Origin of the sequence: uncultured Holdemanella sp. (assembly GCF_934754935.1) — a bacterium.
Lineage (GTDB): Bacteria > Bacillota_I > Bacilli_A > Erysipelotrichales > Erysipelotrichaceae > Holdemanella.
Map to the genome: position 1 here is coordinate 1 of NZ_CAKVJB010000012.1, position 57,671 is coordinate 57,671.

The following is a 57,671-nucleotide window of genomic DNA, read 5'->3' on the forward strand; positions in this document are numbered from 1 at the left end:
GAAAATTTGACATAAAAAAAGCGCTACATAAGCGACATTTGGAATATTTACGATTTTACAACTGTCGAACTACCGATTTAAAAAACCGTTTGAATGACAAATTAAACTACATCACGAAAATAAAAGGCCAGCGTAATAAAGCACAGGATGAACTATCAGAAATAAGAAAAATTCTTGAATTATCAGATGATATCTCATTAAGAGAATATATTTTAAATTTAAAATCATCTATTGACAAAGAATAGTTATCTAGGTATCATTTAAGTACAAAGAGATCTTTTTCCGGAGTGAGAAAGATATTATTAATTTTTCAAAGAAAAGGAGTTCATGGTGAGCTCCTTTTCATTTAATATAACAACACATTTAAATTTGTAAAATGGTGAAAATACCATGCTATCTCCGCCATTTCTTATATCATCTTTAACTGTGAGAAATTAAAGAAACAAATGTATCTTTAATCTTTTTATTCAAATCGCGCATATTTTTGTATTGTGAAACACGAATTTGGCCAACTATATCGTCAAAAAGGCTTTCTGGTATATCATCCGATACTAATTCTTTATATTTAGATATGATTTGATTTACTCTGAAATCAACAAACTTTTGCTTATCCTTGTTAGTAAGCAAATTAAAAACGCCTTTATAGTCGAATCTAGATCTTAATTCAGGTGAAATTTTACTTTCAAAATTACCCTTTGTAATGTTTGACGTGAAAACAATTATGTAACCATTAACATCATATTCATCAGCTTGTGAGTTAACAATTTTACCATTCTCTAGAACATCCAAAAAGTAATTGAACACAGCGTTATTTGCTTTTTCAAATTCATCTATAAGAATTATGCCTACATCCGACTCACAAACTCTCTTTACCAATTCACCACCATCACTACCTACATACCCTAATGGACTTCCAATCAAACTATTCAATGCATCATGGCTACTGTAATTTCCAAAATTAATTTTTGCTAATTTTGAGTTACTTCCTAACGCTTTATGAACGGCTCTAGCAACCTCAGTTTTCCCAATGCCAGAATCACCCATTAAGAACAATGAAAGGATTTTGTGTTCACCCAATTTATTAAACACTCGAAATGAAGTTACAAGATTTTTAAATTCTTCTTTAAACTGCTGATGTCCATATAAACTAGCATCAAAATCTTCAAAAAACTTTGTTAATTCAGAATCATTCAAATCCGTAATCTTTCTTACATGCGCTGAGTTCCCAATAGATGCTCTATCTTTTTCAACAGGCAACTCTTCACCTTCTATCTCAACATCAGAATAATCATCTAAAACATTGCGAAATATGTATTTAACATCATCCTCATAAACTTTATCACAAATAAATGTAGTATTATCTTTAAAATCACTTAAAAGACGTTCAAATAAATACAATTGTGATTCATTAGCCTTCAGTAAGCTGACAATAGATGTTATATCCACATAATACTGTTTAGATTCATCCAACCATTTAATATATTCAATATGGTCAAAAGTTGAACCACTCAAAAATTCAAATCCCTAAACAAGCTGATTTGATTTAAATTTAAAATATTGTTGTCTAGTATAAAAAAATACTTTATTCACTAAACACCCTTCTTTCTCTGTTTCTTGTGTTTTAACTCATCATCATAACTATCAAATTTGATAACTTGAACAATCGCTAAAAGATCAATATAGTTATAGTCTTCATTATCAATTTCACTTTCCAATTTAGTTTCTTGTGAAATAGAGTATTGGCTTTCATGTATATCAGAATCGGTTTCATCATTTAAATCTTCTCCAATCTCTGAAAAATAATCAAAAGAGTTTTTAAGACTATGAATCTTTGTCTTTCCCTTGTATATACCTATTATTGAAACGTTTCCTACAAATAAATCATCCACATTATATGAACTTTCGAATTCATTTTCAAAAGTTAACGGTATCTTTATTAAAAGCTTTTCATCACTATCATGTAATTCACCTTTTAGTTTATAAGAATAGTCTTTGAACATAGAATTTAAAACGTTATTAACATCAAGTCCACCAGTATCCGCTGGATGCATACCTTTGAACATACCATTAGAAAACATCTTTACAGTTCGAAGTTCCATTTCATTTTCTAACAAAAGTGATACGTTATCTACTCTAATAAGTTGTCCTTCTGGAACACCATCAAAACCAGAAGAAGCAATCTTGCATTTCTCAATCACTTCATTTAAAATCAGCGATTTTGTCATAATAATCTTAAAATTTTCAAGAACTTTTTGCGAATCTGATGATTCTGCTTTAACATCAGCTCCTAGCACTGTTTTAAAAAGACCAAAGCCTTTAATACCTATTTTTGCCTCTAATCCAGCATCAACCGTATTCCCTTGATTTTTCTCGATTGTTTCATCTGTTTTGATCACATTACTTAACATCATTTTTATCTCATATACTTTTGAAAAATTTAAGTAATAAATATTAAATAACATACCTACCTCCAACATTATTTTTTTCTAAGTATCTTACACAGTTATTGTTTCAAAAATAACAATACCTCTCATCAATTTTTTACTCCATTAATGATAACATATTCTCCTTCACATATTATAAATTCTCGATTTCATCCAATCTAGATACAATTGATAACAACTACATTTCTTTATGAATCTGTATTCTTCTTTAAATAATCTGCTACATTAACTACAGAAATACCTTGATCATCTTTCTTTAATAAATTAAAGCTATGTTTACAAAGAGGCAAATTCAATATATCTAAATTGCGTGTTGTAAAGAATAACTGATTGATCATTAAAGATAAAATTTCCTTTTCAATATATGAACTCACAATCTTTCTTAGATCAGAAATCTCTAAAACAACATAAATTATCTAGTTTTAAATCCATTATAATCATATGCATCAACCTCTTTATTATCAAACAAAAAATAAAAGATCAACCCCCGGCACATAGGCATACTCAGTAATTACTCACCTACCCCATTCTGGGACCCAGCGTTAATCCTTCGTAAGTTGATCTGTGTTTATATTTTACTAAAAATCAATTTTAAAGTATCAATGAATTTGTCAATTATTAATGTTTTATGCTAAATTATAAGTAGAGATAGAAATATCTTCAGTGAACAAGCACTTTAAGCTGAAGACAATAGGAAGTCGATAAAACATCCTAATCGTGGTCACTATAAGTGATGGGGTGACAACCACCAGCAAAGTTGTAGACAATAGGAAGTCGTTAAAATATCCTAATCATTGTCGCTAATAGCGATGGGCTGACAGCCAGCAGATAAACTTGTATTCTAATCAGATGTCTTAGGACATCTTTTTTGTTAGATTCATTTTACTAAACAAAAAAGAGTTCAATCTAGAACTCTTATTTACTTAATAATACTTTAACCATGACTACAATATCATAACCATAGTTCTTGGCAGATGCCCAACCATATCCATTTGGATTTTCTTTAATACCCAACCATTCTACATATGGCGCACTATTACGAGTAACCAAATTAAATCTTGGATCCACACACGCATTGTTTAATGGGCTTGTTGAAGCATAAGCCTTTAAATGTTGAATTTGAGCTCGAATTCCAGTACGAACATCCTTAAAAGAAGCCCCATGTACAGCACCCGTTGCACCAATACCTGCAAAGTTATATTGGTTTGGCAATACATCACCACCATACTTTAGAAAGCCAGTTTCCTTCATACATTGCGTAAAGGCAACCTCTGCCTTAACACCCTCAGCATTTGCTTCTTCATAAAAGATTTGTGCAAACTGCTCAATTGTACTAGCACCACCCTTGGCAAGACTTCCATCATACTTACCCTCATATTTTGCCTTGAATGTATCATATCCACTCGCATTCGCCTTATAATAACGAACCATTTGAGCAACACTAGTCTGACTTGTACCCATAATCTTTGTCAAACTTACTTGTGCATCTTTACTAATATATTCAAACACCCACTTTTGAGCAGCCGAGTTATTTGAAGTATACAATTGAATATTTGAACCATTCTGAATCTTACCACCATATACATCTAAAACGCGACTTGAATGCAATGCTGAAATAATCTTAAGATTTTGATTACTATCAAATGCAACGATCCACTTTTGATTATATCCATTCGACTGACTTTGTTGATTTACATTCGCACTATTTCCACTTGAAGTAGCCGTCAAATACATACCTGAATTGACATTTTTAAAAGATACATATCCTTTTGAATCATGTGAAACCAACCATTTCTGTGCATCCGTTTTATTCAAAGAATATAATTGAATATTTGCTCCAGAATAAGAACTTGCACTTTCTACATCTAACGTAAACTTCACATCACGATTTTTAATGTAGTAAACACCATCATCCATCATGTTCTTATTTTGTGCGGCCAATTGATCCAATTTTTCTAGTTCTGTCACAACTTTATTAAACTGCCACTGTTGAGCTATAGAATCATTATCTGAATATAACTGAATATTTGTTCCTGAACGAGTTGTACCACCACACAAATCAATTACATAATTTGGATCTAATGCTGAAATAATTGTATAACCAGAAGTATTCTTCTTAATAATCCATTTTTGTGCACGACTACCATTAGAAGAATACTGCCAAATATTTTGACTATTCTTTACTGTACCACTATACAAATCTAAAGCTTTGCCTGATTTAACATTCGTAATTGTGACATATCCATTTGAATCATTTTTAATTTTAAATGTTTGTGCCATAGATCCATTACGGGTATACAATTGAATATTCGCACCACTCGATGTTGAACCACCATATACATCAAAACCATAACTATTATTTTTTGCACTACAAATTTCATACTCACCATCCGCAATCGTATTTTTATTTTGTAATGCGAGAGTATCAAGACGTTCTTCTTTCGTCACATATTTTGTCAAATTCCATTTTTGACCAGAAGATCCTGTATAACAATATAATTGAATATTTCTACCACTTGTTGCTTGTCCACCACTCAAATCCAATACATAATTTGGATTTAATGCAGAAACAATCACATAACTATTACCATCTTTTTTAATAATCCATTTTTGTGCACGAGTACCATTTGAAGTATATTGCCAAATATTCTGTTCATTCTGTGCAGTACCGCCATATACATCTAATACTTTACCTGATTTTGCGTTTGTGATAGTTACATACCCTTTGGCATCATGACTCACTTTGAATAACTGAGCTATTGTATCATTGCCATTATATAATTGAACATTAGCTCCATTTGTTGTATGACCACCATAAATATCAAATACATATTTTGTGTTTATACTTGACTGAATCAAATAAGTTCCATCCGCAATTAGATTTTTATTTTGACTTGCCAAAGTATCCAATTCTAAATATTTTTGTTGCAAACCTAAAGCATTCACAATACCCTTCGCATCCGCTACACCTAATTGTTGCAGTTTTGCATCTGAACTTAAATACTTATTATATTCATCCGGATTATTTAAGAAACAATGCTCAATAATTAAACCCGAAATATTTTGTTCTTTCGCATAACGAATAATACCATAATAATCTCTATCACTACTATTTGGATTTGATGAAGTAGAACCATCCATATAGTTTCTAATTTTAATACCACGATCATATAGACCTAAGGCAACCAATTGACTCTGTATGGCTTTAGCCATAGCTTGTCCATTACTTGATAAACTCGCATTTCCACTTGTATTTGGAAAATATACTTCAGCACCATGAGCAGAAGTATTTGTTGCTGAATTTAAGTGAATACTAATGATATAAGAAGCCCCAGCCTTTTTAGCAGTCATAACACGATTAATAAGATCCTGTGATGCATTTTCACTTGGTCTTGTGTCCGTTGTTCTTGTCATTACAACATTCACATCATATTTCTCTAATTCTTCTTTACAATAATTGGCAATCTTTAATGTTAAAGCCGACTCTTTTTGACCAAAGGCATTCGCACCTGAATCACTACCACCATGTCCTGGGTCCAAACAAATTGTCATACCACCAGTTGCTGCTCTAGAAAATTCATCAATTGACATAATAGAAGCCTCACTTGCCATGCCATTTGCGATTTCTTCTTCTGCTTTATTTACATCCGTAACTTGAATCACACCCTCTTGATTCGTTGAGTCTTGAGTTAAATCCGGTAATGTTTCATCATAGCCAACATATTCTTGATCCACACCAAATTTAATATCCATCTCTAAATCACTAAAATTCAAATAATAAGCTTGCCCATTATAATCATAATGAAATGAAGTCACTTGATATTCACCCTTATTACTAAAGACATTCGAAAACTTCACTAAATTACCAACAGTTTCTGAACTCTCTAAATCCAAAGTTGTTCCATCCTCTTTTTGAATGGTAATCTTAAAATTTGAATATCCATCTGTATTATTTAATGAAAGAACAAAGTTTTCTGTTTCCTGAGACGATACGACTGGACTATCCACCAAGAAATATTCCATCATAGTTGAATCACCCATTTGTTCTTCTACGTCTGTATCTGTATTTTCTTCAACAACCTCATCTGATTCATCCTCAACATTTTCCTCTTCTGAAGTTGTTTCTTCAGTTGTATTTGTATCTTCTGTATTTGTTTCTTCAACTGTCTCTTCTTGTGTAATTTCATCTTCTGCAAATACAGTATATGTATTTGACAAAGTAGAAACAGACATAAATAAACTTAATACTAAAGCTAAAACTGGTTTCAATCTTTTATGCATTGTCTCCCCCTCTTTCCAATCCTCTTTATTTTAAAGGAATCCAAAAACAATTTCAATATAACTTAAAAATAACCAAGCGTATAAAACGCCTGGTTATAGACTATACTCTGGTTAATTTGAATTTTTGAGCATTTGTACCATTATCACGATATATATGAATATTTCCTTCATTCTGAATTCTACCGCCATAAATATCTAAAACGTAATCTTTATCTAAAGCAGATACAAAGGTTAAACTACCATCACTATTTTTTCTAGCAATCCATTTTTGAGCATACGTATCATTATATGCATATTGCCATACATTCGTAAAACTTTCAGCTTTACCACCATATACATCTAATGCTTTATTCGTATCTACATTAATAAACGTAATGTATCCCATCGCATCTTTTTTGATCTTCCACTTCTGTGAACTTACCTTATTTGCGTTTGCAAGTTGAACATTACCATTAGATGCGTTAAATACTACATTATTATCTGTGTAACACTCAATTACATATGTAGATTCCGTAATATCTGCATTATATTCCTTAGCCATCGCATTTAAGTGGTCACGTGGACTTTCATATTTTATAAAAGACCAAGTCTGAGCTTTCGTATTATTCGATTTATGAATCTGAATATTTGAAAAATTCTGAACTCTACCACCATAAAGATCCAATACATAATTTGAATCTAAAGCCGAAACAATTTTGTAACCAGATCCAACATTCACTACAATCCATTTTTGTGCATATGAATTATTTGAAGTATATTGTACTACATTTTGACCATTTACATTCTGTCCGCCATAAACATCAAGGACCTTATTTGAACCTACATTCATAAATGTTACATATCCTTTTGAATCATGAACAATTTTCCATCCTTGAGCTACAGTTCCATTATTCTTATAAATCGTAATATTTCCAAAATCACTCTTACTTCCACCATATACATCAAATACATAGCTTGTATTTAATGAAGAAGCTATAAAATAAGTCCCATCCGCAATCGCATCTTTATTTTGAGAAGCTAATTTATCCATCTCTTCACGCGAGTTTTTAACTTTTAATAGTTTCCAACTCTGCGCTACTGTACCATTAGAAGAATAAATTTGAATTGGAGAACCATTATTTGTTGAACCACCATACAAATCAAATACATATCTTCTATCCCAAGCTGAAGAAATAATCCAACTGCCATCACTATTACGAGTGAATATGAATTGAGCTCCTTTACTAGAAGCATTTACACCTTGGACTAGACGACTACTCTTCATTTGATTCCAATTTGTCGTTACACCCAAATATAAATTGGATTTAACATTTTTTATTGTATAATAACCATTTTGATTCTTTATAATTTCATATTGCTGGGCCATAGATCCATTCCAATCATAAATTTGTACAGACGCACCATATGAAATAGAACCACCCACAATATCTAAGACTTTATTATTATTTTTTGAACTAACAATTTCATAAGTTCCATTCGTCATTTCATCTTTTATAATATCAAAGGACAATGTTAATTTACCCGTAAACATGTTTACTCCAACAATTGTTACGGTTCCTTTTCCTATATCTACATTATTTGAATAGATAACTTTATAATCACGACCCTGAACCAATCCTGTATTTTTGATAGAAACATTGACTTCAGGCTCTACTTTATTTCCTGTATAATATACATTTCCTACATGCCCAGTACCTTTAGATACATCCAAATATAAGGTTGTATCCACATACTTACCTAATGAAAAGAATGGCCCACCATCAATTTTATCCAATCCAAAACTAGATGGATGATTAAATACTTCACTAATATGTACACGACCATTACGAGTGCTTGTATAAGGATCATAAACTGTAGTATATCCTTGTGCATCCAATCCAAACAATAAGATCTCATGAGAAATACCAGGCCAAGGACAGAATCTTCCACCCTCAACTGTAGCTGCAATCATATTTCCTTTCATCAATTCATTTTTAGCGGATTCCATATTAATATTATTCTTATAAACTAATCCAAATCGATTTGAAATAAGACTCCAAGTATCTCCTCCTGCACCAATCTCACGCACATTATAGATACCTGCATTATATAATAGATTCCCCATATCAATAGGTGTATAATTTGTTCCCTTAAGTGTATTTACAATCATAGCAGCTGTTGTTGGAACACAACCACTACTCGCAAACGTATAATTTCCATAGACTGACCAAGCCCAACGATCATCTCTTTGACAATAGTAAGAAACACCATTCCAGCTTGCCTTAGTAATCAACCCATTATTATCCGTATTATAAGTAACCTTATCAATTTGGAAAGTTCCCTGCAATCTTTTACCAAAATTATCATAGTACTTAGCACTATTTCCAACATTCACAAAACCAACCGATAAAGTACCATCATTTTTAAAATTGTACCAATTTCCATTGACCTGCTTTTCACCAAAACTTTGAACACCATTTTCAAAATAGTAGATTTTACCATCCAAATGCGCCATTCCACTAAATTCCATGCCATTCTCAAGATAATAATGATTCTTTCCATCCTCTTTCATTAAAGAATAAAGAACTGTACCTGTATTATCATCATGGTGCAACTGCATATTTGACTGTAAGACACCTGATTCATTAAAATAATAAGCATCCGTACCAATCGTTTTTAAACCCGTTACCTTATTGCCATTCTCATCAAAATAATATTTCTGCCCATCAATATCTTCAAAACTACTCGTGACATAAGAACCATCTTTGACAAACATAGTATAGTCCGTATTCCAACCATCTAATAACTTAGAACTTGTATCCATTGAATCCTTTTCATCATCTATTGAAACAGAAACATCCGGATTTACAACACTATCAATCACATCCACTAAGGTATCCGATTCTTGTGTATTTGTCGTTTCTTTAATTGGCTCAACACTATTTTCTTCAGCATGAACAATTGTATCCGCAAAATTATAGCTTACTACTGCTGCAAGAACGGCAAAACCAACCTTAACAATATCTCTTGAATTCATTCAAATCACCCTCCGCAAAAACCATTTTATAACTTTCATAAAAATATGACAATTATCTTTTGTTAATAAATCAAAAGATCACCTCAATTGAAGTGATCCCGTTAAACATATTTAATATTCAATTTACGAATAAAATGGTACATAAACATTTTGCAATGCAATTGATCAAAAAGAACATACAACAAAATACATACATTGACTTTAAAAGAATCTTCTTTATTGAATGAAAAATGATAATAATCATTTTGTTTCAAGAATTTAAAAGATTCCTTGTAAATTTTAGCATAAGAGTTCTTCTCTAATACGCTAGCCTGCATCAATAAATATTGAACAACCGTTTTTAAATAAAAATAATCAATATATTTCTTATCATACTTATCTAAATTCAATGTATTTTGAATCTTATTCAACAACATCAATATATCATTGTTTCCTTGAACCGATTTTTTACTTTGTGTTAATGAATTCGGATTAAAACAATAATTATACCCAGCATAGTCAATAACTTTCACTTTATTCGTTAAGCTATTGCACTTAACATTCATATACACATCTTCACCCAAGACAAATTTTTCATATTCAATATGATTATCCTTTAAAAAATTCAAACGATACAATTTACCCCATGTAGCTACATAACGAAACTCATCCCAAACAGATACTTTAGGTTTTGAAACATACATTAATGAATGATCTTCCAAATTTACTTTTTTATATCCAGAGATTAATACATCGTAATCCTGAATTTCTTGATGCAATCTTTCTAAATAATCCGAATCTATATAATCATCTGCATCAATAAATGTAATATATTTTCCTCTAGAAAGTTGTATTCCTTTATTTCTCGTTTTTCCAGCACCCTGATTATCAAAAGAATATACTTTAATACGTGAATCCTTATAGCTGTTTAACACCTCTAACGTATCATCCTTTGAACCATCATTGATCAACAACAATTCAAAATTATTATATGTTTGTTCTAAAACACTATTAACACAAATTCCAATATATTTTTCAGCATTATAGACAGGTACTACAATTGAAATCAAATCCATCTTTATACCTCCTTAAATTCTTGTTTTCGCATAATATAAATATAGATTAATAAATACAACAAGAATTGAATAAACATACATAATAAATAAGCAAACGATGCACCAATTAAACTAAATTTGATAATAAACAATTTAGAAACAAACAACGCAAATAAAGATGTCAAAGAATAAACGATAAACTGTACAAAAGTATGGCGAATCGTAGTAAGTGCAGCCGATACTAATGTACTTAATGAATAGAAAATGGCACCTACAATAATCAAAATCAAACACAATTTATAATCTGAAATATCCACGCCATATAAAATATTTAATACAGGTATACCAAGTAGATATGCTCCAATAACACATGCAAATCCAAACGCAAGAACTAATAAAGACGATTTAAAAATCAAAATATTAAATTCTTTTTTCTGACCCAACGCATATAGATTCGCAATCGTATTTAGAATAGGTTGCAACAAGTATTGACATGCCAAACTGATAATTGTAGCAGGCATTAACACAATACCAAAAATAGCTTGAAGTGATTCTACGACAACACCATCCAACGCATATTTTTGTGCATTCACAAGATATACACCTAGAAATAAGATTGAAAAAGAGAAAAAGCCTTCTTTATAGAGTTTAACAATATTTGAGACACGAATCTCTTCCGTTGAATTTATATGTTGTTTTGTTTTGGGAATGTCATACACAAATAAAATAGCTAGCCAAATCAAATCCAATCCAATACAAGACAATAATAAATTCTTTGTAATTAAATCTAAAACAATAAAAACTACAATAGAAGCAATGGATTTAAAAAACAAGGACTTACCAACAAGTTCTAAATTATCATTCTTTTGAAGCACACCATAAAATACATCTGAAAAGACTTCACAACATTTCATAAAACATAACGCAAATGTAACACTCATTTTATATGCATCATACTTCATAATTAGACAATATATAAGAACAGTGACCATCATTAGAATGCAACTTGATATTCTATGTACAATATATTCTTTATTTGAAAAGTCTTGCTTAACATCCGTAACTTGAAAAACCCTGCCTTCATAATTACCAATAAAACAAAACAAACAAGCCAATGAAAAGGCTAGTGTAAAAACACCTGAATCCTTTAGACCATTGATTCGAGTAACAATAATCATAAAAAATAAGGAGTTAAATGCATTTGCGGTTGTACCAATCATATTCCATATGACATTTTTCTTTGTGTTATTTCCCATATAAACTCCTTCTCTACATATTTTTCTCTATTAACATATATGTAATGTATCCTACAACCATACTCAAAGGAATAGAAATCAGAATATTTAATCCGACAGCCATAGATCCACCAAATACACTAATGACCATTTGTTGAATTGGCCAACCACATAAATATATATCATAAGATAAATTACCTAGTGATGCGAATCGAACATTGCATTGAGGTAAACAGAATGAAATATATAAAGTTAAATAAGGAATGAATAGGAAAGATCCAATCTGACCATATCCTAAACCAATCAACAAAATAAATAGAATGATAGAAAGCACAAAATATACATTTTTCATTGTTATTTCATCTCTATAAATCCAATAAAAAGAACCCCAGAAAAACAAGAAACATGGCTGAATATAGCCTTTGATACTCATGAAGATAGACAAAGGAATAAAATTGATACCAATAAAAACAAGTATTACCAATAAAGCGATATATTTGTAACTCTTTTTGTTCACCAAATTTAATTTGTAGGCAACTAATAAAACAATATAACATAAAAATTCTATTGGTAACGTCCATAAAGGACCATTTATAACTCCAGGATAAATATTATTTGTGAATACACCTGGTAAATTATGAACAGGTATCAAAATAAAATTTAAACAATATTTAAAGAAATCCGCTGATACAAAAAAATCAATTAGACTATAAGACGAAAAAAGTAAAGCACAAACCACAATACAGACTACAATTGTAAACCATAATGGTGGGAAAATTCTTATAAATCTGTTGTGCAGATACTTTTTTGAATTCTTGTTTTTTAATAAACTCTTGGTCACAAAAAAGCCGCTACTCATAAAGAATATCGCAACGGCTAAACTTCCGAACGCAATAGAATTTCTAGATAAGTCTGATAATATATCATTATATTCTGCACCTTTACATAATGGATACGCATGCGACACGATGACAAACAATGCGGCAATAAACTTAACTAAGTTTAAATTATTACTTCTTGTAGACTCAAAATTTTTAAGCGTAACACTATTTTGTGTCATTATGCTTCTCCATAATCAAATTAATTTTTGTATTATCACCCCAAATAGCAGGTGAATCATAAGGACGTTCAGGGAATTTTCCATAGTCTGGACGAATGCTATAATGATTCTTCTCAATAAATTCATTCACTTTATCCGCTAATGAAACTGGTTTTCCAGAACAACAATTGATAATTCCAGTAATTTCAGATTGTGTAGAAGCTGTCGCAATTTGTTTTGCGAGTTCATCTACATTAATAAAATCATATTTATTTTTACCAGAAACAAACGGGAATGAAGCCTTACCCTCATGCTCCATCTGTGTAATCTTAGAGAAAATAGAATTGTTATTGGAATCATCCCCTAAAATATAATAGGCACGCAACCACATTAAAGACGTATTTGTTTTTTCAGCTAATAATAAAGAAGCTTCTCTTAATGCATTTTTTGCAATTCCATACATTGACAATGGATTTGTAGGTGTATTTTCATCCACACAACCTTCATAATATCCAATCTCATGCATTGTTCCCATTACGGATAAATATTTAACACCACCATCAATCATATTCTTAATGAATGCATAGTGCTTAGACAACATAGACATATGAGCATCTGAAGCATGGTTAAAACCATCTTTCCAAGCCATATGAATACATGCATCCGGTCTACCTAGCTTGTTATAAATATCATCCGAAAAAATATCTAATGATAAAAAAGTTGCATCCGTATTGATTCCTTTATTTATCATATCTACCGCAATAACTTCATGATGCATTTTGATTAACGCATCTACTACATGTCTCCCGATATATCCAGAAGCCCCTGTAACAACTACCTTCATTTTATCATCTCCTACAATTTATTACTTTTTTCACTCAACGCATACACAGAATTTATTCCATTCGCAATAAATTTTGGCCAATATAAACTCATGATTTCCAAATCCTCTTTTTTTCGGATATTTTCACCCAAGTTTTTTGAAGTAGCTGACTCCGCATAAATTCTATGTCCCAATAATGGTTTATCAATATAAATAAACTCACCATTTAATTCAGCTAAATCACACCATGTCTTATAATCACAACTATTGATATAGTTTGTATCAAAAATAGATTTACCTGCAACCACCTTATTATAGGTAGCAGCTGGACAACAAATTGGACAACCAATTGATAAAATTCTTCTACGAATAAATTTAGAAGTTTGATTTTTATCCTTCTTTAAAGGCGCAAGCATCATTCTCTTCACTTTTAAAATTTTATTGGTATAAACCTTTTTATCGTTACGAATCTCATAATAGTCCGTAAACGCTAGAATAAAATCATGTTTATTTCCAATATACTTTAATGTTTTTTCTAAAAAATCCGGTTCATAATAATCATCTTGATGCGCAATTGTAACTAATGGAGTTGGCGCATGATCATAAGCCCAGTTCCAGTCAGCTCCTGCATTTTTAGGACTTGGATTCACAAACAATTCTAAACCATATTTTTCACATAACCCCTTAATGTGATCATTCGGTGTTGATGTTGAAATAAATACTTTACTTTTGATTGTTTGATTCAATAAAGATTGAATAGTCATTTCTAAATGAGGATTTTCTTTATATGCACAAATCACAAAACTATGATCGTTTCTATTAAACATTTAATTACCTCCAAATAATTATTTTTTGATTTCACTTTTTAATAATGAAATTTCTTGTACTAATAATGTAATTTTTCGTTTCTGAGCAGAAACAATAACAGTTAAAGACATAGTTATAAAGAACAAGATAACCAATAACACACCAATAACCATGTTGGAAACCGTTTGGAAGCCAACTAAATTCGCAATCTTAATCAATGCATTTGGAAAAATTGCTAAAAACAATAAGATTAAAACGCCAAGACCCCATAACAAAGAATACTTTACCGGAATTCTCCCTTTATGTAGTATACGAATTACAACCACAGCTAATATTAAGGCAATAATAAGAACACCCAGTCTTAAATTTAAAGGCATTATTTTGACCTCCTTGTTCCAATTATCATAATAGATAATAAAACATTAATCATATAATACACATTCTTCCAACTACGGATGGAAGACACACCACCATTACGCTCCTTCATTTCAACAGGAACTTCCTGAATTGTTGATCCCTGCTTTAAAATTTGCGTAGTTGAAATTGGTTCTGGATATTCTAATGGATAATCCATCGCAAATTGTGCAATCAAACCTCGATCTACTGCTCTAAAACCTGATGTAACATCATATAATTTTTCACCTGTAAAAAATTTAATGAAAGATGAAATGATCTTGATACCCATCTGACGAGCCTTTGTAGACTTAAATTCACTTGTCGAACCCTCGACAAAACGAGAACCAATTGTCATATTCGCTTTACCATCGAAAATAGGTTTACAAATATCCTCGACAAAGTTTACATCATGCTGACCATCCCCATCAAATTGGATGGCAATATCATAATCGTGTTCCAACGCATATTTATAACCCGTTTGAACAGCTCCACCAATACCTAAATTATGAACCAATTTAACATGCGGCTTATTATTTGACGTTAGTATTTCCTCTGTTCTATCTCTAGAACCATCATTTATGACAATATAATCTAATTTATTTGAAGAATGATTCTTATTATATTCATCAATTGTATCGATTGTTGATAAAATAGAATCTTGTTCATTATATGCCGGAATAATTAACAATACTTTATTCATTATTCTCCCCTTTTCCTTTTTTACCACTTTAAAACATAACATAAGAATTCATTATCCTCAAGTAAATGTTTGATAATGCATAACATTTATACATTCATTTCCTTTAAATAACGAGCAAGTGCATCCTGCCAAGTAGGTAAAGGTTTAAATCCATTTTCTACTAGTTTTGATTTATCCAAACGAGAATTAAAAGGACGAGCTGCCTTAGATAAACCATACTCTTTTGTTGTTACTGGAACTACAGTGTTCGTATAACCAGCTTGTTTAAAGATTTCACACGCAAAATCATACCAACTAATATAGCCACCCTCATTTGTCGCATGATAATAACCATATTTATCCGTTTCAATCATATCCACTAATAAACGAGCTAAATCAAAAGTGTAAGTAGGTGTACCAATTTGATCATTTACCACTTTTAACGTATCAAATTTCTTTCCAACATTTAACATCGTCTTAATGAAATTATTTCCATTCTTACCAAATACCCACGCAATACGAACTATAAAATACTTAGATAAAGTATTAGAAACAGCTAGTTCTCCACCTAGTTTTGTCTGTCCATACACATTCAATGGTTTATAATCCTTACAATCCGGTTGCCATGGCTCTGTTCCCTGACCATCAAAAACATAATCCGTAGAAATATAGACCATCTTTGCATCAATTTCTTTACAAGCATCCGCAATATTTTGTGTACCATCCACATTAATAGCTTTTACTTTGGCCTGTTTATCTTCATCTTCCGCTAAATCCACTGCCGTCCATGCCGCACAATGCACAACAACATCTGGCTTTACAGACTTAATTGTATTCATTACAGCCTCTGAATTCGTGATATCTAAAGATACATATTCAGCCGTTGTTACATATGTACCATCCTGAATGCCACTATAACTTTCAGCTAAGTCTGTACCTACACCAGTATATCCTCTAGAAGCCAATTCATTCATGACATCATGACCTAATTGACCTGCAACACCTGTCACAAAAACCTTCATCGAATATCTTCCTTTCATTTAACAAGAAAAGCTAAAGATTATTCCTTAGCTCTTCCTTTTTCTACATACATCTTTTCAAAATAATTCTGGTATTCACCACTAATGATGTTTTCCCACCATTCCTTGTTGTCTAAATACCATTGGATTGTCATTGGAATACCTGTATCAAATGTATATTTTGGTTTCCATCCAAGTTCTGTTTCCAACTTAGTTGGATCAATCGCATAACGCATATCATGACCTTTACGATCTGTTACATACGTAATCAAGCTTTCTGGTTTGTTTAATGCATGAAGTACAGTCTTTACAACTTCTAAGTTCGTTCTTTCATTGTGACCACCTACATTATAAACTTCTCCAACACGTCCCTTACGAACAATTAAATCAATTGCGACACAGTGATCATATACATGTAACCAGTCACGAACATTTTCTCCAGTTCCATATACTGGAATTGTTTCATCATTTAATGCACGAGAAATAATTAATGGAATTAATTTTTCTGGGAAATGATAAGGACCATAGTTATTTGAACAACGACTAATCGTTACTGGTAAACCATATGTTCTGTGATATGCCAACACAAATAAGTCAGCACTTGCCTTCGCACTTGAATAAGGACTTGAAGTATGTAAAGGAGTGTTTTCAGTAAAGAACAAGTCAGGACGATCTAAAGGTAGATCTCCATATACTTCGTCAGTTGATACTTGGTGATATCTTTGAATACCATATTTAACACAAGCATCTAATAAAGTAGTCGTTCCCATTACATTTGTCTTAACGAAGATTTCAGGATCTTCAATACTACGGTCTACATGACTTTCAGCCGCAAAGTTAACAACTACATCAAATTTTTCTTTTTCAAACAAATCCATGATAAATTCACGATTCGCAATATCACCCTTAATAAACTTGTAGTTAGGCTTATCCTCTACAGGCTTACAAGTTTCTAAGTTACCTGCATACGTTAATTTATCTAAGTTTACAATCATATCCTCAGGATATTTATTGACCATATAATGTACAAAGTTTCCACCAATGAAACCAGCACCACCCGTTACTAAAATTTTCATATTGTTCTATTCTCCTTCATATACAAATTGATTATTTGACTCTTCTAAAGTTGGACCCACCTGATCCTTTTCACTTAACACAGGCTCAATACCATTTAATAATGAACCCCAATCTACATGACAAGTCGGATCATCATAACGCATTCCACCCTCAGACTCTTTATTATAGACATTATCGACTTTATATCTAAATTCAACATCATCCGTTAAAGTTAAGAATCCATGCGCAAATCCTTGTGGAATAAAGAATTGTCTATGATTCTCTGCACTAAGTTCCACACTTACCCATTGACCATACGTAGGACTATTTTTACGAATATCTACCGCAACATCAATAACATTTCCCTTTGTACAAGAAACCAATTTACTTTGTGCATAAGGCGGATTTTGCCAGTGCAATCCACGAAGCGTACCCTTCTGTGCACTAAAAGACATATTGTCCTGTACAAAATCAACCGTAATACCCATCTTTTCATATTTAGGCTTTGAATAAGTCTCTGTAAAATACCCTCTATGATCCCCAAATACATCTGTATCAATAATTAATACTCCAGGAATCTTTGTTTCAGTTACCTTCATTTCATTACCTCCATTACTTAATATATTTACGATCCATGATCTTCTTTAAATAAGCACCATACTGATTCTTCTTATAAATTTCGTAAGTAGCTGCCAATTCATCATCACCAATCCAACCATTGTCATACGCAATCTCTTCAAGACACGCAATCTTACGATGTTGGTGCTCCTCAATTGTCTTCACAAAGTTAGTGGCATCCACTAAAGATTCATGTGTACCCGTATCTAACCAAGTAAATCCATCACCAAGTAATGTGACATTCAATTCACCATTCTCTAAATAAATACGGTTTAAATCCGTAATCTCAAGTTCACCACGAGCACTTGGCTTTAAGTTTTTCGCATACTCTACTACTTTATTATCATAGAAATATAATCCTGTTACCGCATAATTTGACTTAGGACAACTAGGCTTCTCCTCTAAACTAATAGCCTTACCCTCAGAATCAAATTCTACAACACCAAATCTTTCAGGATCCTCTACATAATAACCAAATACTGTAGCTCCCACTTCATTTTCAGCAGCCGCACGAAGACGCTTCGTTAAACCATGACCATGGAAAATATTATCACCCAAGATCATTGCACAACTATCATCCCCAATAAATTCTTCACCCAAGATAAATGCTTGTGCTAAACCATCAGGACTAGGCTGAACCTTATAAGAAAGCTCAATCCCAAATTGATGCCCATCCCCTAACAATTCTTGAAAACGAGGTGTATCATCCGGAGTTGAAATAATCAAGATCTCACGAATCCCCGCCTGCATTAAAATAGACATAGGATAATAAATCATTGGCTTGTCATAAATAGGAAGCAATTGCTTACTTGTAACCTTAGTCAAAGGATACAAACGAGTACCACTACCACCAGCTAAAATAATACCTTTCATAATAGTTCCTCCATTTAAATCAATTATATCATAACAAAAGAATAAACCCTAACGTAACGTTAGGGTCAAGTACAATATACACGAATTATAGATTCTTTAATTAAATTCCAATCTCTAGACTTCGCAGTTTCTACACCATTTGTATATAAAACTTCTCGTAGTTCTTCATCCGAAACAATTCTTTCAATACAATTAACCGCTTGATCTATATCTCCATTTGGATAAATCAAACAATTCTTTCCATCCTCTAAATACTCTTTATTACCATCATTTAATAAAGCCACTACATAACCACCAGTAGCCATCATCTCAATCGGTGGATAGCTAAAGCTTTCTAATAAAGAAGTCTTTAATAAGATGTCACAATCCGCATATACCTTTTGTACTTCTTCATAAGGCACTCTATGCAAGAATTTATCAACACGATACCAATCCTTGGGTTTCGCATTATAAGACATATACCAAATTTCATATTTAGAAGAATCTAGCTTATTCGTTACCAAGAAAGCCTCATCCACATTTTTATGAGCACTCGAAGAATCACCCTCAATCAAAATACGAATCTTATCCTTCAATTCTCTTTTATGCGGTCTATATTGTTCAATATCAATACCATTTAAGATCCACGCTGCATCCTGATTAAATTCAGACTTCAACCATTCCTTACACCACTTTGAAATTGTGACATAATCAAATGGATACGAATAAGTCACACTAGCTTCTACTTTACGAGGATCTTTAAAATCATAAAAGTCGATCTCATAATTTTGAACTAAATACTTTTTATTTTCAATACAACGAACATCATCCAACATCTTTACCGTAGGCCACATTGTCGCTACACCACAATCAATTTTCGCATCCAACTTTTCATTTTTAAATGGCAAGACTGGAAATGAATGATTCATAAATGTAAATTCTGTACAAGTATCATAGAAAGATAATAAAATCACTTGATAACCTGCATCCTGTAAATAAGCTGCATGACGCAAAGCCACCATAACTCCACCAGAAATTTCAAGTTTCGCAAAGCCCATACAAATGATTCGCTTACGATTCTCTTGTAGAATAGAAACCATATTTGAACCTGTATATAAAGTAACACAATGCTTCAAACAATATGTATAGGCATTATTTGCCAAAGTGTTTCTTATCATTTCATTCTCAATCAAATTGGACAATTCGATCTTCCACTCATCAATATTGGAACAAAGAATACCCGTTTTATGATCTTCTATCATCTCTTTAAAAGCACCAAAGTTACTCGCAATCGTACAAGTCTTAACAAGACTTGCCTCTACCCATTTATTTTCGGATTTAGCTTCATTGAAAATATTTGAAGTTAAAGGCGCTAAATTAATATCCATCTTAGAAATCAATTCAGGAAGTTTTTTATAATCCATAAAAGGATGGACTTCAATCTTAGAATCATACATCTTTAAATCTTGAGGCAAATCGATTTCTCCAACAAGATGCAAACGCACATAATCATATGCATTCAACACATCAATCAAGGCTGGCTTAATCATTTCAAAATCTTCATTGTGCGTAATACTACCACTAAAGTAACCCATATCCACAGTATCTTTTGATGTTTTTTTAATTTCTTGTGATAAAGTTACCATTTCAATAGAAGCCGTATTTCGATTGATCCATACATTTGGATTGTATTTTTCAAGCTCCTTCTTCAAGGCTAAAGTCGTAGTGATACATCCATCGCAAAGCTTTAATAACTTTTGATTCTTCATCACATCCAAATCATAACGAGCCTTTTGAGAAGAATCCATATTCTTAACATACTCAATCTGATCCGTATATTTCGTATCGATTACTAAATCATCCACATCATAAAGCACAGGTTTATTCCATGATTTAGCCAATTGAATAAGCGCATCCAATTTTTCTGTATAAGGTGCTCTAAAAATAATGAAACAAGAATACATACGCACTTGTTTTAAATCCACATTCTCATAGAATACTTCATCACAAGTATAACCATTTACTTGTAGCTGCTCCATTTGATGTGTAACACGATAACGAGGTGGATGCGGCAACAAATCTTTAGGACAGCCATTAATAAACAAGACATCCTTAAACGCATCACTCTTAGGTCTTGATTCTCTTTTTTTATGAATATAATGTGAGGCATGTTTAGCTAAGCCTGAAACACCTTCGCGTTTTAATACCTCCATTGATTTATTCACTAACTTCAAAATAACACCTCCATCAACGTTTAGCGCGTCTTTTTATAATTCCTAACAATTGTTTTACAGATAAATCATCCACGTTTTTTCTTCTTAATTCTGAAACTTTATTTTCATAATCCAACAATTTTACTTGTTCAATATATTTAATATCTGCTTCAATTGTTACTTCACAAACTTCTTTAGATTCCTTTAAATCAATCCATATAGTTGGATCTAAAGAATAAATATCATACCAATCCTCATCTATTTCATAGTGACGAAGAACTACGTAATCATTTATTTTCTTTCCATCAATTGTGATAAATAGATTTTTTAAACTAATATATTTACCTTCCGTTGGATCAAAGCGAAGTTGACTCACTTTTTTATGATCTAAATCAAATGAGACTTTAAAATGATTGTTCATCATTGTGATTGTTTTACCGATTTTATTAGACTCAGAAAAACCTTCATTATTCGTATAATATAAAGACGAAGTCAAGTATTCATTATCATCAACTACATGGAATACATCTAATTTTCCACTTATTGCACATACATCTCGTTTAGTGAAACCATATAACTCCATCAATTCATCTTTTGTTTCTTCATTACGAACCAATTCCATCAATTTATTCATCGCATAAAAATGGAATCCTTTTATATTTGTTCTATTTAACATGATCTGTGCTAATGCATAATCCACATTCATTTTTCCATCAACAACATATTCATTCGCCTCAGGAAAAACCTGTAAAAATTCAGATTGATCTTGAATTTTGCCATATAATTTTGCGATTTGATAAAACTCATTATGTACACGAATACGATTTGTAGGCGTTTGACCACTCGTATTACTTTCATCCGCATGAATTCTAAATTTAGTTAATTTATCTGGATGCACATAAATCTCGTGTTTCAAACATAATTTGACCCATCTATAGAAATCAGGTAATGCTCCAAGTCCTGCCGCAAATAAATCATCGTTCATCTGTACATCCATGCGAATCAAAGAACTTGGATGGCACAATCGATTCCCTTTATAAAAGAAATGGTTCAACCATTCAAAACGGTTCATATTCTCATTTAAAAATACTTTCGAATATGGATGATTCTCTTGATCAAAATCATTTCCCTCATCATCAATGACTTGCACATTAGTAAAACAAGCTCCAGTTTCTGGATGATTCTCCAAATATTCAACTTGTTTTTCTAATTTGTCTAATTCCCAAACATCATCACAATGTGCCATTGCAAAATATTTGCCTTTAAAAGAGGAATACAAAGCTCTTGTAGTACATCCACCCTCATTTTTTTCATGGCGAATCGCAATAATTCGATCATCTTTATATTCCTGAATGATATCCCAACTATGATCTGTAGAACAATCATCAATAATATATAATTCAAAGTCTTTAAATGTTTGATTTAATATACTATCTATACTATTTCGAATATAGTTTCCATGATTATAAGACGTTAATAAAACCGTTACTTTTGGCATAATTATTTTTCCTTTCACTTTTTAAAAGTCTAAATCTTCCAATACTTCAAAAGTATCGGCATTTTGAATTGTCCAATCCTTTCCAAATCCTTTGGAAATTACTTCTTGATATATATAATAGGCAACAGACACATCTACAAAAGATAAACCAATCGAATTAAAATAATTAAATTCTAAATCCGACTCTCGACCTGGTAATTTACCTGAAATGATATCTGCCAAATTTGCGTATATATCTTCGTCCATCAAAATCTCTTCTTCATACATACGAGCAATTGTTGGAGAACCCCTATGTTTAAGGGATGCCCAATCATCACAAACAATTTTATCTGCCCTTAGTGGAACAGAATATTCATCTTCCCATCCACCTACATGACAATAGAAAGCTCCTTTTTTGATGGATTTTGCCTTTAACAATGGCTCTTGACAACTGACAGCAGTCACAATAATATCTGCATTTTTTGCGGCTAGATCATAATCTGAATTACACGCAATAAAAGTAACATCCTCAAATTTCTTTTTCATGACTTGAATAAATGCTTCTTCACTTTTACTTGTTCTAGATGCCACATAACATGTTTTGATTTCAGGAAATAATGTTTTAATCAATAAAAAATGTGTCTTTGCCTGTTCACCCGTACCAATCGTTCCGTATACAGTACTATCTTTTCGAGCTAAATATTTAGCTCCAATTGCACCTAAACAAGCTGTTCTTAATGCAGTAATCAATGTCCCATCTACAATCGCAAAGGGAAATCCCGTTTTGATTTCAGATAATAAGATTACTCCACTCACGTTTTGTCTATCAAACAAAACAGGATTATTAGGAAATACAGAAACCCATTTTACTCCACAAATTCCCTCTTTTAGAAGTGTAGAAGGCATGCAGTTGATGCGCGTTTGTAGTTTAGTATCAAAAATTTGCGAAATCTTATCTGGCAATAAAATTTCATTCTTACTATACGCAATCAAGGAGTTTTCGATTATTTCAATAATTTTCTTTAGATCAAAAGATTTCGTTTTTTTAATATCCTCTAAAGAAATCAATTTTACACTTATATTATTATTCATACATATTACCCATCAATACGATTTACATCAAAATACTCATAAATCATATTTTCACCTTTTTCATTTAATACCTTAATATTATTTTGTACTTCCTGTAGAGTTTTCTTTAAATCATCTAAATCATTAGCCAAAACATCCATTTCAGCCAAACGTTGATTCACATTATATGTCCATTCTAATGTATCTTTTACTTCACAACGAGGTATTGCGGATACAATTTCATCACAATAACAATCAATACCTTCTAACGTTTCAATTGTTCCTTTACTGACTGTAGGAAATAAAACCGCTGCCTTTTTCCCCTCAAGAGAATAACACGTTTCAGGTATTTCTATTGAAATCTTATTTTGCGTTGCGATATCAATCATCGCATCCATCAAATCGACACCATATACTTTTTGAATAATTCTTTCATAATCAACACCTGGAAATCTTAATCCTGGATCAAAGAAATAAAAATCATCTTGATATACAAATCCCTGCATAAAAATAGGACCATTTTTATAACCCATATTTTTAAACATATTTATAACTTTATTATGTGCTTTTTCCAAATATAAATTTGTATATTTCGAAGGTGAAACAGCACATGCGACAACTTTTTCAAGATGCTTTTCTTCTGAACCACAATAACTATCGGTTGTACGAATCAAGTATGGCTTTCCATCCACAAAGAAATATGTGACTTGAAATTCTTGTGCACCCTTCATGAACTTTTCAATTATGATATCCCCATTTGATGACTCCGATTTTGCATACATACATGCAGTTTGAAGTTCCTTTTCATCATAACAAACACTTTGTCCTCGAGAACCCCTACTATCTACAGGTTTGACAAAAACAGGATATTCAATATCTGAATCATTTTCTTTATATTCTTTGATTGTATTTACACCATTATCATTGCACATTTTTTTAAAAGCATGTTTATCTGTCATTAAATAAAACTGCTCTTGCGTCCCATAACAAGGAAGATTTAATCTTGCACATATTTTCTGATACGGCCTTTGACAAGGATCAATATATCCACAAATTACACCTTGAACATTTTCATCTTTGCACATGTTTACGATGCCATCAATATCATTGATATCATACATATAACTTTTATCTGCCATTCGTTTTGCGAGTGAATCCGACAAATAATCTGTCACAATTGTATAATATCCTTTTCGCTTTGCGGCTTCTATAAGTTTTATTTGTTGAGCCGTTCCCCCAAGAATCAATATTTTATCCATAATTAACCTCTACACTTCAAAACAATGTCACAAATTCGATCGACATCTTCCAATGATAAATCAGCATATAAAGGTAAAGTTAAAACACGATTACTAATATGTCTTGCGACAGGTGTCTTGTCTAAATCATACTTTCCATGGAAACATTCAAAACTATTCGTTAATGGATAGAAATATTTTCTTGCTCCAATTCCATGCTCAGCTAATTTTTCAAATACTTCATTACGTGTTGCACCAAAGACTTTATCATCAAACACAACTGGAAAATAAGCATAATTTGGTTTGACATCCTTTTGAATCGGATTTAATTGTAGTCCTTCTACACCTTCTAAATGACTACGATATCTATCAACTACAACTCTTCTTTTCTCAATTTCTTCATCTACATGACGCAAATTACAAATACCCATAGCAGCACAAAATTCATTCATTTTCGCATTGGCTCCTACTGCATCCACAACTTCAGTTCCACGAATTCCAAAATTCTTTAATCGATATAAATCTAAACCAAAGTCTTTTAATTCATTTCCAAAACAAACGGCTCCACCTTCTATCGAATTAAATACTTTTGTGGCATGAAAACTAAAACATGAAACATCCCCATAAGAACCAATACCTTTACCCTTATAAGTTTCACCAAAAGTATGGGCAGCATCATAGATTACTTTTAAGCCATATTTTTTTGCGATTCGATCAATTTCATCAATGTTACAAACATTCCCATATACATGAACAGGCATAATGGCACAAGTCTTATCTGTAATCAAAGACTCTAATTTTGTCGTATCCATTGTATATGTAACAGGGTCAATATCACAGAACACAGGTTCTAATCCATTACGAACAATCGCATGCGTCGTAGATGCGAAAGTAAATGGAGTCGTAATGACTTCACCAGATAAATTTAAAGCTTGTAAAGACAATTCTAAAGCCATATGTCCATTTGTCATTAAATCTATATTTTCAACACCCAAATATTGAATCAATTCCTCTTGGAATTTTTTATGTTTAGGGCCCATATTAGTTAGCCAATGTGTATCCCACATATCCTTAATTTCTTCAACATACTCATCTAAAGATGGCATAGAAGATTGTGTGACTAATATTTTTTTCATAACGATACACCTCAAATCAAAATATCTACTTTAAATTATACCAAAATCATAAGAAAAAAGCTTTACTTACGTAAAGCTAAAATCACACAAAATACATCAATATATCATTTGCCACTAAAATATTAATAATTAAGACTGAAACTGTAAATAATATATTACTGTCGAATTTCTTTAACAATCCATTAGAAATTGCCAATAAGAATAACACAGAACAAGGAATAAAGTATCTACCCTGAACTCCCTCTGACGTCATCCAGCCAACTGGTGTAAAATATAAGTACAATCCCATAACAACTAGAACTGAAATAACGATTCCAATAATAGCAAACCAAATTCTATTTTTGATATTCAACTTTGTGTTTTCTACAAAGGCGGAAAAGAATAAAATTATGTAATAGAAAACAAATGAGAACTTATTAATAAAAATCTGTAACCAACCCAAACGATTGATAAAATTATCAAAGTAATAAAGAATTTTTGCTTCAAAAGTACATTTTAAGACTCGTAATACATTTAATTTACTCGATAATAAAAATTCAAGTTGACGAGTTCCATCCACATTTGCAGCTTCATAATATTCTTTTTGAGAAGCGATAACTTCTGTATTCGAATTTAATTTTAGTGAAATATAAACATATACCAATCCGATGCATGCGCATCCCGCTAATAAGAACCAATTTGTTTTTGGCATCTTTAATAATTTAGGTATGATTGCAAAATAAATACCAAAAATTGGTATGTATACATATTTTGTAACAGCAATAATGAAAATCATAGTCATTACAATAATTACATCTTTCTTAGTGATTACTTCTTTCTCAAATAAATATAAGCCATAAGCTACTGACAAAACAGAAATACTTGTAACTAAAACATCTGCAGAATAAGAACCAGCTAAATGAATAAACATTGGATTAAACCCTAACACAAAGAAAATCTTCTTTCCTTTTGGAGTGATTTTAATCGCATAAGAAATCAAAGTAATATATAAAATTAAATTTGCCATTCTTCCTAAATAATAAGATAGATATAAAGAAAAATGGAACAATCTTCCTAAAGCAAGTACAATTGCCGGAATTATATAACATGTAAAATTATATGCACAGGCCTCATGATACATTTTATATGTAGGATTCGAATTGATATGAATATAAGAAAAAATTTTCTTATAATTACTAAATTTCATGATTTCATAATCCGAGTCAATCATTCCATGAATTCCTGTATTTAAATGAAACCATGAAACTTGATATGCTCTTTGAAAATGTGCTTGTTCATCTGGAATAAAGTCAGGCAACATACACATCATAAATATCAAGCCAACTGGAATCATAATTATAATAAATAATTTACTCAAATCATTTTTACAATTGTTTGCCTTCTTGTATATTAAAAGAATCAATATAGATAAACTAATAATCCATAAAACATATAAAATCACATTGAAATTATGCCAATAATGATAAAGTATAAAACATTGAAATAATAGAACTAAAGATACAACAGACAATATAAATTCTATAATATATCCAAATATATCTTTTTTTATTCGATTCATAAAGTTAAATATTTTAGTTTTATTGACCGCAAATGCTATTGCACAAGCAATTAGGCAACCTAGAATAAAAACCAAATATTCCAAATTTACCACCTCCTACAACATAGTTCTTAAAAAGAACAATTCAAATAACATACATGTATTTAAAAACATATTTAAATTTATAAGGCTTATCTTTTCATTTTGATCAAAAGATCCTTTTTCCGAAAGACTATACATAAATAAAACAAGTACAGGAGCAAAATATCTTCCTTGGATTCCCCAAATGTATCCCCACTCAAGAGGTGTTTGATTTTGGAAAACATATAATAATCCATATGTAGTTATTAAACAAACGCACCATATACAAATTCTTTGAAACAATGTTTTTAACTCTGATTTTCTTCCTGCGAAAATTAAATATACAAAGAACGCAAAATAAAACATATTCATGAATTGAGATGCTTGTAGTTCATCTGTTCCAAAACCACCTGTGAATAAAGTTCTAAAATAATACACGCCCCATTTATCAAGAGATAAATCAACTGTTTTTAATAATTGCATAGGATTTAATGCAAAATATAATGGAGAACTTGTATTAAATTTTCGACCAAGCACAAGGCATGTCATAAAATAAATCAAAATTACTATCGGTATAACTTTTAGTATTAAATTTAAAATTCTATCTTTATCAAATACATATTTTGTTTTTAGCCAATTTATTAACATTAACATTAAAGGTAATAAGGCTACCGCAATGTAAGCACATTGCTTGCACAACAATAAAAGTAGACAAAGAACAACATATAAAACTGTTTTCTTTTTACTAATCACATTCCCTTCAAATAATTCAAAGATAATAGCCGTGACACAAAGTGACAAACCCAAAGTCATGGAATCATATGCTATAGCGCCAGCTTGCTGCAGTGTCATTGGAAGTGATGCAACAAAATACAATAAAAGATGGTTTTTATTAGTAAGTTTAAATGCTAATAAAACTAATAAACAATATGAAATTAAGTTAAATAACTTAGCAAAATAAAATGTTAATACTGTATTAAGATGTAAAATTCTTCCAACACTAATTCCCAACGCTTGTGGAATATAGGTAAATGCATATCTTTTTACATTTAATGGTTGTCTATCCGTTTGTACCAATGTTGTATCACCACATTTTTCAGTAAAACGACTAATATATGTTGTCATTTCAGAATAACTAACACCGTTATTTTTAAAAGTTTCTGTGTCACATTGTCGCATTTGAATTCCATTACTATTATCTATATGAAGAATTTCGTTAGAATAATAATAAGCTGTATTCATATGTAATGCTTCATCTGGCGCATTACCAATCGGTATCAATACTGAATATATAAGCCCAGTTATAAAAATAGTTCCCACGAAAACAATAGAAATATATTTTGAATTAAAAATCGAATTTTTAAATAAATAAATAACAATAAGCAATACAACAAATAGAATTCCAATCAACCTAAATAACTTTTGAAAATTATTCAATTCTTTTGTAATTAAAGTTAATTTTGCATGATTATCAACTTCTTCAATTGCCACATCTGTACTATCACTTTTAATGTCAATATAATTCTTTTCTCCTGCAAGAGCAACATTTGAATCAAACATAACATTCACAGGTTCTGATGTATTTTCTTTAGAAACAAGTACATCCTTAACCGCTAGAACATTTTTATTTTCATCTAATAGAGATACATTAACTTTAGTTTGATTATCACTATTTGAATTCAAATACAATTTAAACCCTTTGATTGTTTTAAAATTTGTATTAAATTCCATATCATAATTTGAGGATAAATTTGTCAAAGATGTCTCTTCGCCACTATATATAGGAACTTCATTCAATCGACAAATTTTATTTTGATATACCATAAATGTATTCAAAATAACAAATAAAACTAAAATTGGAATAATACACTTCTTTATGTCTATATTTTTTAAATATTTACTAATCCTATTTTCCATATTCTCCCATTTTACCCCTTCGATAATCTCTATATCCACGAATCATATAAATCAATTTTTTGAATCCATGTTTTTCAAAAACAGTGGCATAGAAAAAGCTTTGTTTCGCTTGTTTTACAACAGCCTGGCAATAATCTGGATAATCATTATGGTACATGTCATACAAATAAAAACTATTTCGTACAATATAATATCTTCTTAAAGCACTATGGTTATCACAGAAAATTTTCTTATTGAAAATATGTTTGATTTCATAATCTCCTAATTCATGATCTAGAAATACAGTATTGATTTGTTTGATTGTATATCCATGTTTACGTACATTCAATCCATATTCAAAGTCTACACAATCAATAAACATCCATTCTTTAAATCCTTCAACACATTTATAAATATCAAGATTAATAATATTTCCACTGGTCATTACCACCAAAGGACTTGTGAATAGTTCTTCAGGAACCGGTTCAGAAATGGCCGTTTTATGAAAGGGCGAATAGATTCCTACTTGATCTTTTTCTTCATCTGCATCAATAATAGATTTCATGTTCTTTAAAGCATCTTTTTCAAACATACTATCTTGATCCATAGTCAATAAATAATGAAAATTATGATCAATAGCTTTTTTAGCACCTACATTTAACGCATGCGCAATCCCTGTGTTTTTTTGTAGTGGAATATATTCAACCTTTTCATGCGTGAAAAGTGTCGAATTATCTGCACTTGAATTATCAACTAGATATAATGTATCTAATTCATCAATATAAGAATTAATATTATTGATTACTTTTTGATCTGGATTATATAAAACAACTACACCTGCAAGTTTCATACACATTACCTAGTTAACACCTTTCTTGCGAATCGAATAATTTTTGGAGTTCGAATATCTTGCACCATTCTCCATCTTCTTGAATTCAATTTCAACTTAATATCATCTGTAAGTTGTTCTTTTAATAAAGTCGCCAATTCATTATTCTTGGCAAACAAATGACATAAGTTTTCAATTGCTTCTTTTGAAATAGACATATCTCTTGTATTTATATACTTGTCTTTATATTCTAAACACATTTCAGAAGTCGATTTGATGGTATAAGAATTAATATTTTTAATTTTTTCATTATAGTCATTCAAATTCTTAGATATATCAATTACTTTTTTTAGAGCATGTTCCATATCTTTTGTTTCTAATACCCAACCAAACCCATTCTTTTGAATGCGTTCACCTACAGCGCCAATATTATAAGATAATACAGGTACACCAGAGGCAATGGTTTCAGATAACGTATAAGAATATGTTTCAGGCCAAATAGATAAGTTACATACCAAATGAATCTTACTCTCTTTTAATAGTCGAGGTAATTCACTACGTGTATATCTTCCATGATATACATAGTTTGTATGATTTTTTTTAAGTAAATCCGAATGCGCTTGTCCAAATAAATGGAATTTAATTTTCTTACTTGAACAATGTTTGACAAAATACTCTAATACTTTACTGCCCTTATGAGGAAGCATGACACCTACAAAAGCTACATTAAATACTTCATCATCCTTTTTTTCGATGGCCTTATTGCGTTTTAAATCAATACCATGTTCAACAACATGACAATTAATATTTGTATATACATTTTCAATAATTTCTTTTGTTGAATTAGAAGGTACAATAATCTCATCAAATTTTAATAAAAATTGATTCCAGTGCATCTGCCAATTCTTAACAATATTATTGCGTACATTCATTTTATCTTTTAAACAATGTACACAATCTTTATGCTCCATTTCCATACAATATTCTTTATTCATATAAAGTAAATTAATTGTCGGACAAAGACTATAGAAATCATGTAATGTAATAATTGAATGAATACCCTTTTCTTTACATACATTCGCAATATCAAAATAATGTCCAATCATATGGTGAACATGTACAGTAGTAATACCTAATCCATCTATAATTGTTTCTAACATCAAACGATAATCGGCATCATAAAAAGAAGTCATCACATTAGATTTAAATATGCCAACTGTATTACAGATTTCACTATCGGTAAAATATGAATATAGTTTATATACTCCATCTTCTGGTGCTAATACATGGACATTGAAATCCTTTCTTAAACGAGAAATCAAATCGACACAGTGAATGGTTGTACCACCCACATTTGTCTTTACATTTGACCAATCATGAATCAAAAATAAAACATTGTCACGATTCACATTCTCAATTCCAATTCGAACATTGTCGCAAATATCTTTAATTGGAAAATGTGAACACCAACGCTCTGTATTCTTGACATATAATGGATATCGTTTCTTTAAGATTTTCATATTCTCTTTAATCAGCTGCTCTTTTTTCTCATTAAAAGATTGGCTTTCTTTATGATAGACAATGACACTGTCACACAATAAATGTTTATAACCATAATCCATGCAACGATATGAGAAATCATTTTCTTCTCCATACCCTTTACCGAAAGCTTCTTGATCAAAATATCCAACGATGTCTAATACATTTCTTCGAATATACATACAGAATCCATGAGCTGTTGGTATCTGAGGGTATCTGCGAAGTGAACGTGTATAAACAATATGTGCATATTCATCAAAAGTCATTGAATCCGGTAATTGATTCGGCTGTAATCCATTTGGAACCGATGCTAATGTGGCATTATTTGATAAAGCAGTTACTGTTGCAACATCTTCTTGCGAATACGCACATTTTTCCATTTCTTCTACCCAAAAATCAGACACTTCTGTATCACTATTCAACAAAATAACATCATGCTCTGAATATTTCATACCTTTATTTACAGTACCCACAAAGCCTAAATTTACTTCATTATCTAATACGACAATATTTAATTCAGGATTCTTTTCTTTATAAGTATTTAACAATCCTAAAATCGTTTCATCGGTACTTTTGTCGTTGATCAATATCAATCTATTTTTATTTAAATCCGTATGTTTAATAATGCTAGCGATACATTCATCCACCGCTTTATACGCATTATAAATAGGTACAATTATATCTACCATATTTATCTCCTCAATTTATTAAAGTTGTTCTGCAAATCCTTTTTCTAATTTTTTGAAAATTATATAGCCAACAATTAATACTACAAAACTAAATAAAGTAACAATTAATAATGCACTCATATCTGGCCATTGATGATATAAGAATCCATCTCTATATGCATTCATAATTGTTGTTAATGGATTTAATTGAATCAATCTTCCCAAAATACCTGCATCATTAAATTGCGACAAAGAATACAAAATTGGAGTTCCATAAAATAACATATTAACAATAAATGTCACAATGTATTCTAAGTCTTGGATATATACATCCACACTAGAAAGGATAAATGCGATACCTAAACCTAAAATAGATTGAATGATTGCGATGACTGGTATAATCAAAATATGAATGGACATACCTACGCCAAAGGCAAAACAGAATAAAATAACGATGATACAAGAGATAAAGAAGTTGATCAAACCACTTAAAACTTGACTAATTACTAAAATTTCTCTTGGAAAGTATACTTTTTTAATAATTCCTTGATTTGATTTGATACATGTAGTTCCAGATGTAACTACTGTCGCAAAGAATGTCCAAGGAATGATACCTGTTACTAGATAAACAATATAATTCGGAATATTGGCTCCTCGCATTAAGTATGGGAAAACAATATAATATACAACAACTTGTAGTAATGGGTTCAAGAAAGACCAAAGGATTCCTAAAAATGAACCTTTATATTTACCACGAATATCCTTTTTTACATTCGTTTTTAATAATTCTCTGTAATCATATATATTCTTAAATACTTGCATTACTCTACCTCATTTAATATCTTAAATTGACAATCTTTTTCATCTAAGACATCTCCATTTGAATCTACATATTGCACAGTTAATTTGTGTTCTCCTACACCAATTTCTTTTTTATCTTTGTAGAAAATCCAACCGATTTTATTTTCATCAATAAAACCAGCATAGATTTCTTTATAGACTTCATATACATCTCTTCTTAAAGATAAATCATATTCAACCGGTTCATCATCTAATTGAATGATCAATTTTGCGTTTTCATCATCGGTAATTGCCCAACCATCAAATTTAATTTTATCATCCGATAATTCAATTCTTGAAAAATCTCTAGGATGATCAATAGTGATGGAAGCTCTTCCTTTTCCTTTTCCAGATTCAATTGCTTTTTTACGCTCTTCTTTATGATCTTTAGCAACTTGATCTAAATATTCATCAATTACATAAACAGGATCTCCATCTAAGCGAACTTCTCCTTTATAAATCCAAATCGCTCTATGACATAACTTTTTAACAACATCCAAACTGTGTGTAACAATCACGATCGTTTTTCCGCTATTCTTTAATTCTTCTAGTTTTTTATAACATTTATCCTGGAAATGTTGATCTCCAACTGCTAAAATCTCATCAATCAATAAAATATCTGCATCTACATTGATTGCGACTGAGAAAGCTAAACGCATATACATACCCGAAGAATATGTACGTACTGGATTATCAATAAATGTGCCTAATTCAGAAAATTCGATAATATCATCAATTCTTGCCTCAATATCTTTACGTGTTAAACCAAAGATTGATGCATTAAAATATATATTTTCTCTTCCTGTAAAATCTTGGTGAAATCCAGCTCCAAGTTCTAGTAAAGAAGTTAATTTTCCATTCGTTGTGATTTCTCCAGTATTTGGAAAAATAATCCTAGTCATCAATTTCAACAAAGTCGATTTACCACTACCATTTGTTCCAATTAACGCAACCGTTTCCCCTTTTCTTATATTTAAATTAATATTATTTAAAACTTGGTGTCGTTCTACATTATGACGATTCCAATGTAATAACTTGTCTTTTAAAGTATTTGCCTTATCGTATTCAACTTTGAAATATTTAGACATATTTCTTACTTCTATCGCATTACGACTATCCATTTTCATACCTCACTATTCTACAAATATAAATTATACCATTGAAACGTTAATCTACAAAATCTTTCCAAATCATCTATTTTCACAAATAAATAGACACGCCTCTTTGGTAATGCGGATAAAACCTTTTTCTTTGATTTTATTTTCTACAAAATCATAGAATTCATCATACTTCTCTAAAAGAATGTCTTGGTTTCCATGACAACTTAAAATATAATTCACAATCAGCTTCGCATTATCTATGTCTAAGTAATCATTATAAATCTTACATTCAACATTCTTAAAATATTGTTTTAAAAGCATCTCACCATTTTCCAATCCAAAACGATGATATAGTGGTTGTTCAGAAAGATAAACATTCGAATTAAATTCTTTAACAAGTTCATTGATTTCTCTCATATGATTTTTACTATATGTCGTTGAGTAAAAAACACCATTCTTCTTTAAAACGCGTTTAATTTCTGAAAGGCCTTGATTTAAATCATTCAAATAAAATAATACATGATTTGCGATAATCGCATCAAAAAATTCCTTCTTAAATGGAATATTTTCACAGTTTACGACAAAAAAACTAAAATTGTCATTTAGATTTTGTTTTGCATCCTCTAACATACCATCAGATACATCCGTTAAAAAGATTTCACGATTACGAATATCCTTACGCTTATTCATCCAAAGCTGCCCGTTTCCACACCCAACTTCTAAAAGCGTATTGATTTTACTAAAATCAATATTTTCATATAACCAATCAAACCATTTTATTGGATTGGTAGAATATTTTTCATGTAATTCAATTCGCACATTTAAATTGTTTGCGTTTTTATATTGCTCAGCCAAAGAATCTTGTTTTGACAACAAACGTACGGTTTCTACTAAATGATCTAGTGCATTGGCATCATTCTTTAAAAGCCTTGAAGTATAATTTAAAGAATCATACACCTTAGTGTAATAAGTTATCTTTTGTTTGACTAATTTTTTTTGTACATCCAACGATTTTTCAATTTCATTATTATCATGTATCAGAAAACGTATTTCATCCAATGAAAACCCCAATGATTTAAAGACCAAAATTTTTTGAAGAAGGACAAAATCTTCATCTGTATACAAACGATATGAATTCTCATCATTCTTTTTAGGCTTCAACAATCCAATTTTATCATAATAACGAAGCGTACGCTCTGTAACGCCTGCTTTTTTTGCGAATTTTCCCGTTGTATAATGCATCATAATTTCACCTACAATCAAATAGGGGAAGCAAAGCTTCCCCTAATCTATTTAATTTCAATTACTTTAATAAATAAAGAAACCATTAACCACCATAATAAATATCTGCACCTTCATCTTCAATTGGTGCTTCAGTCATTAAACCATATTGGATTTGAGCTTCAATTTCTTCTTCCGATAAAGTTCCTGCTGGAGTATCTTCTTGTGCTTCTACTGTATCACTGGATTTTCCATCTAGTACAGCTTGAATCTTATCATGCGCAATATTGATATAAGAATCATATAAAATAACAACACTTACTTCTGAACCAAGTTCTGGACTGACACGTAAGTCATTATCACCTTTAAGAACAAATTGTTCAAATTTCCAATTTGGACTTGCCTGAATTTGGTATTTGATAAAAGAAGTAATTTCATCTGTCGTCATATTTGTATCAAAAGCACCAATCAAGGCATTTAATAAGTTTACATAATTCTTAATAATTTCTGGTGATGTAGCCTTTTTAAACATAGCCTGCAATACTTGTTGCTGGTTACGAGCACGTTGCACATCCCCATCTAAGTAAGCTTTTCTTTCACGAGAATAAGCTAATGCACGTTTACCATCCAAATGGTTTTCACCTTCATGTACACCTTCTAAATTACTATTTGTATAAAATTTAGAAACCGCCATACCTTCAGGTACCGTTACATCGACTCCACCTAGTGCATCCACAATATTGATCATACTTGTGAAGTTGACACGATATACATAGTTGATTTCAATGTCTAATAAATTTTCAATTGTATCCTTTGTCGTATCTACACCATACATTCCTGTATGTGTTAACTTATCTGTTACCCCATAGTTACATGCATAGTCATCACATACTTCTGTTACATAAGAATCACGAGGAATACTTGTTAGTAAAATTGTTGAAGTCACAGGATTGATTGTAACTAACATATCTACGTCAGATCTTGAGTTTTCATTTAAGTCACCAAATGAATCATTTCCACTAATTAAAATATTAAATGGTTTTGAAGTAATATCCGAAACCGCTAATGGAGAACTATTTTCTTTTGTATAATAAACCGTTTTATGAATCACCTTTGTCTCATTATTGAAATTGGCATACTCTTCCATATCACATACATTAGGACGATACGCTTCATTTAATACAATCGCATCTACTTCACCATCATACAAAGCCTTAATCAAACTAGGCACATTATCATAATCTGATTTTGTATAAGTTACCTTATTCTTTTTAATATCCTTCAATGACTTTTGTGTAGATTCCTTACCAATATTTGTCAAAACACCAAGCTTAGCACCTTCTAAACTCTTTACATCTTCCATGCTGCTAGAATTCATCGCAATGACTGAAACTGTGTTTTTAGCTTTGTTTGATTGTGTTGTTACTGTTGTTAATGTCTTACTTGTAGAATACAAATAAAAGTTTCCAAATCCATATACAACACAAATCGCAATGACTAAAAATGAATAAATGATTTTACTAATAATTCCGTGTGTACAGAAGTTAAGCACCAACAACAAAATCAAGCCAAATAGGATGATAGCTAAAATTCCTGGAATTAAAATTTTATCTGGTAAAACTTGTAATTTATAGATTTGATAAATTAAAGCACCCGTAAATACAACCAATATAATGGACAATAAAATTCCGAATATTATAAAAACTATAGACTTCTTCTTTTCTTCATGACGACTCATAAACTTCCTCCTATTTCATCTAATGTTTCAAAAAATTTATCTTTCGTAAAATATGTTTTATATAAATTACGCATATGTAACCTTCGATTTAATTGCACATCTAAGCTTTCTGCACAAATATTAGAAGCAACAATTTTATAGTTTTGAGCATCAATATTCTTTCCAATATCCCATAACTTACAAAATTGGCTAAGATCCCCTTCTATAGAATTTATGATTGGAATCTGTCCACACATATATTCTAAAGATTCTGAATTGATTCCTTCAAAATCCATTATATTCAATCCATAATGACATTGATCATAGACTTCTTGCCTTGTAGATTGACTACCTATGCCTTTATGATCTACGACATTTACACCAACATTTAAAACATTTTGTATAAAGCTTTCTTTGAGTTTCCAATCCCCTAAAATATGTAGAGTACACTTTTTTAATATAGAGCATTCTCTTAAAAAGGAAACACAAAAATTCATATCTATATTCTTATTTCCAATTAAACAAAAAAACAATTCCTCTTTACTCAGTTCAGGACTTGTATTCAAACAAGATTGACCATTTGTTGGATATAAGACTTGTGCACCATGAATATGCCCCCTGCATGATTCACTCGCACAAAATAGATGGTCTGCCTGATTTAAATATTTTTGATCTACATTGAAATCATCACATACATCAAAAATTAATTTTACATTATTATTTTTATTTTTATATACCTTAAGTTCACGCATAAGAAAATCAATAGTTGTTTCACAATATATAAGATTCGGATTTAATGCATCCAAACTCTTTCTTAATTGCTTTGAAAAATCAATTCTCGCAAAGAAAGAATGTACAGAACTTTTATCAACCAAGATTACTTTGACTTCGTCCCCCTTTGAAGCAAAATATTCTCTTACCCATTTACTACGTAAAGAGTGCTCTGCACTTATAATTGTGACCAACATAATTGACTCCCTTGTCTAAAGTTTGTTTATGCCTTTAACTATCCCCCAGTTAAAAACTACTTATTTTATAGTCAAAATGACTGAATAACCAATACATCTCATTTCCTGCAGGAATTATTCCCACGCACAAAAGTATACCATAATTACAGCACTGAAACAAAAAAATTAGGCAGTGAACTTTCCTAAACGCTTTTTCTTCGCATCCGAAAGTCCTTTTTTAATCATTTTTATCTTTTCATTTCGCTTCTTTTCAAAAATAAACATCTTAATCAAACTACCAAACATCTCACGACGATACTCTTTTTTAAAGAATTCTCTATCCACATAATGATATAAGTAATACGCATTACGATACCGATAATAATAACGAATTGGAGAATGATTCAACGCATAAAAAGTCTTATTCAATATATGAATTGGAATTGGATTCCCTATTGTATGCGTTATACAATAGCCACTTAAATACCCAATCTTTAAATGCGCCTTTTTAAATCTATATCCCAAATCAAAATCGACATAGTCAATAAATAAAGCTTCATTCATTTTACCAGCCAAATAAAAATCTGAAATATTCACAAAATTACCAGAAGTAATCCAATACTGAACGGATACTATTTCTTGACTTGGATCCACCTTATTGACATCCAAACCAATTAAAGAATACTCATCCTGATATTTTTCAATCAATTGATAAATAGATGAATAATCAGATGTAGGAAATAAACTATCCTGATCCATCGTTAAAGCCATATCCATATTTACAGAATGAAGATATTCAATACCCGCATTTAATGCAGCCGCAATACCTTGATTACCATGCATATCAATATATATGTAGGAAAAATCTTCCTCAAAATATTTCGATACTTCATTTTTATTGTCCGAATTATCCACTACAACACAAACATCCATTAAATCTTTGTAAGTTTCAATATTCGAAATTACATCTCTATCCGGATTGAATAATACTGTACAAGAACCTATTTTAAGCATGCCATCCCACCTGTATCCAACGAATCATCAATTGTTCAATAAAATATAAGCGATTAAAAATCATTTTCTTTAATGGATGATGATGTAAAGAAGACGCATTATCACCATGCCTTCTATACTTTAAATACGGCTCATAAATAAATACCGTATTCCCCATACATTCAGCCACTAAACCAATCCACCAATCATGCATCTCAATATGATCTGGAAACGGATAACTCTTCTCAAAAACACATTTACGAAATGCCATACAACATCCAATAAACGCATTCTTATATAAATTATGTAAAAGGCCAGGCTTTCCATTCTTCAATTCAAAAAACGAATCCCTCACCTTATTCATATTTCCATCCACAATCTGTGCATCATGGACCACACACAAAGTCTTAGAATTATCAAATTCCTTTAAAACTCTTTTTACCTTGCCATCCATCCAAACATCATCTTGATCACTCAAAAAAAGGATATCTCCCCTGGCATGTTTTAAGGCATTCTCAAAATTCTTTTGAACCCCACGTTTAGGACCATCCACCAAATAAATATTCTTATATTCCTTTTGAAATTCCTCAATAATATATCTTGTAGAATCATTTGAACCATCATCCGAAATGATGACTTCGTCACTACTCTGAATCTGCTTTAAAATAGAGTCCAGTTGATCTTTTAAATACTTCTCGCCATTATATGTGGCCATACATACTGAAATCATGCTTGACTCCCCTTCTAATTCGATAGGTATCCCTATCTGTAAAAGTATAACACATGAAATATCATCACACAAAAACCCAAACACAAAAAAAGCGGATAAAAGTACATTTATCCACTTTATATAAAGTACATACATTAAATTATGTGATATTGTCAAAAATTATCATTTAATTTCAGCAATTATTTTTAAAGATTAAGCATTGAATTAACTCTGTAGTTAAATCTTTGAATTAAACTTACTTAAACGAAAATGTTGACAAACCATCAACTGCTCTTTCTACTGTTTCATAAACAACAATATCAGGATCTTGCTTTTCTAAATCTTCATATGTATAACTACTAACATGGCGCATATAAGATTCTCTGAATTGCGATCCAATATATGGTGCCATTGCAGAAGTAAATGAATCTCTTAATATATATATACTTCGATTATCTGCATTTTTAGCACTATATGACAATACATCAAAAAAAGAGTTTTCTTTTTCTTTAATATTATGCTTATCATATCCACTCAAAGAATATTCAAAGTCATTTGATAATAATTGATTGCTCAAATTCAACATGGCAGCCAAATCCCCTGGATGATTTCCGTCCATTGATATAGTTAAATCCGTAATAGTAGGCATATTAATACCTAGCTCTTTTAATAGAGCACTTGCGCCAATATAACCACCAAGATAATTCCAATGTGTGTCTGTGGTATAGTACAAGTCTTCTTTTAATTGTTTTTTAGTTTCTTTTAGTTGATCATACGGAAAAATGATTCTTAAATCTGTATTTTTCTTCAAGTAATCTACAATTTGTTTTGTCTTAAAAACCTCCGATGGTTTTCCATAATAATCAGGCAAATATTCACTGTAAATACCCTCTTTATTGGGTCCAATAAAAATCACAAATTCCTTGCCTTGACTCTCAATAAAGTCTCTTTGTTCGATACAATGTTCTGCGATTTGTTTTAATTGCTCTTCAGATAATAAATTTGTACCTTGAACTGTACCAATTGAATCTCCATCAGCTACATTTGAATAAAAAAGCCAGTTTCCTTTACCAATTTTAACAACAGGATTTGTAGATTTTCTAAACAAAGAATAATCAATATATGAATTCAATGAAATTAATGCATTTCTAAAAGGTATATTATCATTTAACCAATTTGTGAATTCCTCAGGATACTTTTCATATTCACTTAATTTAAACGTGGGTATTTCAGCCATCTTTCGATTTTCATGGTTTGCCGTATCTAAGAATGGTCGGAAAACAAATCCAAAAACCCATGATAAACAAATCACTACAACAAAGGATAATAGAATTAATTTTTGTGCTACTTTATGCTTTTTCATTCAAATACCCCCTTTTAAAACTGAAAATAAATAAATGGATTATATGTATTGCTCGCAATTGAAGCTAAACATAAAACCAATATAAATATACAATACAACGCTTCAGGAATTGAATCTTTCCATTTATCAGCTATTTTTCTTGGCGTATATTTCTTTACTATTCCAGCACCCAATATAGCTATAATTCCTATGAATAATACCTTTAAGTCAAAATAATTTTGAATCATAATCCCTTTATTTGTATATTTGAATGGTAAAATCATTCTTAAAATAAATCTCAAGCAATCCTTAATACATGTAGACCTAAACATGACCCATCCAAAGTTCACAACTAAAAAACAATATATTGTTGCGAGTACATTATGTTTCTTAAGCCATTTACCAAAACCAAGGCGTTCAATAATTGAAAAGAAACCGTGATATAAGCCCCATAACACAAATGTGAAATTAGCACCATGCCATAAACCTGTCAACAAAAACACAATAAACAAATTGATGTATGTTCTAAATTCCCCTTTACGATTTCCACCCAACGGAATATATAAATATTCACGAAACCAAGATCCAAGTGAAATATGCCACCTTCTCCAGAATTCAGAAATTGATTTTGATAAATATGGATAATTGAAGTTTTCCAAAATATCAAACCCAAACATCTTTCCTAAACCAATTGCCATATCCGAATATCCCGAAAAATCATAATAAATTTGAAATGTATACGCCAATGCCCCAATCCAAGCCATTTTCCAATCTAACAATGAAATATCATACGAATAAATTGTATCCGCACATAAACCTAATACATTTGAAATCAAAACTTTTTTTGATAAACCATAAATAAACCGTTTAAAACCAGCAGAAACCTTAAGCCAATTTACTTTACGATTCATGATTTGTTTATTTATATCGCGATACTTTACAATAGGTCCTGCAATCAATTGTGGAAAGAACGAAATATATAAAGCTACATTGATCAAATTAAAAGAACACTCTGTATCATTTCTATAAACATCCACAATATAAGAAATTGCCTGAAATGTAAAAAACGAAATACCAATTGGCAATGCGATTTGTGGAACTGGTAATACTTCATGATGTGCCAACCGATTTAAAATACTAACCGCAAAGCCAGCATATTTGTAGTAACCTAATAAAGATAAATTACAAATAATACCAACCGTTAATATAATATTTCTCTTTTTATCTTTTGTCTTTGTTATTAAAATACCCACCAACCAGTTTAAAACAATGGAAAGAATCATTAAAAGAACAAAAACAGGTTCTCCCCATGCATAAAAAAACAAACTTGCCAGTAACAACCAAACATTTGAGAATTTATTATTCAAAAAGAAATTCACAATAAATGTTACTGGCAAAAACATTAATAAAAATATTGCCGAACTAAAAACCATTTCATATCTCCTTGTAAACTAACAAACATAACCATAACATACAATAATTCTATTAATCAATAAACTTTAAAATTCTAATTGTTAAAATTTTTTGCCAGTAATAATAATTTTATTAAAAAAGTCCAACATTATACGTCAGACATCTAGCTTCTTTCGAATTGAAATTAAGATTAAAACCATAGAAATACCCAAAATTAAATGCCCAATACCAGCAATTCCAGAAATAGCTGCACCTGAAACATCTAAACTAAGCACTTGTACTACACCGCGAACAACTAACATAACTACTGTTAGATTCAATCCAATATGATAAAACAACAAATACTTTCTTACCTTATTACCTATAAAACGAAAGTTATTCTCTAATAATACAAGCATTAAGAAAAACACCATTCCCAACATCAAATAATGCGTATGAACAACCGATAGAGTTGTAAAACCAGTAAAACCATTTAATTTTGTAAATTCACGATAAAATACACCACCAATTAAACCAAGTACTCCATATACGATGGATGCATTCATTAAACGTTTCATATTATCACCACCCTGGCCTATTATGGACCTTTCTAAAATAGCCTTCAATTGATATGCATAAAAAAATGGAGGTAAATTTACCCCCAAATTAAATCATTATTTATTTCTTCTTTTTAATACTTCTACAACACCAAGTCCAGCAACTGAAACAGCCATTAAGCCAGTAAAGAATGTACCAGCTGTTTGTACACCCGTATTCACAGTTTTATTCTTTTTAGGATCCTTTTTAGCAGCAGGATCTTTCTTAGCTTGTGTTGCAGGCTTAGTTGTAGTTGTGCCTGTTGAAGGCTTAGTTGCAGCTACATCTTTATATGCCAACATATAACTTGAGAATTGATCTGTAGTAAATGTTCCATCTTCAGCTAAATCTAATGCTGTAACTTTACCATCATGTAAACGCAATACATAGAATTTACGATTTGCTTTTTTCAATTCTTTAGGAATTTCAACTTTGAAAGTCAATGGTTCAGATAACTGAGTTAAATAACCCAAAGTTTCTCCATCACTTACCAACGCAACATCAATTGTAAATACATTTCCAGCACCAAATCCATTTTCTTTCGCAAATTTATTTAAACTAGTGTTGTCTGCATCAGATACAGCACCCTCACGTTTCATAACCGGAACAAGTGTTGGTGTAGCACCATTTTGAACAGCCTCATCATATTTAGCTTTAAGATCTTTATTAGCCTCTAAAGCTAAACTATTTTTTAATAAATCTGCTGTATCTGTTGGATGTTTTTCTGGTTTAGCCACAATCGCATCACTACTATGTAAATACATTACATATACATCAGTAGATTCTTCAATCAAATTATCAAAAGTATAGAATATATATCCATTCTCACTAAGTAATCGATCTTGAATATCTTTTTTTGTACCATATTCAGGAACTTCTGCAGTATGAGTCACTCCATCTGTAGCATCATTGATATATACTTTGTAACTTACAGCTTTTGGCTTATAAACTAGTAAAGTCCATTGTTTTTCACCATTTTTATCAAATTCATATCCCGTAGTAAGCGATTTATATCCAGCTGGAACATAGTGCTCTTGAATATAATCAAAACCATCTTCAGTTTCATTTAGCACAAAATCAAAATTTTGTGGTTCCCTAGTTTCATATTGATAAACAACTTTTAAATGATAATTCTCCAAAACATCTGTAGACTTTTTGACTACATAAGCTCTATATCCACCATTACCATCTTTTTCAATCAATGGCTTTTCATTTTCATACGCAAGTTTATATTCAGTTGGAACAAAAAATTCAACATCTGTACTTACCTTGTCTGCATCTAAATAGTCACTTAATTTAAGCAAAGTATTTCCAACCACTTCATCAGATCCATAAAGTACAAATTCAACTTTGTAATCCTTCAATTGAACTTGTGGAGCATTCTTATTCACTAAATGCATATACCATACGTTTTCATCTTCCGGAGTATTATAAAGGCCTGAAGCACCACCTTTTCCATCAATGCCATATCCAGCAGGAACATAATTATTCGCAATTATATCCATTACTTCGATAACATTAGCATTTGCAGGTACTTCCACATCAATAGGATTTGGTTCTTCTTTTCCATCCTTGAAAACATGCAACTTAATTGTTTTCGTACCTTCCTTAGTTGTTTGAGTTGAAGAATCCTGAGCTTTTAAAACATTCACTCTATCATTTGCGAGTACCGGTGAAACCATACCAGCCACAGTTACAACACTCAACCCTAATGAAAGTAACTGTTTCGTAAGTTTGTTCATTATTAAACCCTCCTAACTAACTTCATTGTACTAGATTTAAAGTATCATTAAAAGCGTTTTCAGTTAGAACTTGACCATAAATCATCATACGTTAACAAAAATATATTATATTGATATTCAATCAATTGGTTATAAAAAGAGGTAGCATCTACCTCCAAATTGAACCATTATTTATTTCTTCTTTTTAATACTTCAACAATCAAAGAATCACCTAAATATTTACACCTTCTTTCTTTAACCATATCAATGGCATACAACCCTTTCAAATTTCCAGCCTATTCCTAAAAACGTTTAAATTATTCTTCTTCTCTTTTCATTTTCTTTCCTACTAATGCAATTCCTGCTAAACCTAAGACACCACTTAATGAATATAATCCTAATGCAGTTTCTGTTGCAGTATTTACATTTTCCTTTTCTTTGATTTCTACATCACCTTCTACATTCTCTAAGTAGACTCTCAAATTATTGTTCGCATTTTCTAGATCCAATTTCGCCAAAGCATAATTTTTACCAGCCAACTCTAATGCTTTTACATTCTTATTATTCAAAGTTTCAGCCTCTTTAAAAGTTTTTAAAGCATCTTCATAATTTCTATAAGCCTCTTTCATTACGTCAATCTTTTCATATAAAGATTCAACTAAACCACTACGCATTTTATAGGATTGAATTGGATGATTTACAGTGAAAGAATCAAATTCTGCTTTCGCATCTTCAATTTCTAATTTTAAAGATTCTAATTCTTCAATCTTAGCATTTATCTTCTGAACACTTAGATTATTAAGTGTTATACTCTTACACATTTGAGTAATCATATTATTCAAATCCTGTATTCTAGAATTTAAATGCATAATTGTATCACTTGTACTATTCAATCTGTTTTGAACTGATAATGATGCTTGATAATGATCATTTATATTATTCATTTCTACTTTTTTAATCTCTTCAGCTTTTTTAGAATCACTTAAATCTTTAGAAATACCATCTAATAACTCACTAGCACAATCCATTTCACGCTCTTTGGAAGTCACATTTGACTGCTTCTCAAAAACCACTTTTTTAGTATCCTCCAATGCTTTACCCATTTCTTTTAATACACTTTCAGAAACCTTTAAATTATTATACGCCTTCTCTTCACCCTTATTTGATTCTTCTAAAATCTCACTTCTCTTATCCAATTCCATCTGAGCATTCTTAACTAAAGTTTCTTTATTATTTACATTTGCATTTGCTTCTGCCATCTCTTTTTTAGCGTTCTCGACCTCTTGTCGCGCAACAACCAAGTCTAACGACTCTTTATTCGATTTCAATGCCTTCAAGTTTTGAATTTCATTAATAATATTAGAAGTTGCTTCTTCTGAACACAAATCATCAAGATTTTTTTGTTTTTCCTTAACAATCCCTTCTAAACGACCCACTTCATTTTTTGCTGAATTCAATTTATTTTCTGCATCTACTTTATTTTGTTCAGTAACCTTTCGATCATTTGTTTTTTGTGTTAATACAGAATTTTGCTTATACAATTCTCCTTTTAATTGTTCCAAAATCACATTCGCATCTTCATAAGCACCATCTGCATTCATTAATGAATCATAATATGCATTAAATTGGGATTCGAACTCTTCAATCGTTAATAAACTATCTAAACTACATTGACTCGAAAATACTTGTCCAGCATGTTTATGATATTCGTTTGAAGTATACCCCTCAATCCAAGCTGTTCCGGTACCAACATATCTAGACTTTAACATATTTGTATAATGTCCAGTTTGAACCCAAGGAATATCTGGAAGATTACAAGCCTTAACAATTTCATTTGCCTTATCTACATCAATATAATTTCCTTGATGATCTCTAATATCATTTATATCCCATCCCTTTGCTTGAAGATAATCATAGACAGCCTTCTCTTCGGTATACCAACCAACATAAGGATCATCATAACCAACCGCAATATTTTCACCCACATTATACAATTGTGTATGACCATATTTCGTTTTAGCCATTTGATTTACCTGCACCTGAGAAATTGCGAACATTTCCGCATTAACTTTTAAAGGATTTAACCCCTTAAAATTATCATCCGATACACGCAACGCATTCCCCGTCTTAACCATAGAAATTGCCTCTTTAAAGTTTTCTAAACTCGTCGCATCATTTTCAGCACCAACCTCAGTATACTTACCAATCTCTACACTATTTTCTTCCAACACCTTCAATGCATTTGTATAACCATAAGCCTCAAAGAACCCCTTAGAACCCAAAGATATTTTTTGACTTACCTGCTCCTTATCTACACGTAATTGATTCACAATCTTCTGTTGTGCATCGACATCACTTTGAGCCTTATCTACATTCATTTGTTGAGCTTCAACTTCCTTTTTTGCTGCATCCAAAGCAATTTGAGCCTTATTTAAAACCTCTTGCATACTGCTTTCTGATTCTATAGCCCTATCCAACTGTTCTTTAGCTGCACTCAATTCCTTTTCCACAATCCCTATAGATTCATTTATACCTAACAATTCATTTTCCTTTGCATCAATCAAAGACTTTAAATCACGAATCTCATTCTCTACCTCAACAACACTAGACTCTGCACTCGCAACCGCATCCACCTTACTTTGTTGAATCAACTTAGCATTCTGCAACTCATTTTGTGCAAGATCTAAAGTATTCTTTGCCTCAACAGCCTGTTTTTCATACTCTGCCTTTAATTCTGGATCACTTGCACCATTATAAATTTCCAGCTTTTCATTATAATCCACACTCGCAATATCATACGCATTTTGTGCATGAACCACATCACTCTTAGCATTAGATAACTCAACACGCGCACTTTCTAAAGCATTCTGCAGATTCAACACTTTAGTATCTGCTTCTTGTTTTGCATTCAAAAGTTCATTTACTCTATTTGAAGCATCTTGATAAGCAAGTGTTGCACTTTCCAATTGAGCTTTTAGTTCATTTACATTCTGTTCGATCTGTTCTTTTGAACTACCATTCAATAAAGATTCATACTCCTTTTGTTTTTCAATTAATTCATTTTGAGCCTGCTTTAACTCCTCGTTCGCATTCTCTAATCTAGACTCTAAGCCCTTCTTTTTATCATTTGCATCTTTTAAAGCAACTTGATTCGCCTCTAATTCTTGAATCTGTTTTTCTAAAGCAGAAACAATTGCTTCTTGAGCATCATCCTTTGCACTTAAATAATTTCTTTCAGCCAAATCCCTATTTGAAACTGCATACGCATAATCATTCTTATTATACGTTTCAAATTTTTCTTGAGCCTCATCAAATTTCTTTTTAGCCTCATTCACTTGATCCAAAGTGTTCTTGATTTGTTCCTCCAACAATTCCTTTTGTGTTTTCTCAACTCTTACCACTTCTGTATCGGATAAATTCTTGATTGGCTCTTCTTTCGCAAATACACTCATTTGACCAGCCTGTGTCAAAACCATACTAGCTGCAGCTAAACTTGTTAATGTCTTATTCCTATTTTTCATTTCATTACCTTCTTTCTTTCTAAAACAGTCTCAACTAAATAACTATATATTTCTAACTCATATCTCTGTCCTCCTCACTATATAAGACGAAACAACTCCATGATTGGTTATATAAAATTTAAATTTTTTAATACATATGATAAAGACTATCCACAAAGTTATATAAATCCATACAAACAGATTTCAAATTCTCAGGATCATTCACATACATAGCGCCAGCTTGCGCAAAATATTCTGCTGAATCCGTAGCTCCATATGCCCCTACACAATCCGGATAATTTTGATATAAACTCTGTAATTGTGCGCTATTTGAAATACCATAATCTCCATATCCAGATCCACTCGCAAAATCAAAAATATGACTTAATTCGTGACTCACTGTATTTTGTTGATCATGCTCATCATCTACATCAATTTGTAAAGTAATCGAAAAATCTTCCTCTGATGCATATGCGCATGTAGTTCCTAGTCCATCATCTCTTACATCCACTCCATCAGCTATTGCGATATCCATAAAATTCTTCGGCTCGCAAATATGGATCATACGACAATTACTTAATAAAAAATCAGGTTGTGATTTTACAAATAAATCCATATACTTTTGTACATCCCCAATTTTTAAAGAATTACCAGGAATCACATGAATTGTTGGTAAACCATCCAAAGTGATATATTCATCCTCAATAATCTGGTTATAAGCCTCTTCTTGAAGTCTTAACATTTCATTATATTCATTCTCAGCAACCTTATAAGCTGAATACGTAGGATATAACACAAAAACCAAAGTCATTGAAATCAAACTAATCAAGCCTAACTTTAAACGATGATTTGTCTTTGGCTTATTTTCATTCACATAAGTTCTACATTCTAATATTTGTTTATAAGAAAACTCATTAAAATGCATCTCATACGCAATACGCTTACCCTCTTTGTCCAAACCATCAATTCGATTTAACTCATCCTGACTTAAAGTGCTACGAATAAATTCAAATCTATATTGATCAGGATCTACTTCCTTGCTATAAAGAAGAACTACAATAAGCAACATACTCAATACTGCAACAGTTAAACAAAGCTTCAAATCAAAATGATTAATAAGCGATTGATCCATAATGGTAATTTCCTTATTACCTAACAAATCTCGATACCAATACATCAATCCAAATACAACAGAAAACACTAAACCCGAAAACATAACTTTACTTCTATTCATATAAAATTTCTCCTTCTGTTTTGCCTTACATTATTAAGACGAAGTAAAAGTAAGAATGGTTATTAAAATGATTAATAAATTTTATTTTTTTCGTCTAATACAAATAGAATGAGTGTTTTCATTAGAAACAAAAAAAACAGATACATTTCTGTATCTATTCAACAAAGTCTATAAAATCCATTTTTAAATAACTACCATAGTAATATTGTCCACCATCAATCGGATCATTTAACTCTAAATGTGTTATGTATCCATCACGAATTTCAACCATATTGCTTGAATCTGATTTTTGTTCTGTAATTATTTCATTTGAATTGTCTGTTTTCCATAATGCGAGATTATACTTTATTCTCTTTATATCTCCATCTCTTTCAAAGTTAGCTTCATTTATATTTTCTTTATCTAAAACTCGTACTTTATCTACAGCTCTAATCCGTAAATTTTCATCTCCATTAAACAATATACCACATGCTTTCAAAAGCGCTATATCATAACTGTCAGGTTGCATTGTTAATAGCTCTTTATATATAGATTTTGAAGAAAGTATATAACAATCCACAAGATCATTTCCATTGGTTGATGGTGTTAAATATTCTCCAAATTGACTTCCATCTATTGAATTTAAATCAACAGGTGTAGTCGTTATATACTTTTGGCATTGATTATCTTTATAATGGAAAACATAATAATAACCAACTTCTTCAGGAATTGTAGTTGTAGCAACCGCATAATACTCATCTATATCATCTGTATTTTTGATATAAACATCAAAATCAATATCACCATTTTGTGTGTGCTGCACTCCTTTTATATGAAACGATTCAAGAGTGTCCAACTTTTCTGTAGCCTTTACAATTGTATTATAGTTGCTATCACTTAACGCACCCAAAATAAATGACATTAGAGTCATTGAAAGAACAACAATCAAAGCTTTAGAAATCGCTGTTTTTCGAAGCCACCAACCAAGGATACCAGACATATTGTCGTATATTCCTACTTGTTGAGGTATACAACTTATTGCTTCAACAATAGTATCCACAGACACATGACATGAAATCATTTTTGACATTTGATCATTTAAAAACCAACTTAAAAATGCCATAGATTTAACATTTGCATCGCTTAAAGTATTCATTATTTTCTTTCTGGCATAAGCCAAATTATCTTTTACAGCATTCTCACTTACACCAACAATATCAGCAATTTCAAAAATACTCATATTTTCAAAATAATACATCATTAACATCAAACGTTGTTTTTCCGTTAAGAGATTTAAAACGCTTTGTGTAGTATCTTGAATCTTTTGAACATTCATAAATGATTCAAACTTAAACGGCATTTTATCATTTCGAACATTGGCATCAAATTCAATTCGATCTTCTTCATCTACATAAAAGCTAGAATTTAAAGATGAACTCTTTTCATATTCAATTTGATTCAACAATTGTTCTGAAACTATTCGACCAAACCAATGTTCAAATATTCCATCATCCATCAATTGATTTAAATTTTGAAAAGCCAATATATAAGATTGTAAAACTATATCTTTAGCTAACGCTTCATCATTAACAACCTTATACGCAAAATAAATTGCCTTACGCTGTGTTTTTTGAACAATCTCACTAATGGCTTGAACATCCTTTTTTCTTGCTCTATTAATTAAATCCTTTTCCATATTTCTCCTCTAACACCTTGTATCCCTACTTCTTTTATTTATGAAAATAAAGATGCAATCTTCTGATCACATCTTCAATCAAAACCAGTCCCTATTTCTTTTGCATATTAGCTATAGTTATTTCATTTTTATACTCAAAATCTATATGACTATGATTTGTATATTTTTTTAAATATCCATCCTTATCGATAGTAACAGTAAGATTGTAAGTAATATCTTTATGTTCTTGAATATTGCCTTCATCATCAATTGATAAATCATAAGTTTGATACGAGAATGTTTTTTCTCCATCTTTTTCTGTTACTTTTGCATTGTTTAAACATTCGCGAGCTATCTCTCGATATTTCTTCTTCAAGTTTGTTTGTATATTATCTTTGCCATATAAGCTTTTGTAATGTATATTATATAAGCTCAAGTAGTTTTCATTATAAGTATCATATTTAACTATAGTTTCAGATTTTAATTTCCATAAGCCTACAGAAGGAGCATCACTAGATGGCATTCCATCCTCACCAATCACCGGTTCCTTATAGTCTGAAATTAAATTTGGATCCAATTCATCAAAACTATTCGCATCTGAATAACATGATGCCATTTTTTTACCATCAAATTTCTCAAACAAGTTTTGTTTAACACCTGCTTCAGGATTTGCATAATAAATTACACTATAAACATCCGGTGAATCTGTATTCTCTACATACAAACGATCATTTAATTCATAATTACCTACATATTCATCATTTTCAACAGTAGGACCCATAGTATATTCGTAAATTTCATAAGAATGTAAATCATCAAGTTTTTCTATAGCTCTCTCTACCTGTTTATAGTTACTATTATAGTCAACTGCTGCATATCCAACTGCACCAGTTACAGCTACTGTTCCAGCACATACACCTGCCTTTACACTCGCCGTTTTACTTGCCCACCATTTCGCAAGTCCTGATTTAGATGCACCTGTTTTAGTAGCAGCTGCTCCAGCCGTTGTAGCTGCTGCACTCGTTCCAACCGTTTTGATAATAATATCCTTTGAAACATGTGATACAGCTGTCTTTGCCATTTGATCATGCAACATCCATGTTAAGAATGGCATTGGCGCAACACCATAGAAAGATACACCCTTTTCTCTCATTGATTCGATGATAGTCTTGATTTTCTTTCTTCCATATGCTAGATATCCCTTTACAGTATTTCCACTTACACCATACACATCCGCTATTTCAGAAACACTCATATCTTCAAAGTAATACATCATCAATGCAAGTCTTTGATTTTCAGGAAGTTCATTTAATACTCCCTGTACACCTTCTTGAAGCTCTTTATAATTCATACTCGCTTCTGGTTCAAAAGAAGCCTTATCATTTTTTATATTGGCCTCAAATTCAAGTCTATCCTCTTCATCATCTAGAGAACTAAACTCGACTGGTTTATTCTTACCAATTTTTGATTTTGTATAATCCAATGCCTTATGCGAAACAATCTGATTGAACCAACTCTCAAACTTAGAATCATCCGTCAATTGATCCAGCTTCTGGAATGCTTGAATATAAGCTTCCTGTACAATATCTTTAGCCGTAGCCTCATTATTGACTACTTTATACGCAATAAAATATGCCTTTCTTTCAGTTAATTGAATAATCTCAGCTATCGCTTCATTATCCTTTTTTCTTGCTCTTACAATTAAACCCTTTTCCATACTTTAATCCCTATGCTACATAGAATCTATTTAAAATAAATAAGATACATTTTAAACATTTTGTCATTACTTCATCGTTATAAATTGGGTATGAACTACGTAATTGTTCTTTTGGTAATACAGCAGTCTTATAAAGCATCATTAAGAATGTAAAACAGTTTGTCTTAATATATTCATCACATGCTGCACATTTATAACTTACATTATCTGCTGGTACAGTAATAATCTGATTTGAAATAATATAATTAATTTTCGCAGTTAATTTATCAACTGTAGTCACTTTATTTTGTACTACTGCAGAGATATTTACATTATTTTTTGCCAAAATCTTATTTGTAAATAAATCCAAGAAATTTCCTAACTTAGTAAATGTTTCATTAAAAGAATATTCTGCACTTCTTTCTAATCCATCCACAAAATAATATAGTTCTTCATCATATTTCTTCAAGCCACTAAATGTATTACTATAATGAACACCAGTATTGTCATTAGACTTTGCAACTTTAACAGCCTCTTCAAAAATAGATTCTGGTTGTTTTGGAATTTCAGACAATTCTGTTTTGGTTGGTGCTTTCTCTTCAACAACCTCTTCTGGAATATCTTCTACTACTGGTTCAATCATTGGTTCAGGAGTACTTTTCTTTTCAGATACAGCCTCTTCTTTATTACTTACATATCCTATATCAGATACACCTGCAATTTTATCATCCAAAGAATCCAATTCTTTTAGGATGCTGTTATAGTGCTCATCTTCTTTTAAAATCTTTTCTTCAAGAATTCTTTTCTCGTTCTTTAAATTGCTTAATGTTGCTTTTGATTTATCCTTCTCTGACAACAATTCTTTTCTTTTATCCATCAATCCTTGTAATTCAGAATTCAATAAATTCTTTTTAATTTCTTCCATTTCTGCAAGCTGCTTTTTCATTTCCTCTTGCAATTTCAAATTTTCCTCAATCTTACGATTTAACTCATCCATATTTAAACTCATTTTTTTTCTCCTCCTATAACATTAAGTTTTTAATGATTTTCAATATATTTTTAAATCAAATAATCATCATCGAATAGATTATTATTTTTTTTGATTTCTTTTTCTTGTTTATGAACAGATGCATGTACTTTTACTTGTTCTTCAACAGCTTGTTCATAATCTCTTTGATCATAGTTGTTACAATCATATTTAGAAGAACTATTACTCCATTCACTCATATCATCTGAAATATGACTTGTAGAAAACGCATTATAGATAGAACAAATCACAGTTCCTCCAACCATTATCACCATAAGCACTGGAAATACTTGAAACATGGTATCAACCGTTTTTTTTGTCCTTTGCATATCTTCTGAAGCTTCTGTTCTTTCCTGAAGATGTTTTTCTTGAGCCGCCAAAAGTTCTTCTTGTGTCATTTCCGAAGTATCAACACCATCATATTCATATGCAAGCACAGGTGAAACAGATCCTAACATCAACATAAATGCTGTAGCCATTCCTAATACTAATTTTTTCATTCTCATATCCTCCTAATTTACCTTTTCACTATATAAGACGAAACAATCTTTCAAATGGTTATACTAAATTTAAATTTTTTTAATTTTTTTTGAAAATGATTAGTATGGCCTATATTGTTCCACTCCTGTTTTGTAGTATGTATTAGAAATTAAATCATCTACAATAAATCTTTTAGGTGGTTGTAAACTCAATTGATAACTCAACAACCAACGAAAGAATGGTATTGGCATATTTAATTTCTTACGAGATTCTGCCAAAATTGATTTTACTTTTAATTCTTTCAAGTTGTATAAATCAGCAATTTCAGATAAATCTGTATCAAAAACATAAAACAAGATCAACGCAAACCTTTGTTTTGGCGATAATAAATTGAGCCTTTCATCTAAAAGTTGTATTTGTGCGTTATAATTCACATTTTCATCATAAATAAAATCTTTTTTATCACTTTTTAAATTTGCTTCAAAATCAATTACATCCTCACTAATTTCACAAAAATCAAAGGAGAATCTTTCAGGTTCTAATGAATCATAAATACTTTCCATGCACTTTTTGTGAAAATAATCAATCCAATATTCAAAACTATAATCATCCCACAAATGAGCTGTTCTTTCATCCGCTTCCATATATGTTTTTTCAATTACTGATTCCACAAAATCAGATTCATTTTTAACTCTACTTCCGATGTAGATCGCGTACTTTGAAGTATATTCATATACATGACCAATCTGTTCAGCTCTTGTCATATTTTTATTGATTTCCATAATTATTATTTCCTACATCTACTGTTCTTTTTATTAATAAATTTTTCTTTCTAATAATTGAATAACACAAGCCAAGGTTTGACCATTCCCTCCAGGATACATTGATTTTTTTTGGATACGACCAACCATCCTACAATCATCAGGAATCGGTGTAAGATCATTCAAGCATGATTTCAATGGATCACTAAAGAACAACTGCACATGTTGTGATTTATAAATTTTATATTCATATCCCTCTACATCTGGATAATACTTAATTGTTAAAGTACTATATTTAAATTTTGCCATTGCTGCAATCAACATGGTGTATTGTAAAGAACCATAAAAACCAATAATTTTTATTTTTCCATTATGCTCATCAATCCATCGATTCACTTCATCCAACGACACATTAGACAGTTGTAAAATCTTATAATTTTTATTGTTTCGATTATTATTTCTAGGTCTAGCCTTTTCTTTTGACTTGTGAATTGGTGTTTCTACCACCTTTTTAGTTCCATTAAAACTAAAGCCACAATTTTTACAAATATTAACTTCATCTGCGACTAATTCTTCGCAAATTGGACAAATTTTCATAAATATACCCCGCACTCCCTTATTTCACAAACAGATCAAAGTTAAATTCTTTGACCACTTTGTTATCTGTAATTCTTATAATCTTTTTATTCACAATATATCCATCTTTATTAATCATTATAATGGATTTTAGATCATTCGTATCATTAACAGATGAATCGTCGTTTTCATCTACAACCTGCTCTATTGTTGTATATGAATAAACCGTATTTCCATTTTTATCTTTTGTCACATCTGCTTTATTAATATTGTTTTTCAACGAATCTTTCCACTGTTTTAATTCAATATCTGCAGCCTCTTTATTATCAACAACATTAGTTAAAGCTGTCTGTGGTTTTAAGTTTTCTCCTGTTAAAAGATACGTATAATATGCTTTTGTACCCATAGTTAAATACATGTATTCTTCTCGATTCTTTTTTGTCGGAGTAATCTGATTATCAAATGTACGTTTATCAATATTATCCATATCAAAATCATCCACCATTGAATAAGATATTTGATCATTTTCTACTTTATATTCAATAGATAAGCCATTACCACCATAAGCACCATAGTATTCATCTTTATTATCCGTGTTTTTAAAGTAATATTGACTAACTGCATATTCATCACCAACTGATTCTTTAAACTCTAAATGATAAATACTTAAATCATTTAATTTATTCACAGCTCTAACTACCTGTCTATAGTTACTATTATAATCAACAGCTGCATATCCAACGGCACCCGTCACAGCTACTGTTCCAGCACATACTCCAGCTTTTACACTCGCTGTTTTACTAGCCCACCATTTTGCAAAACCAGATTTAGATGCACTTGTCTTAGTAGCCGCTGCTCCAGCCGTTGTAGCTGCTGCACTTGTTCCAACCGTTTTGATGATAATATCTTTTGAAACATGTGTAACAGCTGTCTTAGCCATTTGATCATGTAACATCCATGTTAAGAATGGCATTGGTGCAACACCATAGAAAGATACACCCTTTTCTCTCATTGATTCGATGATAGTCTTGATTTTCTTTCTTCCATAAGCTAGATATCCCTTTACAGTATTTCCACTCACACCATAAACATCTGCTATTTCAGAAACACTCATATCTTCAAAGTAATACATCATCAATGCTAGTCTTTGATTTTCAGGAAGTTCATTTAATACGCCCTG

At 31.0% G+C, this 57,671-nt stretch carries 46 protein-coding genes (1 of these 46 running past the window's edge); 1 reads left to right on the top strand and 45 read right to left on the bottom strand.

Going from position 1 to position 57,671, the window contains the following annotated elements; all coding sequences use genetic code 11:
• On the top strand, positions 1–245 hold a 245-nt coding region (locus Q0E86_RS04480), incomplete at its 5' end, for a hypothetical protein (RefSeq protein ID WP_295754833.1).
• Positions 246–420: 175 nt separating this feature from the next.
• Here the strand turns inward: Q0E86_RS04480 and Q0E86_RS04485 are convergent.
• From Q0E86_RS04485 to Q0E86_RS04705, 45 genes are all read right to left on the bottom strand, one after another.
• Positions 421–1,512, bottom strand: coding sequence for an AAA family ATPase (locus Q0E86_RS04485; protein ID WP_295754835.1), 1,092 nt, complete (start codon positions 1,510–1,512; stop codon positions 421–423).
• Positions 1,513–1,589: 77 nt separating this feature from the next.
• Positions 1,590–2,462, bottom strand: coding sequence for a hypothetical protein (locus Q0E86_RS04490; RefSeq protein WP_295754837.1), 873 nt, complete (start codon positions 2,460–2,462; stop codon positions 1,590–1,592).
• A gap of 170 nt (positions 2,463–2,632) precedes the next feature.
• Entirely contained in the window at positions 2,633–2,818 is a 186-nt protein-coding gene (locus Q0E86_RS04495; RefSeq protein WP_295754838.1) for a hypothetical protein, read from the bottom strand.
• A gap of 541 nt (positions 2,819–3,359) precedes the next feature.
• Entirely contained in the window at positions 3,360–6,725 is a 3,366-nt protein-coding gene (locus Q0E86_RS04500) for an RICIN domain-containing protein (RefSeq protein ID WP_295754840.1), read from the bottom strand.
• Positions 6,726–6,825: 100 nt separating this feature from the next.
• Positions 6,826–9,741, bottom strand: coding sequence for an RICIN domain-containing protein (locus tag Q0E86_RS04505; RefSeq protein WP_295754841.1), 2,916 nt, complete (start codon positions 9,739–9,741; stop codon positions 6,826–6,828).
• A 101-nt stretch (positions 9,742–9,842) separates the two neighbouring features.
• A complete protein-coding gene (locus tag Q0E86_RS04510; protein WP_288521275.1) occupies positions 9,843–10,796 on the bottom strand; it encodes a glycosyltransferase family A protein in 954 nt (317 codons plus the stop codon).
• Positions 10,797–10,798: 2 nt separating this feature from the next.
• Positions 10,799–12,031: a lipopolysaccharide biosynthesis protein gene (locus Q0E86_RS04515; RefSeq protein WP_288521273.1), complete on the bottom strand. Its 1,233-nt coding sequence runs from the start codon at positions 12,029–12,031 to the stop codon at positions 10,799–10,801.
• Between the two features lie 13 nt (positions 12,032–12,044).
• Positions 12,045–13,070, bottom strand: coding sequence for an acyltransferase (locus Q0E86_RS04520; RefSeq protein ID WP_288521271.1), 1,026 nt, complete (start codon positions 13,068–13,070; stop codon positions 12,045–12,047).
• Entirely contained in the window at positions 13,057–13,893 is an 837-nt protein-coding gene (locus tag Q0E86_RS04525; protein ID WP_288521270.1) for an NAD(P)-dependent oxidoreductase, read from the bottom strand. Before Q0E86_RS04525 ends, Q0E86_RS04520 begins: the two co-directional genes overlap by 14 nt.
• An 11-nt stretch (positions 13,894–13,904) precedes the next feature.
• A complete protein-coding gene (locus Q0E86_RS04530) occupies positions 13,905–14,699 on the bottom strand; it encodes a glycosyltransferase (RefSeq protein ID WP_288521268.1) in 795 nt (264 codons plus the stop codon).
• 18 nt (positions 14,700–14,717) lie between these two features.
• Complete coding sequence (locus tag Q0E86_RS04535; RefSeq protein ID WP_288521266.1) at positions 14,718–15,056, bottom strand: DUF2304 domain-containing protein; 339 nt, start codon at positions 15,054–15,056, stop codon at positions 14,718–14,720.
• Positions 15,056–15,775 (bottom strand): glycosyltransferase family 2 protein, encoded by a 720-nt coding sequence (locus Q0E86_RS04540; protein WP_288521263.1) that lies wholly within the window; start codon positions 15,773–15,775, stop codon positions 15,056–15,058. The genes Q0E86_RS04535 and Q0E86_RS04540 overlap by 1 nt, the downstream gene beginning before the upstream one ends.
• An 86-nt stretch (positions 15,776–15,861) precedes the next feature.
• Entirely contained in the window at positions 15,862–16,776 is a 915-nt protein-coding gene (rfbD, locus tag Q0E86_RS04545) for a dTDP-4-dehydrorhamnose reductase (protein ID WP_288521261.1), read from the bottom strand.
• Between the two features lie 38 nt (positions 16,777–16,814).
• Positions 16,815–17,849 (bottom strand): dTDP-glucose 4,6-dehydratase, encoded by a 1,035-nt coding sequence (gene rfbB / locus Q0E86_RS04550; protein ID WP_270490757.1) that lies wholly within the window; start codon positions 17,847–17,849, stop codon positions 16,815–16,817.
• Between the two features lie 6 nt (positions 17,850–17,855).
• Positions 17,856–18,428: a dTDP-4-dehydrorhamnose 3,5-epimerase gene (gene rfbC, locus Q0E86_RS04555; RefSeq protein ID WP_288521257.1), complete on the bottom strand. Its 573-nt coding sequence runs from the start codon at positions 18,426–18,428 to the stop codon at positions 17,856–17,858.
• Between the two features lie 13 nt (positions 18,429–18,441).
• Positions 18,442–19,320, bottom strand: coding sequence for a glucose-1-phosphate thymidylyltransferase RfbA (gene rfbA, locus Q0E86_RS04560; protein ID WP_288521253.1), 879 nt, complete (start codon positions 19,318–19,320; stop codon positions 18,442–18,444).
• A gap of 65 nt (positions 19,321–19,385) precedes the next feature.
• Positions 19,386–21,524 (bottom strand): glycosyltransferase, encoded by a 2,139-nt coding sequence (locus Q0E86_RS04565; protein WP_288521280.1) that lies wholly within the window; start codon positions 21,522–21,524, stop codon positions 19,386–19,388.
• A 22-nt stretch (positions 21,525–21,546) separates the two neighbouring features.
• On the bottom strand, positions 21,547–23,010 hold the full coding sequence (locus Q0E86_RS04570) for a glycosyltransferase (protein ID WP_295754847.1): 1,464 nt from the start codon (positions 23,008–23,010) through the stop codon (positions 21,547–21,549).
• Between the two features lie 21 nt (positions 23,011–23,031).
• Positions 23,032–24,081, bottom strand: a complete 1,050-nt coding sequence (locus Q0E86_RS04575; RefSeq protein ID WP_295754849.1) for an ornithine cyclodeaminase family protein — start codon at positions 24,079–24,081, stop codon at positions 23,032–23,034.
• A gap of 5 nt (positions 24,082–24,086) precedes the next feature.
• Positions 24,087–25,319, bottom strand: coding sequence for an acetyl-CoA carboxylase biotin carboxylase subunit family protein (locus Q0E86_RS04580; protein ID WP_288519845.1), 1,233 nt, complete (start codon positions 25,317–25,319; stop codon positions 24,087–24,089).
• 2 nt (positions 25,320–25,321) lie between these two features.
• Complete coding sequence (locus Q0E86_RS04585; RefSeq protein WP_288519848.1) at positions 25,322–26,434, bottom strand: DegT/DnrJ/EryC1/StrS aminotransferase family protein; 1,113 nt, start codon at positions 26,432–26,434, stop codon at positions 25,322–25,324.
• 82 nt (positions 26,435–26,516) lie between these two features.
• Entirely contained in the window at positions 26,517–28,076 is a 1,560-nt protein-coding gene (locus Q0E86_RS04590; RefSeq protein WP_288519850.1) for a DUF2142 domain-containing protein, read from the bottom strand.
• A gap of 12 nt (positions 28,077–28,088) precedes the next feature.
• A complete protein-coding gene (locus Q0E86_RS04595; RefSeq protein WP_288519852.1) occupies positions 28,089–29,969 on the bottom strand; it encodes a DUF2142 domain-containing protein in 1,881 nt (626 codons plus the stop codon).
• A complete protein-coding gene (locus Q0E86_RS04600) occupies positions 29,959–30,804 on the bottom strand; it encodes a glycosyltransferase family 2 protein (protein WP_288519854.1) in 846 nt (281 codons plus the stop codon). Before Q0E86_RS04600 ends, Q0E86_RS04595 begins: the two co-directional genes overlap by 11 nt.
• Complete coding sequence (locus Q0E86_RS04605) at positions 30,804–33,005, bottom strand: glycosyltransferase (protein ID WP_288519855.1); 2,202 nt, start codon at positions 33,003–33,005, stop codon at positions 30,804–30,806. Before Q0E86_RS04605 ends, Q0E86_RS04600 begins: the two co-directional genes overlap by 1 nt.
• Positions 33,006–33,023: 18 nt before the next feature.
• On the bottom strand, positions 33,024–33,806 hold the full coding sequence (locus tag Q0E86_RS04610; protein ID WP_288519857.1) for an ABC transporter permease: 783 nt from the start codon (positions 33,804–33,806) through the stop codon (positions 33,024–33,026).
• The gene (locus Q0E86_RS04615) at positions 33,806–34,945 is read right to left on the bottom strand and encodes an ABC transporter ATP-binding protein (RefSeq protein ID WP_288519859.1); all 1,140 of its coding nucleotides are present in this window, start codon (positions 34,943–34,945) and stop codon (positions 33,806–33,808) included. The genes Q0E86_RS04610 and Q0E86_RS04615 overlap by 1 nt, the downstream gene beginning before the upstream one ends.
• Before the next feature lie 69 nt (positions 34,946–35,014).
• The gene (locus Q0E86_RS04620; RefSeq protein WP_295754853.1) at positions 35,015–36,166 is read right to left on the bottom strand and encodes a MerR family transcriptional regulator; all 1,152 of its coding nucleotides are present in this window, start codon (positions 36,164–36,166) and stop codon (positions 35,015–35,017) included.
• An 85-nt stretch (positions 36,167–36,251) separates the two neighbouring features.
• Positions 36,252–37,883 (bottom strand): LCP family protein, encoded by a 1,632-nt coding sequence (locus Q0E86_RS04625; RefSeq protein ID WP_288519864.1) that lies wholly within the window; start codon positions 37,881–37,883, stop codon positions 36,252–36,254.
• Positions 37,880–38,830 (bottom strand): hypothetical protein, encoded by a 951-nt coding sequence (locus Q0E86_RS04630; protein WP_295754855.1) that lies wholly within the window; start codon positions 38,828–38,830, stop codon positions 37,880–37,882. Before Q0E86_RS04630 ends, Q0E86_RS04625 begins: the two co-directional genes overlap by 4 nt.
• Before the next feature lie 165 nt (positions 38,831–38,995).
• Positions 38,996–39,823 (bottom strand): glycosyltransferase, encoded by an 828-nt coding sequence (locus Q0E86_RS04635; RefSeq protein ID WP_288519869.1) that lies wholly within the window; start codon positions 39,821–39,823, stop codon positions 38,996–38,998.
• The gene (locus Q0E86_RS04640) at positions 39,816–40,532 is read right to left on the bottom strand and encodes a glycosyltransferase family 2 protein (RefSeq protein WP_288519872.1); all 717 of its coding nucleotides are present in this window, start codon (positions 40,530–40,532) and stop codon (positions 39,816–39,818) included. Before Q0E86_RS04640 ends, Q0E86_RS04635 begins: the two co-directional genes overlap by 8 nt.
• 235 nt (positions 40,533–40,767) lie before the next feature.
• On the bottom strand, positions 40,768–41,874 hold the full coding sequence (locus Q0E86_RS04645) for an alginate O-acetyltransferase AlgX-related protein (protein ID WP_295754858.1): 1,107 nt from the start codon (positions 41,872–41,874) through the stop codon (positions 40,768–40,770).
• A gap of 14 nt (positions 41,875–41,888) precedes the next feature.
• Complete coding sequence (locus Q0E86_RS04650; RefSeq protein WP_288519878.1) at positions 41,889–43,286, bottom strand: MBOAT family protein; 1,398 nt, start codon at positions 43,284–43,286, stop codon at positions 41,889–41,891.
• A gap of 135 nt (positions 43,287–43,421) precedes the next feature.
• Positions 43,422–43,823 carry a DUF2871 domain-containing protein gene (locus Q0E86_RS04655; protein ID WP_288519880.1) on the bottom strand — a complete coding sequence of 134 codons (402 nt, stop codon included), beginning with the start codon at positions 43,821–43,823 and terminating at the stop codon, positions 43,422–43,424.
• A 96-nt stretch (positions 43,824–43,919) separates the two neighbouring features.
• On the bottom strand, positions 43,920–45,584 hold the full coding sequence (locus Q0E86_RS04660) for a hypothetical protein (RefSeq protein ID WP_295754861.1): 1,665 nt from the start codon (positions 45,582–45,584) through the stop codon (positions 43,920–43,922).
• Positions 45,585–45,880: 296 nt separating this feature from the next.
• Positions 45,881–49,084: a CAP domain-containing protein gene (locus Q0E86_RS04665; protein ID WP_295754862.1), complete on the bottom strand. Its 3,204-nt coding sequence runs from the start codon at positions 49,082–49,084 to the stop codon at positions 45,881–45,883.
• 127 nt (positions 49,085–49,211) lie between these two features.
• A complete protein-coding gene (locus tag Q0E86_RS04670) occupies positions 49,212–50,297 on the bottom strand; it encodes a zinc-dependent peptidase (protein ID WP_295754863.1) in 1,086 nt (361 codons plus the stop codon).
• Positions 50,298–50,451: 154 nt separating this feature from the next.
• Complete coding sequence (locus Q0E86_RS04675) at positions 50,452–51,972, bottom strand: RNA polymerase sigma factor (protein ID WP_288519902.1); 1,521 nt, start codon at positions 51,970–51,972, stop codon at positions 50,452–50,454.
• A 91-nt stretch (positions 51,973–52,063) separates the two neighbouring features.
• Complete coding sequence (locus tag Q0E86_RS04680) at positions 52,064–53,668, bottom strand: RNA polymerase sigma factor (RefSeq protein ID WP_288519904.1); 1,605 nt, start codon at positions 53,666–53,668, stop codon at positions 52,064–52,066.
• 10 nt (positions 53,669–53,678) lie between these two features.
• On the bottom strand, positions 53,679–54,656 hold the full coding sequence (locus tag Q0E86_RS04685) for a hypothetical protein (RefSeq protein ID WP_288519906.1): 978 nt from the start codon (positions 54,654–54,656) through the stop codon (positions 53,679–53,681).
• 50 nt (positions 54,657–54,706) lie between these two features.
• A complete protein-coding gene (locus Q0E86_RS04690) occupies positions 54,707–55,174 on the bottom strand; it encodes a hypothetical protein (RefSeq protein WP_288519907.1) in 468 nt (155 codons plus the stop codon).
• A gap of 99 nt (positions 55,175–55,273) precedes the next feature.
• Complete coding sequence (locus tag Q0E86_RS04695) at positions 55,274–55,936, bottom strand: sigma-70 family RNA polymerase sigma factor (RefSeq protein ID WP_288519908.1); 663 nt, start codon at positions 55,934–55,936, stop codon at positions 55,274–55,276.
• Positions 55,937–55,969: 33 nt separating this feature from the next.
• Positions 55,970–56,512, bottom strand: a complete 543-nt coding sequence (locus Q0E86_RS04700) for a hypothetical protein (protein ID WP_288519910.1) — start codon at positions 56,510–56,512, stop codon at positions 55,970–55,972.
• A 19-nt stretch (positions 56,513–56,531) separates the two neighbouring features.
• On the bottom strand, positions 56,532–57,671 hold the 3' portion of the coding sequence (locus Q0E86_RS04705) for an RNA polymerase sigma factor (protein ID WP_295754868.1). The gene runs 396 nt beyond the window's last position; the window shows 1,140 of its 1,536 coding nt (coding positions 397–1,536); its start codon lies off the right edge, out of view — the gene reads right to left on this strand; the stop codon is at positions 56,532–56,534.

Excerpts from the sequence above, each read along its gene's own strand:
- Q0E86_RS04490 (WP_295754837.1), bottom strand. The coding sequence starts at position 2,462 with ATGTTATTTAATATTTATTACTTAAATTTTTCAAAAGTATATGAGATA.
- Q0E86_RS04500 (WP_295754840.1), bottom strand. The coding sequence starts at position 6,725 with ATGCATAAAAGATTGAAACCAGTTTTAGCTTTAGTATTAAGTTTATTT.
- Q0E86_RS04505 (WP_295754841.1), bottom strand. The coding sequence starts at position 9,741 with ATGAATTCAAGAGATATTGTTAAGGTTGGTTTTGCCGTTCTTGCAGCA.
- Q0E86_RS04510 (WP_288521275.1), bottom strand. The coding sequence starts at position 10,796 with ATGGATTTGATTTCAATTGTAGTACCTGTCTATAATGCTGAAAAATAT.
- Q0E86_RS04515 (WP_288521273.1), bottom strand. The coding sequence starts at position 12,031 with ATGGGAAATAACACAAAGAAAAATGTCATATGGAATATGATTGGTACA.
- Q0E86_RS04520 (WP_288521271.1), bottom strand. The coding sequence starts at position 13,070 with ATGACACAAAATAGTGTTACGCTTAAAAATTTTGAGTCTACAAGAAGT.
- Q0E86_RS04525 (WP_288521270.1), bottom strand. The coding sequence starts at position 13,893 with ATGAAGGTAGTTGTTACAGGGGCTTCTGGATATATCGGGAGACATGTA.
- Q0E86_RS04530 (WP_288521268.1), bottom strand. The coding sequence starts at position 14,699 with ATGTTTAATAGAAACGATCATAGTTTTGTGATTTGTGCATATAAAGAA.
- Q0E86_RS04535 (WP_288521266.1), bottom strand. The coding sequence starts at position 15,056 with ATGCCTTTAAATTTAAGACTGGGTGTTCTTATTATTGCCTTAATATTA.
- Q0E86_RS04540 (WP_288521263.1), bottom strand. The coding sequence starts at position 15,775 with ATGAATAAAGTATTGTTAATTATTCCGGCATATAATGAACAAGATTCT.
- rfbD (WP_288521261.1), bottom strand. The coding sequence starts at position 16,776 with ATGAAGGTTTTTGTGACAGGTGTTGCAGGTCAATTAGGTCATGATGTC.
- rfbB (WP_270490757.1), bottom strand. The coding sequence starts at position 17,849 with ATGAAAATTTTAGTAACGGGTGGTGCTGGTTTCATTGGTGGAAACTTT.
- rfbC (WP_288521257.1), bottom strand. The coding sequence starts at position 18,428 with ATGAAGGTAACTGAAACAAAGATTCCTGGAGTATTAATTATTGATACA.
- rfbA (WP_288521253.1), bottom strand. The coding sequence starts at position 19,320 with ATGAAAGGTATTATTTTAGCTGGTGGTAGTGGTACTCGTTTGTATCCT.
- Q0E86_RS04570 (WP_295754847.1), bottom strand. The coding sequence starts at position 23,010 with ATGCCAAAAGTAACGGTTTTATTAACGTCTTATAATCATGGAAACTAT.
- Q0E86_RS04575 (WP_295754849.1), bottom strand. The coding sequence starts at position 24,081 with ATGAATAATAATATAAGTGTAAAATTGATTTCTTTAGAGGATATTAAA.
- Q0E86_RS04580 (WP_288519845.1), bottom strand. The coding sequence starts at position 25,319 with ATGGATAAAATATTGATTCTTGGGGGAACGGCTCAACAAATAAAACTT.
- Q0E86_RS04585 (WP_288519848.1), bottom strand. The coding sequence starts at position 26,434 with ATGAAAAAAATATTAGTCACACAATCTTCTATGCCATCTTTAGATGAG.
- Q0E86_RS04595 (WP_288519852.1), bottom strand. The coding sequence starts at position 29,969 with ATGGAAAATAGGATTAGTAAATATTTAAAAAATATAGACATAAAGAAG.
- Q0E86_RS04600 (WP_288519854.1), bottom strand. The coding sequence starts at position 30,804 with ATGTGTATGAAACTTGCAGGTGTAGTTGTTTTATATAATCCAGATCAA.
- Q0E86_RS04605 (WP_288519855.1), bottom strand. The coding sequence starts at position 33,005 with ATGGTAGATATAATTGTACCTATTTATAATGCGTATAAAGCGGTGGAT.
- Q0E86_RS04610 (WP_288519857.1), bottom strand. The coding sequence starts at position 33,806 with ATGCAAGTATTTAAGAATATATATGATTACAGAGAATTATTAAAAACG.
- Q0E86_RS04615 (WP_288519859.1), bottom strand. The coding sequence starts at position 34,945 with ATGGATAGTCGTAATGCGATAGAAGTAAGAAATATGTCTAAATATTTC.
- Q0E86_RS04620 (WP_295754853.1), bottom strand. The coding sequence starts at position 36,166 with ATGCATTATACAACGGGAAAATTCGCAAAAAAAGCAGGCGTTACAGAG.
- Q0E86_RS04625 (WP_288519864.1), bottom strand. The coding sequence starts at position 37,883 with ATGAGTCGTCATGAAGAAAAGAAGAAGTCTATAGTTTTTATAATATTC.
- Q0E86_RS04630 (WP_295754855.1), bottom strand. The coding sequence starts at position 38,830 with ATGTTGGTCACAATTATAAGTGCAGAGCACTCTTTACGTAGTAAATGG.
- Q0E86_RS04635 (WP_288519869.1), bottom strand. The coding sequence starts at position 39,823 with ATGCTTAAAATAGGTTCTTGTACAGTATTATTCAATCCGGATAGAGAT.
- Q0E86_RS04640 (WP_288519872.1), bottom strand. The coding sequence starts at position 40,532 with ATGATTTCAGTATGTATGGCCACATATAATGGCGAGAAGTATTTAAAA.
- Q0E86_RS04645 (WP_295754858.1), bottom strand. The coding sequence starts at position 41,874 with ATGAAAAAGCATAAAGTAGCACAAAAATTAATTCTATTATCCTTTGTT.
- Q0E86_RS04650 (WP_288519878.1), bottom strand. The coding sequence starts at position 43,286 with ATGGTTTTTAGTTCGGCAATATTTTTATTAATGTTTTTGCCAGTAACA.
- Q0E86_RS04655 (WP_288519880.1), bottom strand. The coding sequence starts at position 43,823 with ATGAAACGTTTAATGAATGCATCCATCGTATATGGAGTACTTGGTTTA.
- Q0E86_RS04660 (WP_295754861.1), bottom strand. The coding sequence starts at position 45,584 with ATGAACAAACTTACGAAACAGTTACTTTCATTAGGGTTGAGTGTTGTA.
- Q0E86_RS04665 (WP_295754862.1), bottom strand. The coding sequence starts at position 49,084 with ATGAAAAATAGGAATAAGACATTAACAAGTTTAGCTGCAGCTAGTATG.
- Q0E86_RS04670 (WP_295754863.1), bottom strand. The coding sequence starts at position 50,297 with ATGAATAGAAGTAAAGTTATGTTTTCGGGTTTAGTGTTTTCTGTTGTA.
- Q0E86_RS04675 (WP_288519902.1), bottom strand. The coding sequence starts at position 51,972 with ATGGAAAAGGATTTAATTAATAGAGCAAGAAAAAAGGATGTTCAAGCC.
- Q0E86_RS04680 (WP_288519904.1), bottom strand. The coding sequence starts at position 53,668 with ATGGAAAAGGGTTTAATTGTAAGAGCAAGAAAAAAGGATAATGAAGCG.
- Q0E86_RS04685 (WP_288519906.1), bottom strand. The coding sequence starts at position 54,656 with ATGAGTTTAAATATGGATGAGTTAAATCGTAAGATTGAGGAAAATTTG.
- Q0E86_RS04690 (WP_288519907.1), bottom strand. The coding sequence starts at position 55,174 with ATGAAAAAATTAGTATTAGGAATGGCTACAGCATTTATGTTGATGTTA.
- Q0E86_RS04695 (WP_288519908.1), bottom strand. The coding sequence starts at position 55,936 with ATGGAAATCAATAAAAATATGACAAGAGCTGAACAGATTGGTCATGTA.
- Q0E86_RS04700 (WP_288519910.1), bottom strand. The coding sequence starts at position 56,512 with ATGAAAATTTGTCCAATTTGCGAAGAATTAGTCGCAGATGAAGTTAAT.